The 57,315-nt window shown below is 71.7% G+C and carries 51 protein-coding genes (1 of these 51 only partly in view); 19 read left to right on the forward strand and 32 right to left on the reverse strand.

The genetic code is table 11. The features are described from left to right. Window positions 1-335 precede the first annotated feature (335 nt). The 3 genes from BKD26_RS17480 to BKD26_RS17490 form a co-directional block, all read right to left on the reverse strand. Window positions 336-1,280 (reverse strand): DNA-3-methyladenine glycosylase 2 family protein, encoded by a 945-nt coding sequence (locus BKD26_RS17480; RefSeq protein ID WP_241518723.1) that lies wholly within the window; start codon window positions 1,278-1,280, stop codon window positions 336-338. Window positions 1,281-1,376: 96 nt separating this feature from the next. Next, a complete protein-coding gene (locus BKD26_RS17485; protein WP_084898947.1) occupies window positions 1,377-2,459 on the reverse strand; it encodes an NDP-sugar synthase in 1,083 nt (360 codons plus the stop codon). Between the two features lie 109 nt (window positions 2,460-2,568). Then, window positions 2,569-4,032 carry an N-acetylmuramoyl-L-alanine amidase gene (locus tag BKD26_RS17490; RefSeq protein ID WP_084898949.1) on the reverse strand — a complete coding sequence of 488 codons (1,464 nt, stop codon included), beginning with the start codon at window positions 4,030-4,032 and terminating at the stop codon, window positions 2,569-2,571. A 138-nt stretch (window positions 4,033-4,170) separates the two neighbouring features. Between BKD26_RS17490 and BKD26_RS17495 the strand changes: the two genes are divergently transcribed. The 4 genes from BKD26_RS17495 to BKD26_RS17510 all read left to right on the forward strand — a co-directional run bounded on the left by BKD26_RS17495 (window position 4,171) and on the right by BKD26_RS17510 (window position 10,179). Beyond that, window positions 4,171-4,923, forward strand: coding sequence for a TIGR03089 family protein (locus BKD26_RS17495; protein ID WP_084898950.1), 753 nt, complete (start codon window positions 4,171-4,173; stop codon window positions 4,921-4,923). 104 nt (window positions 4,924-5,027) lie between these two features. Continuing rightward, window positions 5,028-6,401, forward strand: coding sequence for an LCP family protein (locus BKD26_RS17500; protein WP_084898952.1), 1,374 nt, complete (start codon window positions 5,028-5,030; stop codon window positions 6,399-6,401). A gap of 236 nt (window positions 6,402-6,637) precedes the next feature. Then, on the forward strand, window positions 6,638-8,386 hold the full coding sequence (locus tag BKD26_RS17505) for an LCP family protein (RefSeq protein WP_084898954.1): 1,749 nt from the start codon (window positions 6,638-6,640) through the stop codon (window positions 8,384-8,386). Between the two features lie 29 nt (window positions 8,387-8,415). Further along, window positions 8,416-10,179, forward strand: a complete 1,764-nt coding sequence (locus BKD26_RS17510; RefSeq protein ID WP_241518705.1) for an LCP family protein — start codon at window positions 8,416-8,418, stop codon at window positions 10,177-10,179. Between the two features lie 9 nt (window positions 10,180-10,188). Here the strand turns inward: BKD26_RS17510 and BKD26_RS17515 are convergent, their stop codons facing one another. Further along, window positions 10,189-11,217, reverse strand: a complete 1,029-nt coding sequence (locus BKD26_RS17515) for a glycosyltransferase family 2 protein (RefSeq protein ID WP_084898957.1) — start codon at window positions 11,215-11,217, stop codon at window positions 10,189-10,191. Between the two features lie 240 nt (window positions 11,218-11,457). On the opposite strand from BKD26_RS17515, the gene BKD26_RS17520 reads away from it, so the two are divergent. Further along, window positions 11,458-12,825 carry an LCP family protein gene (locus BKD26_RS17520; RefSeq protein WP_084898959.1) on the forward strand — a complete coding sequence of 456 codons (1,368 nt, stop codon included), beginning with the start codon at window positions 11,458-11,460 and terminating at the stop codon, window positions 12,823-12,825. Between the two features lie 404 nt (window positions 12,826-13,229). On the opposite strand, the gene BKD26_RS17525 is transcribed toward BKD26_RS17520, so the two are convergent. Beyond that, window positions 13,230-13,766 (reverse strand): acyl-CoA thioesterase, encoded by a 537-nt coding sequence (locus BKD26_RS17525; RefSeq protein WP_084899314.1) that lies wholly within the window; start codon window positions 13,764-13,766, stop codon window positions 13,230-13,232. A gap of 119 nt (window positions 13,767-13,885) precedes the next feature. Between BKD26_RS17525 and BKD26_RS17530 the strand changes: the two genes are divergently transcribed. Next, complete coding sequence (locus BKD26_RS17530) at window positions 13,886-15,097, forward strand: LCP family protein (RefSeq protein WP_179166573.1); 1,212 nt, start codon at window positions 13,886-13,888, stop codon at window positions 15,095-15,097. Here the strand turns inward: BKD26_RS17530 and BKD26_RS17535 are convergent, their stop codons facing one another. Next, window positions 15,098-15,745, reverse strand: coding sequence for a hypothetical protein (locus BKD26_RS17535; RefSeq protein ID WP_084898960.1), 648 nt, complete (start codon window positions 15,743-15,745; stop codon window positions 15,098-15,100). A 102-nt stretch (window positions 15,746-15,847) separates the two neighbouring features. Further along, window positions 15,848-17,005: an acyl-CoA dehydrogenase gene (locus BKD26_RS17540; protein ID WP_084898962.1), complete on the reverse strand. Its 1,158-nt coding sequence runs from the start codon at window positions 17,003-17,005 to the stop codon at window positions 15,848-15,850. A 180-nt stretch (window positions 17,006-17,185) separates the two neighbouring features. On the opposite strand from BKD26_RS17540, the gene BKD26_RS17545 reads away from it, so the two are divergent. Both BKD26_RS17545 and BKD26_RS17550 read left to right on the forward strand, forming a co-directional pair. After that, complete coding sequence (locus BKD26_RS17545) at window positions 17,186-18,529, forward strand: UDP-glucose/GDP-mannose dehydrogenase family protein (RefSeq protein ID WP_084898964.1); 1,344 nt, start codon at window positions 17,186-17,188, stop codon at window positions 18,527-18,529. An 88-nt stretch (window positions 18,530-18,617) separates the two neighbouring features. After that, window positions 18,618-18,995: a VOC family protein gene (locus BKD26_RS17550; RefSeq protein ID WP_084899317.1), complete on the forward strand. Its 378-nt coding sequence runs from the start codon at window positions 18,618-18,620 to the stop codon at window positions 18,993-18,995. Window positions 18,996-18,998: 3 nt separating this feature from the next. Here BKD26_RS17550 and BKD26_RS17555 read toward each other — a convergent pair whose 3' ends face one another. From BKD26_RS17555 to BKD26_RS17570, 4 genes are all read right to left on the reverse strand, one after another. Beyond that, on the reverse strand, window positions 18,999-20,072 hold the full coding sequence (locus BKD26_RS17555) for a dipeptidase (RefSeq protein ID WP_084898965.1): 1,074 nt from the start codon (window positions 20,070-20,072) through the stop codon (window positions 18,999-19,001). Between the two features lie 639 nt (window positions 20,073-20,711). Next, window positions 20,712-21,902: a dipeptidase gene (locus tag BKD26_RS17560; protein WP_084898967.1), complete on the reverse strand. Its 1,191-nt coding sequence runs from the start codon at window positions 21,900-21,902 to the stop codon at window positions 20,712-20,714. Then, complete coding sequence (gene purE / locus BKD26_RS17565; protein WP_084899319.1) at window positions 21,899-22,396, reverse strand: 5-(carboxyamino)imidazole ribonucleotide mutase; 498 nt, start codon at window positions 22,394-22,396, stop codon at window positions 21,899-21,901. The genes BKD26_RS17560 and purE overlap by 4 nt, the downstream gene beginning before the upstream one ends. Before the next feature lie 31 nt (window positions 22,397-22,427). Beyond that, window positions 22,428-23,567: a 5-(carboxyamino)imidazole ribonucleotide synthase gene (locus BKD26_RS17570; protein WP_084898969.1), complete on the reverse strand. Its 1,140-nt coding sequence runs from the start codon at window positions 23,565-23,567 to the stop codon at window positions 22,428-22,430. Window positions 23,568-23,684: 117 nt separating this feature from the next. On the opposite strand from BKD26_RS17570, the gene BKD26_RS17575 reads away from it, so the two are divergent. Then, window positions 23,685-24,209: a GtrA family protein gene (locus BKD26_RS17575; RefSeq protein ID WP_073757693.1), complete on the forward strand. Its 525-nt coding sequence runs from the start codon at window positions 23,685-23,687 to the stop codon at window positions 24,207-24,209. Here BKD26_RS17575 and BKD26_RS17580 read toward each other — a convergent pair. Together BKD26_RS17580 and BKD26_RS17585 are read right to left on the reverse strand one after the other, a co-directional pair. Beyond that, the gene (locus tag BKD26_RS17580) at window positions 24,206-25,486 is read right to left on the reverse strand and encodes an ATP-binding protein (RefSeq protein WP_084898970.1); all 1,281 of its coding nucleotides are present in this window, start codon (window positions 25,484-25,486) and stop codon (window positions 24,206-24,208) included. The genes BKD26_RS17575 and BKD26_RS17580 overlap by 4 nt on opposite strands. Window positions 25,487-25,495: 9 nt before the next feature. After that, window positions 25,496-26,173 (reverse strand): response regulator transcription factor, encoded by a 678-nt coding sequence (locus BKD26_RS17585; protein WP_084898972.1) that lies wholly within the window; start codon window positions 26,171-26,173, stop codon window positions 25,496-25,498. A 488-nt stretch (window positions 26,174-26,661) separates the two neighbouring features. Between BKD26_RS17585 and BKD26_RS17590 the strand changes: the two genes are divergently transcribed. Further along, window positions 26,662-28,182 carry an oligopeptide:H+ symporter gene (locus BKD26_RS17590; protein WP_084898974.1) on the forward strand — a complete coding sequence of 507 codons (1,521 nt, stop codon included), beginning with the start codon at window positions 26,662-26,664 and terminating at the stop codon, window positions 28,180-28,182. A 71-nt stretch (window positions 28,183-28,253) separates the two neighbouring features. Here the strand turns inward: BKD26_RS17590 and BKD26_RS17595 are convergent, their stop codons facing one another. The 6 genes from BKD26_RS17595 to BKD26_RS17620 all read right to left on the reverse strand — a co-directional run bounded on the left by BKD26_RS17595 (window position 28,254) and on the right by BKD26_RS17620 (window position 33,325). Then, complete coding sequence (locus tag BKD26_RS17595) at window positions 28,254-29,651, reverse strand: hypothetical protein (protein WP_084898976.1); 1,398 nt, start codon at window positions 29,649-29,651, stop codon at window positions 28,254-28,256. A 14-nt stretch (window positions 29,652-29,665) separates the two neighbouring features. Then, on the reverse strand, window positions 29,666-30,625 hold the full coding sequence (locus BKD26_RS17600) for a neocarzinostatin apoprotein domain-containing protein (RefSeq protein WP_241518725.1): 960 nt from the start codon (window positions 30,623-30,625) through the stop codon (window positions 29,666-29,668). Between the two features lie 29 nt (window positions 30,626-30,654). Beyond that, window positions 30,655-31,368 carry a hypothetical protein gene (locus tag BKD26_RS17605; RefSeq protein ID WP_084899322.1) on the reverse strand — a complete coding sequence of 238 codons (714 nt, stop codon included), beginning with the start codon at window positions 31,366-31,368 and terminating at the stop codon, window positions 30,655-30,657. A gap of 55 nt (window positions 31,369-31,423) precedes the next feature. Then, window positions 31,424-32,095, reverse strand: coding sequence for a peptidase (locus BKD26_RS17610; protein WP_084898979.1), 672 nt, complete (start codon window positions 32,093-32,095; stop codon window positions 31,424-31,426). 130 nt (window positions 32,096-32,225) lie between these two features. Beyond that, window positions 32,226-32,807: an ATP-binding protein gene (locus tag BKD26_RS17615; protein WP_084898980.1), complete on the reverse strand. Its 582-nt coding sequence runs from the start codon at window positions 32,805-32,807 to the stop codon at window positions 32,226-32,228. Between the two features lie 149 nt (window positions 32,808-32,956). Next, window positions 32,957-33,325, reverse strand: a complete 369-nt coding sequence (locus tag BKD26_RS17620) for an STAS domain-containing protein (protein ID WP_084898982.1) — start codon at window positions 33,323-33,325, stop codon at window positions 32,957-32,959. 249 nt (window positions 33,326-33,574) lie between these two features. Between BKD26_RS17620 and BKD26_RS17625 the strand changes: the two genes are divergently transcribed. From BKD26_RS17625 to BKD26_RS17635, 3 genes are all read left to right on the forward strand, one after another. Beyond that, a complete protein-coding gene (locus BKD26_RS17625; protein ID WP_084898983.1) occupies window positions 33,575-34,480 on the forward strand; it encodes an RNA polymerase sigma factor SigF in 906 nt (301 codons plus the stop codon). Between the two features lie 176 nt (window positions 34,481-34,656). After that, a complete protein-coding gene (locus tag BKD26_RS17630) occupies window positions 34,657-35,793 on the forward strand; it encodes a DegT/DnrJ/EryC1/StrS family aminotransferase (protein ID WP_084899324.1) in 1,137 nt (378 codons plus the stop codon). Between the two features lie 61 nt (window positions 35,794-35,854). Beyond that, window positions 35,855-37,936 (forward strand): hypothetical protein, encoded by a 2,082-nt coding sequence (locus BKD26_RS17635; protein WP_084899329.1) that lies wholly within the window; start codon window positions 35,855-35,857, stop codon window positions 37,934-37,936. Here BKD26_RS17635 and BKD26_RS17640 read toward each other — a convergent pair. The 10 genes from BKD26_RS17640 to BKD26_RS17685 form a co-directional block, all read right to left on the reverse strand. Continuing rightward, entirely contained in the window at window positions 37,906-39,015 is a 1,110-nt protein-coding gene (locus BKD26_RS17640; RefSeq protein ID WP_179166574.1) for a glycosyl hydrolase, read from the reverse strand. The genes BKD26_RS17635 and BKD26_RS17640 overlap by 31 nt on opposite strands. Next, window positions 39,012-39,404, reverse strand: a complete 393-nt coding sequence (locus BKD26_RS17645; protein ID WP_084898984.1) for a hypothetical protein — start codon at window positions 39,402-39,404, stop codon at window positions 39,012-39,014. The genes BKD26_RS17640 and BKD26_RS17645 overlap by 4 nt, the downstream gene beginning before the upstream one ends. 13 nt (window positions 39,405-39,417) lie before the next feature. Further along, window positions 39,418-41,298: a hypothetical protein gene (locus BKD26_RS17650; RefSeq protein ID WP_241518707.1), complete on the reverse strand. Its 1,881-nt coding sequence runs from the start codon at window positions 41,296-41,298 to the stop codon at window positions 39,418-39,420. A gap of 119 nt (window positions 41,299-41,417) precedes the next feature. Further along, on the reverse strand, window positions 41,418-42,212 hold the full coding sequence (locus BKD26_RS17655) for a polysaccharide deacetylase family protein (protein ID WP_084898986.1): 795 nt from the start codon (window positions 42,210-42,212) through the stop codon (window positions 41,418-41,420). Beyond that, entirely contained in the window at window positions 42,209-43,480 is a 1,272-nt protein-coding gene (locus tag BKD26_RS17660) for a glycosyltransferase (RefSeq protein WP_084898987.1), read from the reverse strand. The genes BKD26_RS17655 and BKD26_RS17660 overlap by 4 nt, the downstream gene beginning before the upstream one ends. Window positions 43,481-43,491: 11 nt before the next feature. Next, on the reverse strand, window positions 43,492-44,580 hold the full coding sequence (locus BKD26_RS17665; RefSeq protein WP_084898989.1) for a GNAT family N-acetyltransferase: 1,089 nt from the start codon (window positions 44,578-44,580) through the stop codon (window positions 43,492-43,494). Window positions 44,581-44,700: 120 nt separating this feature from the next. After that, window positions 44,701-45,393, reverse strand: coding sequence for an aspartate/glutamate racemase family protein (locus BKD26_RS17670; protein WP_084898990.1), 693 nt, complete (start codon window positions 45,391-45,393; stop codon window positions 44,701-44,703). Window positions 45,394-45,416: 23 nt separating this feature from the next. Further along, window positions 45,417-47,030 carry an ABC-F family ATP-binding cassette domain-containing protein gene (locus tag BKD26_RS17675; RefSeq protein ID WP_084898992.1) on the reverse strand — a complete coding sequence of 538 codons (1,614 nt, stop codon included), beginning with the start codon at window positions 47,028-47,030 and terminating at the stop codon, window positions 45,417-45,419. 121 nt (window positions 47,031-47,151) lie between these two features. Continuing rightward, entirely contained in the window at window positions 47,152-48,015 is an 864-nt protein-coding gene (locus BKD26_RS17680; RefSeq protein ID WP_084898993.1) for an LLM class F420-dependent oxidoreductase, read from the reverse strand. A 57-nt stretch (window positions 48,016-48,072) separates the two neighbouring features. Continuing rightward, window positions 48,073-49,194, reverse strand: coding sequence for a CapA family protein (locus BKD26_RS17685; RefSeq protein ID WP_084898994.1), 1,122 nt, complete (start codon window positions 49,192-49,194; stop codon window positions 48,073-48,075). A gap of 134 nt (window positions 49,195-49,328) precedes the next feature. Between BKD26_RS17685 and BKD26_RS17690 the strand changes: the two genes are divergently transcribed. The 4 genes from BKD26_RS17690 to BKD26_RS17705 all read left to right on the forward strand — a co-directional run bounded on the left by BKD26_RS17690 (window position 49,329) and on the right by BKD26_RS17705 (window position 53,229). After that, complete coding sequence (locus BKD26_RS17690; RefSeq protein ID WP_084898996.1) at window positions 49,329-49,691, forward strand: hypothetical protein; 363 nt, start codon at window positions 49,329-49,331, stop codon at window positions 49,689-49,691. Between the two features lie 489 nt (window positions 49,692-50,180). Next, window positions 50,181-51,929: a hypothetical protein gene (locus BKD26_RS17695; protein WP_143662665.1), complete on the forward strand. Its 1,749-nt coding sequence runs from the start codon at window positions 50,181-50,183 to the stop codon at window positions 51,927-51,929. 28 nt (window positions 51,930-51,957) lie between these two features. Further along, entirely contained in the window at window positions 51,958-52,410 is a 453-nt protein-coding gene (locus BKD26_RS17700) for a hypothetical protein (RefSeq protein ID WP_084898999.1), read from the forward strand. 273 nt (window positions 52,411-52,683) lie between these two features. Beyond that, the gene (locus BKD26_RS17705) at window positions 52,684-53,229 is read left to right on the forward strand and encodes a hypothetical protein (protein WP_084899000.1); all 546 of its coding nucleotides are present in this window, start codon (window positions 52,684-52,686) and stop codon (window positions 53,227-53,229) included. A 307-nt stretch (window positions 53,230-53,536) separates the two neighbouring features. Here BKD26_RS17705 and BKD26_RS17710 read toward each other — a convergent pair whose 3' ends face one another. Beyond that, window positions 53,537-53,806, reverse strand: coding sequence for a winged helix-turn-helix domain-containing protein (locus tag BKD26_RS17710; protein WP_241518708.1), 270 nt, complete (start codon window positions 53,804-53,806; stop codon window positions 53,537-53,539). A 317-nt stretch (window positions 53,807-54,123) separates the two neighbouring features. On the opposite strand from BKD26_RS17710, the gene BKD26_RS42270 reads away from it, so the two are divergent. Beyond that, window positions 54,124-54,306, forward strand: a complete 183-nt coding sequence (locus BKD26_RS42270) for a hypothetical protein (protein ID WP_347104964.1) — start codon at window positions 54,124-54,126, stop codon at window positions 54,304-54,306. A gap of 208 nt (window positions 54,307-54,514) precedes the next feature. Further along, a complete protein-coding gene (locus BKD26_RS17720) occupies window positions 54,515-54,697 on the forward strand; it encodes a hypothetical protein (protein ID WP_084899003.1) in 183 nt (60 codons plus the stop codon). Between the two features lie 73 nt (window positions 54,698-54,770). On the opposite strand, the gene hutI is transcribed toward BKD26_RS17720, so the two are convergent. Together hutI and BKD26_RS17730 are read right to left on the reverse strand one after the other, a co-directional pair. After that, on the reverse strand, window positions 54,771-56,018 hold the full coding sequence (hutI, locus tag BKD26_RS17725) for an imidazolonepropionase (protein WP_084899337.1): 1,248 nt from the start codon (window positions 56,016-56,018) through the stop codon (window positions 54,771-54,773). Window positions 56,019-56,062: 44 nt separating this feature from the next. Beyond that, window positions 56,063-57,315, reverse strand: partial view of a formimidoylglutamate deiminase gene (locus BKD26_RS17730; RefSeq protein ID WP_084899005.1) — the 3' portion only. The gene runs 82 nt beyond the window's last position; the window shows 1,253 of its 1,335 coding nt (coding positions 83-1,335); the start codon falls outside the window, past its right edge; it ends in the stop codon at window positions 56,063-56,065.

A 57,315-nucleotide genomic window follows, 5' to 3' on the forward strand; every position in this document is an offset into this window, starting at 1 on the left:
CAGGACACGATCCCCGGAGCGGCCCCAAAGGCACGCTCCCGCGCGCGGGCGACCCGGAGAGCCCACACCCGGACGGGCGCCTCCAAGCCGGCACCCGAGCGCGGACGCCACGCCGGGGCGGGCGGGTCCGACAGGCACGCCTCGGCGGCGACTCGACCGCCGGGGCGACTCCGGGCTTTGCGGCACGCCCCCGCGCACGGGCCGACCACGGGGCCCACCCGCCGGGACGGCGACTCAACCGTGCGGGCGACCCGCCCCGAGTGCCCCAACCGCGGGGCGGCGCCCAGGCGGAGAGCCCCGCCGGACGGCACCGCGTGACCGGGCGGCTCCGGGGGTCAGAGCGTGGCGATGTTGCCGGGGGTGAAGCGGGGCCCGTGGCGGGGTGGGATGTGGCCGCTGAGGAGGATGAGGCGGGCGGCGCGGTGGCGTTGGCCCGCGTAGGGGGCCAGCAGCTCCAGCATCTCCTCGTCGTCGGCGTCCCGGCGGCCTGCCAGGGCGTAGCCGACGATGCTCGGCAGGTGGTAGTCGCCGGTGGTGACCGCGTCGGGGGCGCCGTTGCTGCGCTGGACCGTTTCGGCGGACGTCCAGGGGCCGATGCCCGGGATGAGCTCCAGCCGACGCCGGGCGTCCACCGGGTCCATCGCGGCGGCCTCCTCCAGGCGGCGGGCCACCCGGACCGCGCGGAGGATCGTGGTGGAGCGCTTGGCGTCGACGCCCGCGCGGTGCCATTCCCAGGACGGGATCAGCGCCCACGTACGCGGCTCGGGCATGACGTACAGCCGGTCGTTCGGGCCCGGCGCGGGCTCGCCGTACCTGCGTACGAGCAGACGCCACGCCCGGTACGCCTCGTCCGTCGTGACCTTCTGCTCCAGGATCGAGGGGATCAGCGACTCCATCACCAGCCCGGTACGGGTCAGCCGCAGCCCCGGGCGGCGCCGCTCGGTCACGGCCAGCAGCCGGTGGCGAGGGGTGAACGCGGACGGGTCGTCCTCCGCCCCGAGGAGCGCCGGGAGGCGGTCCAGCAGCCACTGCGCGCCCGCGCCCCACGCCTCCGCCTCGACGGTCCCGCCCCGCGCCGCGACCCGCAGCGTGCCGGGGCCCTCCGGGGTGCGGGTGGCCCGCCACACCGACCCGTCGGGCGCCGTCCGGAACGTCGGGTCGCCCGGGCCGCGCCGCAGCGGCCCCAGGGCGAGCCCCAGGTCCAGCGGCCACGGCGGCGTCCAGCTTCTCGTCCGGGGAGGTGAGGCCTGCGCGGGTATGACGACATGGCCGCCGCGCACGGTCGTGCCGGTCGTGCGGGTCGTGCGGGGGGCGTAGCGGCCTGCCACGGGTACGGTCCGTCCTCGGAGGTCTGGTGCCTACGACCCTACTGGCCCCTACTGGTCCGAGGAGAACCGCACCGCCCCGTCCGGCAGCCGCGCCCCGCACCACACCCGCACCCCGTCGCGCAGTTCGTTGTCCGCGCCCACATGGGCGCCGTCGCCGATGACCGCCCCGTAAAGGACCGTCCGCGCGCCCACCCGGGCCCCCTCGCCGATCAGCGAGTCGCTGATCACCGCGCCGGCCTCGACGACCGCGCCGGCCAGGACCGTGCTGCCGTCGACGCGGGCGCCCTCGCCGACCGTCGCGCCGGCGCCGATGACCGTACCGCCCGTGAGCTTGGCGTCCGTGGCGACGAAGGCGCCGTCGAGGACGAGCCGGTCACCGCGGCGGCCCGGGACGGCCGGCGAGGGGGCGCGGCCCAGCACGAGGTCGGCGGAGCCGCGCACGAACGCCTGCGGGGTGCCGAGGTCCAGCCAGTACGTGGAGTCGACCATGCCCTGGAGGTGGGCGCCGGTCGCCAGCAGGTCGGGGAACGTCTCGCGTTCGACCGAGACCGGCCGCCCCGCCGGGATGGTGTCGATGACGGAGCGGCGGAAGACGTACGCGCCCGCGTTGATCTGGTCGGTGACGATCTCCTCGGGCGTCTGCGGCTTCTCCAGGAACGCCGTGACCCGCCCGGTGGCGTCCGTCGGGACGAGCCCGAACGCCCGCGGGTCCTCGACGCGGGTGAGGTGGAGCGAGACGTCCGCGCCGGACGTCTCGTGGGTGTCCACCAGGGCCCGGATGTCCAGGCCGGTCAGGATGTCCCCGTTGAAGATCAGGACGGGTTCCTCCGGGCCGGAGCGGAGGCGGGAGGCGACGTTGCGGATGGCCCCACCCGTGCCCAGGGGCTCCTTCTCGGTGACGTACTCGATGTGCAGGCCGAGCGACGACCCGTCGCCGAAGTACGGCTCGAACACCTCGGCGAGGTACGAGGTCGCCAGCACGATGTGCTCGACGCCCGCCGCCCGCGCGCGGGCCAGCTGGTGCGTGAGGAACGGGACGCCCGCCGCCGGGACCATCGGCTTGGGCGTGTTCACCGTCATCGGACGCAGCCGGGTGCCCTTGCCACCGACCAGGAGGATCGCTTCTGTCACCTGTCGTCTCTGCTTCCTGCTGGGTCCGGTCGATGGGCCACATCGGTCATATGACCGATACGACCGGACAGTGTATGCAGACCGTTCGGTACAGCCGTCCCGGTCGTCGTCACCGGCCCTGGTACTTGGCCGACGCTTTCCGGGCCGTGCCGAGCTTGCCGTAGAGCCGTGTGCCGGGGCAGTCGGTCAAGAAGCCGTCCCGGTGCCCGGAGATGACGTTGAGTTTGACCTTCGTGCCCTTCTTGTACAGGTTTCCGCCACCCGACGTCAGCGTGGCCTTCCCCCGCGGATCCTTTCCGTACAGCCCGAGCTTCCATGCCGTCAGCCGCGCGACGGCGGTCACCGCCGCCGAGGGCGGGGTGGACTGACTGTACGTGCCCAGGACCGCGATGCCCATGCTGTTGGTGTTGAAGCCGCGGGTGTGCGCGCCCAGCACCGCCTTGGCCACGCCTCCTGCCCGGCCTTCGTAGATGTTTCCGCACTTGTCGACGGCGAAGTTGTAGCCGAAGTCACGCCAGCCGCTGCTCTTGACGTGGTAGCGGTAGATACTGCGCAGAACGGAGGGGGCCTGCTTGCAGGTGTAGTTGTTGCCGGTGGCGCTGTGGTGGACGAAGGCCGCCTGGACGGACTTGGTGTAGACGAAGTTGCGTTCGCGCAGCTTCTCGTCCGCGCCCCAGCCCTTGCGGGTGATGATGCGCGGGCGGGGACCGATGTACGGCTTGGAGGCCATGGCCTCGTCGCCGAACTGGTCGGCGAACGCCGCCTCCGTCTCGGCCTTGGACAGTTCGGGGATCTCGGTCGCGCCGAGCGGGACGAGTTCGGCGTTGACGGCGGAGGCGGCCGACTCCTCGGGCGTCAGCGCCGGGGCCGGCGCCTGGCCGCTGGTGGTGCCGGTGTCGGTGCCCTCGGGGACCTCGGGGCCCTGGGCGGTGTCCTCGCTGGCGGGTTCGGTGCTGGGCTCGTCGCCGGGGTCGACGAGCTCGATGCGCATACCGCGCGGCAGGGACGCGGGCGCGGCGCCGGAGCGGGGGGCCTCGGCCCGTACGCGTACCTCGACGCCGTCCGAGGCGCCGACCCACAGCGGGGCGGTGGAGCCGCGTACCGTGCCGGAGTCGCGTTCGGGTGTGCCGGGGTCGGCGGCGTGGGCCTGGTTGTGGGTCTCGACGGACTGCCAGCCGGACCAGGTGCGGGAGCCGGTGGCGCGGGTACGGACCTGGACCGAGCCGTGGAGCTCGGCGTCCGGGTCGTCCCAGACGACGCCGACCAGCGAGAACGGGCGGACGTCCCGTCGGGCCAGCCCCTTCAGCGCGGCGCCGCCCGCCCGCTCGGAGCGGAGGGTCACGAGCGGCAGTGACTGGGTGGAACCGGGGACGGACACGTCTCCGGCAGGGGCGGCGGAGGTACGGGACGAGGCGGCGACGGCACCGGACGGGCCGTACGCGCCGGGCGTGGTCGTGGACGCGCCGGGCGACGACGCCGTCGGCGGGGTCGACGCGCTCGCGGGGAGCGACAGCGGAAGGACGAGGGCCGCGGCGCACGCGACGCCGATCGAGGATGCAAGGTAGGCACGCATGAAGCCGATCCTGTGCAGGCCGGGCGCGGTTCGCCCGCCGGGGAACCACCCGGAAACTGACGGTCCATCGGTCCGACCGGTGGACGCCGTCACCGGTACGGCCGACCCCGCCCGCCCCGCGCGCGTACCCTGGCGCGCGTGAATGCCAGCGACCGTACCCCCGCCGACCTGCTGCGATCCGCGCTCGCCGCGGACCCGGCCCGCCCCTTGGTCACCTACTACGACGACGCCACCGGTGAACGTGTCGAATTGTCGGTGGCCACCTTCTCCAATTGGGTGGCCAAGACGGCCAACCTCCTCCAGGACGGCCTGTCCGCCGAGCCCGGCGAGCGGGTCGCGCTGCTGCTGCCGGCGCACTGGCAGACCGCCGTCTGGCTGGTCGCCTGCTCCTCGGTGGGCGTCGTCGCCGACGTCGGCGGGGACCCCGCCGCCGCGGACCACGTGGTCGCCGGGCCGGACCGGCTCGACGAGGGCCTCGCCTGCCGGGGCGAGCGCCTGGCGCTGTCCCTGGCGCCGCTGGGGCGCCGCTTCCCGACCCCGCCGGCCGGGTACGACGACTACGCGGTGGAGGTCCCGACGCAGGGCGACGTGTTCGCCGCGTACGCCCCGGTGGACCCGGACGCCCCGGCGCTCTCCGTGGGCGGTACGGAGCTGACCGGCGCGGAACTCGCGGACCGGGCACGCGCGGACGCGCGGCGGCTGGACCTGGCGAGCGGGGCGCGGCTGCTGTCGGCGCTGCCGTACGACACGTGGGAGGGGCTGTCGGCGGGGCTGTACGCGCCGCTGGCGGCCGGCGCGTCGGTCGTGCTGTGCCGGAACCTGGACCAGCTGTCGCCGGAGGACCTCCAGAAGCGGGTCGAGAGCGAGCGCGTCACCAGCACTCTGGTGTGAAGTGCACCCGTCCGGCGCACGGCGGGCCGAGTCCCCCGGGTTCCGGCGCCGTCCGCGATGGATGATCGGACTCACACCCCTCGTGTGAAGGACGGACGGACGACGTGACGGACAGCGCTGGTACGCCCCCGGAGCCGGACCCCCCGACAGGGGCGTCCGGTCCGGGCACCCCAGCCGGTTCCGGCAAGGGCCGCTCGCCCAGGAGCGGCAAGGGCGGCAAGGGCGCCAAGAGCGGCAGGAAGCGCGGGCAGCGTACGGCGCCGCCCTCCGGCGGCAGGGCGAAGAACGGGACGCGCCCGGCGAAGCAGCCCCCCACCGCCGAGCCGGCCGAGCCGCCCACCACCCTCCACCGCACCGGCTTCCGGCCGCGCGGGCTGCGTGTCGTCGCCTTCGTGGGCGCCGTCGCCGTGCTCGTGGCGGCCGGCGCCGGATGGTGGCTGTACAAGAAGCTCGACGCCAACATCACCACCGACAGCTCCGCCGCCACCGAGCTGGAGCGGTACGAGAGGGAGCGCCCGAGCGCGCTCGTGCGCGGGGCGCGCAACATCCTGCTGATCGGCTCGGACACCCGCGCCGGGAGCGGCAACGCCCGGTACGGCCGCGACAAGGGCACCCAGCGCTCCGACACGACCATCCTGCTGCACCTGGCCGCCCACGGGCGCGGCGCGACGGCTGTGTCCGTACCGCGCGACCTGATGGTGCACATCCCGAGCTGCCGCAAGCGGGACGGCAGCCGCACCACTGCGCAGTTCGCCCAGTTCAACTGGGCGTTCGAGCGCGGCGGTACGGCGTGCACGGTCCGTACGCTGGAGAAGCTGACGGGCATCCGCATCGACCACCACGTGGTGATCGACTTCCGGGGCTTCAAGGACATGGTGGACGCGGTGGGCGGCGTACGGGTCTGTGTGACCGAGCCCATCAACGACCCCGACGCGCGGGTGAACCTGAAGGCCGGCGCCCGGACCCTCAACGGGGAGCAGGCCCTCGGTTACGTACGGGCCCGCAAGTCGCTCGGCGACGGCAGTGACACCGAACGCATGGACCGCCAGCAGCGGTTCCTCGGCGCGCTCGTCAACAAGGTGCAGAGCAATGGGGTGCTGCTCAATCCGACGCGCCTCTACCCGGTGCTCGACGCGGCCACCAAGTCCGTCACGACCGACCCGGGTCTGGACTCGTTGAAGGACCTGTACGACTTGTCGCGCGCCATGCGCAGCGTACCTACCGAAAAGGTGCAGTTCCTGACCGTTCCGCGCCACCCTTACCGTAACAACCCCAACCGGGACGAACTCGTACAGCCTCGTGCGAACAGCCTTTTCAAGCGGCTGCGTGACGACGAGCCGGTCGCGGTCGTGCCCGGCGACGGGCAGAACGAGTCCGGCAGCGAGGAGCCCGGGGAATCGAACAGGCGCAAGAGGGAGCAGCCCTCGGCGACGCCGACTTTCGCGGGCACGAATGCCGCTGTCGGTACCTGCAGATAAATCGCCGCGAGTAAAGCGATACCCAAAGAGGGCGCCACACTGCAGGCGTATTGGGCGGATTGCCCCCTTGTAAGGGGCGTGGAATTTGTCACGGGCGTCGCCCCACGCTGAACTGGGCGGATAGTGTGACGCGATCCGGTGCTCCCGGCCGTGAGGTCGCAGCACTCGAGATCGTGGAACCGAGCGCCTGACGGGGGAGGCGCCTCGCGTGGCACCGACGGAGGACTCAAGCAACCGTGGACGCGCACAGCCGTGGACGGGCGGACGACATCGACCCCGCCGACCAGTGGGTACTCAACCCGCAGACCGGCAACTACGAACTGCGACTGGATCATTCCGCTGGGCAGTCGGCCCCGTCGGCGCAGTCCTCCCGCACCACCCGCCGCCGCGGCTCCACCGCTTCCAGAACCGCCTCCCCGGCGGGCTCGTCCGGCCGCAGAACCGCCGGCGTCCCCGGCCAGCGCAGGCGCCGCGCCCCCGGCGCCCCGGACGCACCGGGCGGCGGCGGTACGCCCCCGGCGGCCGGCCGCCGCAAGCGCAAGCCGCAGAAGTCCCGTAAGAAGAAGGCCCTGATGTGGACGAGCGGTGTGACGGCCGGCATGGTCGTCGCCCTCGCCATCACGGCGTTCGCCTATTACGAGCACCTCAACTCCAACATCAGCACGGTCGACATCGCGGGCGCCGGCAGCGGCGGCTTCAAGAAGGACCAGGCCATCAACATCCTGGTCATCGGTACGGACAAGCGGACCGGCGACGGCAACGAGGGCTACGGCGACAAGAACAGCGCGGGCCACGCCGACACGACGATCCTCTTCCACGTCTCCAAGGACCGGACGAACGCCACCGCGATGTCCATCCCGCGGGACCTGATGACCGACATCCCGGACTGCGAGACGAAGACGACCGAGGGTACGAAGGTGATCCCGGGCGAGCAGGGAGTCCGGTTCAACACCAGCCTCGGTCAGGCCGGCCGCGACCCCGGCTGCACCATGCGTACGGTCAAGGAGATCACCGGGCTGACCGTCGACCACTTCATGATGGCCGACTTCAACGCGGTGAAGACGCTGACGACGGCCATCGGCGGCGTCGAGGTGTGCGTGGCCAAGGACGTCAACGACAAGCAGTCGAAGCTGAAGCTCACCAAGGGCAAGCACATCATCATGGGCGAGGACGCCCTCGCGTTCGTCCGCACGCGGCACGCGTTCGGCAACGAGAGCGACCTGGACCGGATCAAGACGCAGCAGCAGTTCCTCAGCTCGATGATCCGCAAGATGAAGTCGAGCGAGACGCTCACCAGTCCGTCCAAGATGGTCGACCTCGCGGAGGCGGCCACCGAGGCGCTGACCGTCGACACGGGGATAGGAAGCATCAACAAGCTCCAGGACCTCGGCACGGAGCTGGCCAAGGTGAACCCCAAGAACATCACCTTCACCACCCTTCCCGTCATCGACAACCCCGCCGAGACCGTCAAGGCAACGGTGGTCGTCGACGAGGCGAAGGCGCAGCCGCTGTTCTCGATGATGCAGAACGACGTCTCGCTCACCGAGGTGAAGAAGAAGGAGAAGGACGCCAAGAACGCCCAGGCCGCGCTGCTCAAGGGCGCGCGGGCGGAGGCCTCCGAGGTACGCGTGGACGTGTACAACGGCAGCGGCAAGACGGGCGCGGCGCAGAAGACCCTCGACTGGTTGCAGAACGACGAGGGCGTCTTCAGGTCCACGAACCAGAGCAACGCCCCGCAGGAGATCGCCAGGACGACACTGGAGTTCGCGCCGAACCAGGCCGACCAGGCCCGCACACTCGCGGACCTGATGGGCCTGCCCGCCACGGCGCTGAAGCAGGGGACGCAGGACGCCGGGGAGATGGAGCCGATGAAGCTCACCCTCGGCGGGGACTTCAAGGGCGCGGGGGTGCCCATCACCGGTCCGGCGAAGGCGCCGGAGGGTGTGCAGAAAGTAGTGGCAGACAAGCAGGTATGCGCGGAATAACGCGTTCCTGAACGACAGGGGGACCTGGGGTGGGACACAGCAGCGTGCGCGGGGAGGGGACGCGGGAAAGCGTTCCGCACGCCCGTGAAATGGGCTGGGACGACGGTCTGTACGAGGACGCGTCGTCCGGCGACACGGAGGACCCCGCGAAACCGGCGAAACCCGCGAAACCGGCGGAAGCGGCGGAAGCGGCGGAAGCGGTGGGAGGTTCCGACGGTGGCGGAAGCCACCGTCGCGGTGGTGGCGGCGGTGGCGGTGGCCGTCGCCGCGCCGGAAAGGGCGCCGGGAAGGGTTCCGGCAAGGGCTCCCGGAACGGCAAGAAGGGCAAGCGGCGGGTGCTCCGGTGGAGCGCCTCCGTGCTGTCGCTGCTGATACTGGGGACGGCCGGCGCCGGTTACCTCTACTACGAGTACCTCAACGACAAGATAAAGAAGGACGACCTCACGCTCGGCAAGAACAAGATGCCCGAGCACAGGGCCAACGCCGCGGGCCAGACACCGCTGAACATCCTCCTGATCGGCTCGGACGCCCGGAACTCCCAGGCCAACCAGGACCTGGGCGGCGCCAAGGAGACCTTCGACGGTCCGCCGCTCGCCGACGTACAGATGCTGGTGCACCTGTCCGCCGACCGCAGCAACATCTCCGTGGTCAGCATGCCGCGCGACACCATGCTGAAGATCCCGGAGTGCAGGGACCCGGACACCGGGAAGATCTATCAGGAGAGTCTGTTCGCCTCGACCAACGAGTCGCTGAACCGCGGCGGTCCGGGCTGCACCGTGGCCACCTGGGCAGAGCTCACCGGCATCCCCATCGACCACTTCATGATGATCGACTTCGCGGGTGTGGTCTCGATGGCCGACGCCATCGGCGGCGTACCCGTCTGCGTCAACAACAACATCGAGTCCCGCACCAGCGACGGCAAGGGCTCCGGCCTGAAGCTGGCCAAGGGCACGCACCCCATCAAGGGCGAGCAGGCGCTCCAGTGGCTGCGGACGCGTTACGGCTGGGTCGGCGGCACCGACCTGGAGCGGGCCAAGGCGCAGCACATGTACATGAACTCGATGGTGCGCGAGCTGCGCAAGAACGCGAAGCTCACCGACCCCAACAAGCTGCGCAAGCTGGCCGAGGCGGCCACCGATGCGCTCACCGTGGACAAGGGTCTGGACACCATCGGCAAGCTGTACGACCTGGCCGAGCAGCTCAAGAGCGTCCCGACCGGGCGCATCACGATGACGACGATGCCGAACTTCTACTCGACCAGGAAGCCCGGCAAGGTCGAGCCCACGCCCGGTGAGGCCGAGGAACTCTTCCGGATGATCCGCGAGGACATCCCGCTCGACGGCAAGGCGTCCAAGCGTGCGACCCCCACCGCGACCAAGGACAAGGCGGCCCTGCCCGCCGAGACCAAGGTGACCGTGCAGAACGGCACCTACACCGACCAGTTGGGCTCCGCCCAGGGGCGGGCGACCACGGTCGCCGGGTTGCTGGCCCAGAAGGGCTACACCCAGGCCGAGGCCGGCACGCTCACCCCGCGTCAGGCCAAGACGGTCGTCCAGTTCCCGAGCGCGGACCTGGAGGGCGACGCCCAGGCGGTCGCCAAGGCCCTGGGGATCCCGGTCGGTTCGGTGAAGAAGTCGGACCAGGTCCAGGGCATCACGCTCGTCGTGGGCGCCGACTGGCGCGAGGGCGACACCTACCCGAAGCCCAAGGCCACCGGCAAGGCGCCCGGGTCCAACACGAGCAGGGCCGACCAGTCCGGCTGCATGGAAGTGGACCCGAACTTCACCTGGTGAGCGCTGCGGCTACGCCGCCGTCCGGACGACCGCCGGGCGGCGGCTGGCGATGACCTTGCGGGCCAGCGAGCGGGGGCTCGTGAGGAACCCGTACCCCCACGACATGTGCATCGTCGCCAGCGCCACCGGGATCCGGAGGCGCGCCTTCAGGGACAGGCCCTTGCCGGCCGGGACGGAGCCGGCGGTGATCGCCGCCAGGTAGCCGGCCGGGACCACGAAGCCGAGCGGGGTGAGCGTCGCGCCCACCACGATGCCCGCCGCGATGGCGCAGACGGCGGTCGGCGGGGCGAGGTAGCGGAGGTTGATGGAACCCTGGTGGTAGCGGGCGACGACGTGGCGCCAGCGGCCGTAGTCCTTGTACTGCTTCGCCAGCGCGCGGACGCTGGGCCGGGGGCGGTACTGGACCCTCAGCTCCGGCGAGAACCAGATCAGGCCGCCCGCCTCACGGATGCGGAAGTTCAGCTCCCAGTCCTGGGCACGGATGAACTCCTCGTTGTAACCGCCCTGCTGCTCCAGCGCCTCGCGCCGGAACACGCCCAGGTAGACGGTCTCGGCAGGGCCCGCCTCGCCGCCGGTGTGGAACGCCGCGTTGCCGACACCGATCTTCGAGGTCATCGCGGCGGCGACCGCGTGCTCCCAGTCGTTCTCGCCCTCGGCGTGCATGATGCCGCCGACGTTCTGCGCGCCCGTCTCCTCCAGGAGGCGGACGGCGGTCGCGATGTAGTTCGGCGACAGCATGCCGTGCCCGTCGACCCGTACCACGATCGGGTGACGCGACGCCTTGATCGCGGCGTTCAGGGCCGCGGGCGTACGCCCGGTGGGGTTGGGCACCGTGTGGACGCGGGAGTCCTCTCGTACGAGCTCGGCGGCGATCTCGTCCGTACGGTCCGTTGACGGGCCGAGCGCGATCACCACCTCCATCTCACCGTCGTACTCCTGCTCGAGGATGTGACGGACCGAGGCGCGCAGATGCCGCTCCTCATTGAGGACCGGCATGATCACGGAGACGGGCGGCAGGGGCGTGGGCGTGGCGTTCATCGTCTGTCACGTTACCGCGAACGGGGGACAGCGGTGCGCGCCGCCCGGGTGGCGCGGGCAGTCGCTGATCGTATGGGCCTACTGTGCCGACTATTCCCCCAACCGCCCGCGGAGGTGTCCTTCGTGCCCACGCCGCCCCGCCGCCCCGTCCCTCCCCGGCCGCCTGCCCCCGGCCGGCCGAGACGGGCCCCGGCACCGGCGCCGGCACCGGCCGTGCGGCGAGCGAAACCGCGGTGGGGCATGCGGATGGCGACCACCCTGTCCGTGCTGGTGCTGGCGGCGGGCGGGATCGGGCACGCGGTCGTGACCAGCCTGGACACGGAGATCGGCCGGGTCGACCCCTTCAAGGACATGAAGAACCGCCCCGCGCCCGGTCACGGCACGAACATCCTGGTCGTCGGCACCGACGGCCGCGACAAGATCACGCCACGGGAGAAGGAGAAGTACCGGCTCGGCGGCGCGCCCTGCCGCTGCACGGACACGATCATGCTCGTGCACATCTCCGCCGACCGTAAGCGGGCCAGCATGGTGTCGCTGCCGCGCGACTCGTACGCCGAGATCCCGCCCCACACCGACGCCACCACCGGCAAGTACCACCACAAGCACCCGGTGAAGCTGAACGCCGCGTACGCGGAGGGCGGGCCGAACCTCACCGTACGGACCGTCGAGCACATGACGGGGGTCAAGATCGACCACTACCTGGAGCTGGACTTCACCAGCTTCATGCGGACCGTCGACGCCATCGGCGGCGTGGAGATCTGCACCGCCAAGCCGATGAAGGACGCGTACACCGGGCTCGACCTGCCGGCCGGAACGCACAAGCTGGACGGCGGGGGCGCCCTCCAGTACGTGCGCTCCCGCCATGTCGACGGGGCGTCCGACCTGGGCCGCATGCAGCGGCAGCAACGGTTCATGGCAGCGCTGATCGACCAGGCGACCAGCAACGGCACCATGCTGAACCCGGTGAAGTTCCAGCAGGTCATCACCTCGATGCTGAGTTCCGTACGGGCCGACCAGGGCTTCGGAGCGGAGCAGATGCTGGCCCTCTCGAAGGCGATGCGCGGCTTCACAGCCGCGTCGTCGGAGTTCACCTCCGTACCGGTCAGCGACACCAGCTTCCCCGTCAAGGGCATCGGCTCGACGGTGAAGTGGGACCCGGTGAAGGCGAAGAAGCTGTTCGCGGCGGTACGGGACGACAAACCGCTCGCCCCGTACGCCCCGCGCAGCTCGGTCCGCAAAAAGCTTGTGGAGGTCTCGCCGCAGCAGATCCGGGTGCAGGTCTACAACGGCACGCGGGTGCACGGCCTGGGCGCCCGGATCGACGCGGCGCTGCGGGCGACCGGCTTCCGGACGAGCGCGACGGCCCTGAACTGGGCGCGGCGTGACGTGGCCCGCACCATCGTGTGGTTCGACCCCCGCTGGGACCGCTCGGCCCGCTCCCTGGCCACGGCGCTCCCCGGCTGCGAGCTGCGGCCGGTGGAGGGCCAGGGCGCGACGTTCAAGGTCACGGCCGGGGCGAATTTCGCGGGGGTCCTGCCGGTGCGGGCGGAGGACGCGTTCCAGGGCGAATTCGGCGTGGTCACGGGCGACCAGGTGGTGTGCGCGTGACACCTGCCGGCGAGTGGGCGGTTTCGGCGTGCGCGGGCGGGCGGTTTCGGCGGGCGGGGCGCGAGTGGCGGCCCGGGCGCGGGTGGGCGGCCCGGGCGCGGGTGGGCGGCCCGGGCGCGGGTGGGCGCCCCGGCGGGGTCGGGCGGTGGGTGGGGGCGTGGCCCCTCCGGGCTCGTCTCTCCCCCAGAGGGGGCACCCCCACGAGGCCGGCGGCCTTGGGTACGTGAGGTGCGAGCCCTTCCGTCGCCGCCAACCTCTGCGGGGACGACCCTGCACGGCCCCACCCCGGCCGGACTCCGGCTGCGGGCCGGTTCCGGATGTTTGTGGGCATTCGTTCCGCGGGGCGGAACGGGTGGGCACAAACGGCCCGCAGACGAAACCGGGTTCGGGGCGGAGCCCCGGCGTCAGTCCTGCATGCCCTCCGCGGCGCGCCTCTCACGGAGCTCCTTGATCGCGCGGCGGCGGGCCAGGCGGTGGGTGCGGCGGATCTGCGCCTCCTGGTAGCGGCGCTTGTCGCGTTCGGTTTCCGGGATCACCGGCGGGACGGCACGGGGCTTGCCGTCCGCGTCGACGGCGGCGAAGACCAGGTAGGCAGAGCCGACCTGGGTCGCGGGCGTGGACTCGTTCCAGCGTTCGGCCAGGACGCGGACGCCGACCTCCATGGAGGACCGGCCGGTCCAGTTGACCTGTGCCTTGACATGGACCAGGTCGCCGACGCGGACGGGCTCCAGGAACACCATCTCGTCCATGGACGCCGTCACGGCGGGCCCACCGGAGTGACGGCCGGCGACGGCACCCGCCGCGTCGTCCACCAACTTCATGATCACGCCGCCGTGCACCGTACCGAGGAGGTTGGTGTCACTGCCGGTCATGATGTGGCTGAGGGTGGTGCGGGACGCTGAGGTCGGCTTTCCCCGCAGCTCGGAGGCCTGATCTGTCATGCCCTCCACCCTATGCCCGAGTCCGTCCCGCCCCTCATTGCATCAGGTTCGCTACAGCCCCGGCCCGATTTCCCACCCGCCCTGTCGGGCTCCCGGGAGCGGCCTGCACACTGGTCCGCATGAACGACTGGCCCGATGGATGGACCGACGACCGCAACGCGCGATACGGCCGCGGCAGCGCCGACGCCCAGCCCGAGGGCGCCCGGGTGATGCGCCATGTGCAGCGCCCCGCCGCGCCGCCGCTCCCGCAGCAGCAGTCGCGCGGGTACGACAGCGGCTACAACACCGGCCAGGTCTACGGCACCCCGCCGGGCGGCGGCGGACGCGGCGGCGGGAACCCGCACGCGCCCGCGCCGGACTGGCGCCGCCGCATCAAGATCGGGTCGATCGTGGTCCTGGTGGCCGTGCTCGGCACGACGATAGGTACGTACTTCTGGGCCGACGGCAAGATGCGCCGCGAGGTGGACCTCGCCAAGGTCATCGACCGCCCCAAGGAGGGCGACTGCACGACGTACCTGATCGTCGGCTCCGACAGCCGTGAGGGCATGACGGCCGAGGAGAAGAGGAAGCTGCACACCGGCTCCGCCGAGGGCAAGCGCACCGACTCGATGATGATCCTGGCGGCCTGCGGCAGCGGGAACACCATGGTCTCGCTGCCCCGCGACTCGGACGTGGAGATTCCGAAGTTCGTGGGCTCGGAGTCCGGCAAGACCTTCCCGGCCCAGGGCCGCCGTGTGAAGCTGAACGCCGCGTACGCGGAGGACGGGCCCGAGCTGCTGGTGCGGACCGTGGAGCACAACACCGGGCTGCGCATCGACCACTACGCCGAGATCGGCTTCGCCGGCTTCGCGAACATCGTCGACGCCCTCGGCGGTGTCGAGATGAACATCGAGAAGGGCTTCAAGGACAAGAAGTCGGGCGCCGACTTCCAGGCCGGCAAGCAGACCCTCAACGGCGAGCAGGCCCTGGCGTTCGTACGGACCCGGTACGCCTTCGCCGAGTCGGACCTGGCCCGTACGAAGAACCAGCAGAAGTTCCTGTCCGCGCTGGCGAGCCAGGCGGCGACGCCCGGCACGATCCTCAACCCGTTCAAGCTCTACCCGACGATGGGCGCGGGCCTGGACACGCTGATCGTCGACAAGGACATGTCGCTGTTCGACCTGGGCGAGATGTTCTTCGCGATGAAGGGCATCAGCGGCGGCGACGGTACGTCGATGAACATGCCGGTCAACGGCACCCGCGGCGGCAACCTCGTCTGGGACAAGGCCAAGGTGCAGCAGCTGGTGCAGCAGATCCAGAACGACGAGAAGGTCACCGTCACGGAGAAGTGATCAGGTCGCGAAGGGGTTCGCGTGGCCCGGTAGCCGCTGGCCGGGGCGGAGGAAACGCTGCCGCCCCGTCTCGTCCTGTACGGGGGTGAATCCGGCCGCCTGGAGGCGCTCGGCGATGCGCTGCCGGCGAAGCCCGCCGATCTTGACGCCACCGACGAGGAACGCGGCGAGCGCGGCCCCGCCCGCGAGGGCGCCGACGTACATCTCGCAGATGAGCAGCGTCACCACCAGGGCCGCCACGCAGAACCAGGCGAAGCCCATCTGCCGCGCCGCCGCCATCTGCGTCATGACGTCGAACCCGATCCGGTCCCTCAGCCGGGCGACCGCCTCCGCCGCCTCGGGGGTCGGCTTGAGGGTGCCGGGCTGGAGGCCGGGCACGGTGCCGCCCATGCCGGCCTGCGGGTGCGCGGCGATGGTCGCCGCCTCGCGGGCGCGGGCCTCGGGCGCGGGGTCGCGGTAGAGGTAGACGGCGAGGGTCTGCTTGTTGCGGCCCTCGCGCCGCGCCTCGGCGTACTCGAAGCCGTAGTGCTCGACGACGTGCGCGAGCGTCGCGGTTCTTCCGGCGTGGGAGAACTCGTTGGTGACGACCACGACGTCCTGGGTCGCTATCTGCTTGAGCAGTGCGGAGACCTGGCGATCCGCGCTCATGGGGTCCCCCACCTGGTGCTGTGCTGATTGTGCGGCAGCGCAGCCTAACCGCCACGGCCCCCGGCGGAATGCCGGGGGCCGTGCTGTGCGGTGTGGGGGGTGTTACGGCAGGTTGCGGGCCATGACGATCCGCTGCACCTGGTTCGTGCCTTCATAAATCTGGGTGATCTTGGCGTCGCGCATCATGCGCTCGACCGGGTAGTCGCGGGTGTAGCCGTAGCCGCCGAGGAGCTGGACGGCGTCGGTGGTGGCCTCCATGGCGATGTCGGAGGCGAAGCACTTGGCGGCGGCGCCGAGGTAGGTGAGGTCGGCGTCGCCGCGCTCCGAGGCCGCGGCGGCCTGGTAGGTGAGGGCGCGGGCGGCGGAGATCTTCATGGCCATGTCGGCGAGCATGAACTGCACGCCCTGGAAGTCGGCGATCGGCTTGCCGAACTGCTTGCGCTCCTGGACGTACCCCTTGGCGTAGTCCAGGGCGCCCTGGGCGATACCGAGGGCCTGGGCCGCGATGGTGATGCGGGTGTGGTCCAGGGTCTTCATCGCGGTGGCGAAGCCGGTGCCCTCCTCGCCGATCATGCGGTCGGCGGGGATGCGTACGTTGTCGAGGTAGACCTCGCGGGTCGGGGAGCCCTTGATGCCGAGCTTCTTCTCCGGGGCGCCGAAGGAGACACCGGGGTCGCCCTTCTCGACGACGAAGGCGCTGATGCCCTTGGAGCGCTTGGCCGGGTCGGTGACGGCCATGACCGTGTAGAACTCGGAGACGCCCGCGTTGGTGATCCAGCGCTTCACGCCGTTGAGGACCCAGAAGTCGCCGTCGCGGACCGCCTTGGTCTTCATGCCGGCGGCGTCGGAGCCGGCGTCGGGCTCGGAGAGGCAGTACGAGAACATCGCGTCGCCCTTGGCGAGCGGGGTCATGTACTTCTTCTTGAGGTCCTCCGAGCCGGAGAGGATCACCGGGAGCGAGCCCAGCTTGTTGACCGCCGGGATCAGGGAGGAGCTGGCGCAGACGCGGGCGACCTCCTCGATGACGATCACGGTCGCGAGGGCGTCGGCGCCCGCGCCGCCGTACGTCTCGGGGACGTGCACGGCGTGCAGGTCGGAGGAGACGAGGGCGTCCAGCGCCTCCTGCGGGAAGCGGGCCTCCTCGTCCACCGCGGCGGCGAACGGGAGGATCTTGGCCTCGGCGAGCGAGCGGACGGTGTCCCGGAGCATGTCGTGCTCTTCGGACGGGCGGTACAGATCGAAGTCAGGCGTTCCCGCCACTTTCTCTCACTCCCCTGAGCTGCTGCTAACTACCGTTAAGTAACACGAATTTTAGTGGGCCGGGGCGAGCCAGGCATACGTGAGCTTGACGACAGCGCCGGTCCCGGGAGAACGGTGCCCTCGCCGGGGCACGACTATGCTCGGGGCCGCACTCCCTCCCGTACGTCAATGGAGCACCGTATGGCCCTCAAGATCACCGTGATCGGCACCGGATACCTGGGCGCCACCCATGCGGCGGCCATGGCGGAGCTGGGGTTCGAGGTGCTCGGGCTCGACGTCGTCCCCGAGAAGATCGAGATGCTGTCGGCGGGGCGCGTCCCGATGTACGAGCCGGGTCTCGAGGAGCTGCTGCACCGGCACGTCGCCGGGATCGAGGGCTCCACCGGGCGGCTGCGCTTCACGACGTCGTGGGAGGAGGTCGGCGAGTTCGGCGACATCCACTTCGTCTGTGTGAACACGCCACAGAAGCACGGTGACTACGCCTGCGACATGAGTTACGTCGACGCCGCCTTCGGCTCCCTCGCCCCGCACCTGAAGCGCCCCGCGCTGGTCGTCGGCAAGTCGACCGTGCCGGTCGGCAGCGCGGAGCGGCTCGCGCGGCTGCTCGCCGACCGGGCGCCGGTGGGCGCGGACGCGGAGCTGGCGTGGAACCCCGAGTTCCTGCGCGAGGGCTTCGCCGTGCAGGACACGCTGCACCCGGACCGGATCGTGGTGGGCGTGGAGAGCGCGGCGGCGGAGAAGCTGCTGCGTGAGGTGTACGCCACACCGATGGGGGAAGGGTCGCCGTTCGTGGTGACCGACTTCCCCACGGCGGAGCTGGTGAAGACCGCCGCGAATTCCTTCCTCGCGACGAAGATCTCCTTCATCAACGCGATGGCGGAGGTGTGCGAGGCCGCCGGGGGCGATGTGGTGAAGCTCGCCGAGGCCATCGGCTACGACGAGCGGATCGGCGCGAAGTTCCTCCGGGCCGGGATCGGCTTCGGCGGTGGGTGCCTCCCCAAGGACATCCGGGCCTTCATGGCGCGGGCCGGTGAACTGGGCGCCGACCAGGCGCTGACGTTCCTGCGCGAGATCGACTCCATCAACATGCGGCGCCGCGGCCAGATGGTCGGCATGGCGCGCGAGGCCCTGGGCGACGGCACGTTCCTCGGCAAGCGGGTGGCGGTGCTGGGCGCGGCGTTCAAGCCGGACTCGGACGACGTACGGGACTCCCCCGCGCTGAACGTCGCCGGTCAGATCCACCTCCAGGGCGGCCAGGTCACCGTGTACGACCCGAAGGGCATGGACAACGCCCGGCGGCTGTTCCCGACGCTGGCGTACGCCGACAGCGCCCTGGACGCGGTGCGGGGCGCGGACGTGGTGCTGCACCTGACGGAGTGGCGCGAGTTCCGCGAGCTGGACCCGGCGGAGCTGGGCGAGGTCGCGGCGAACCGGCTCATCCTGGACGGCCGCAACGCGCTCGACGCGGAGCGCTGGCGCGAGGCGGGCTGGACGTTCCGCGCGATGGGGCGGCCGCGGGCCTGAGGACGGGCCGCGGGTTTACGGGGTGACGGCCGCGGGCCTGAGGGCGGCCCGCGGGTTTACGGGGCGGCTGCGGCGGCACTCGGGCGCCATGGGCTTTGCGACACTCACTCTGACCGCGATCGACTGTCCCGAACCGCGTCGCCTCGCCGAGTTCTACGCCGCGATGCTCGGTGGTGACGTGAAGGGCGATCCCGGCGACGAGGACTGGATCGACCTGTACCTCCCCGACGGGCAGCGGCTCGCCTTCCAGCGTGCGCCGGGCCTTCGCCCGCCCGAATGGCCGCGGGCCGACCGGAACTCCCAGCAGCTCCACCTGGACTTCGACGTCGAGGACATCGACGCCGCGCACGAGCAGGTCCTCGCGCTCGGCGCCCGTCCGCTGGACGCCGACGACCGCGGGGGCGAACGGGGCTTCCGGGTGTACGCGGATCCGGCGGGGCACCCGTTCTGCCTGTGCCGCGCGTAGGCCCTACGCCGGTTGCGCGGCGTCCGCCGCCTCGCGTACGACACGGGCCGCGTTGCCCCACGTCAGGGCGGCGATGTCGGCCTCGGACCAGTCGCGGTGCAGCAGCTCGGCGATGAGGTTCGGGTAGCAGGACGCGTCCTCCAGGCCGATGGTGTGCGGGGCGTCGGTCGCCATGCCGTACGAACCCGACAGCCCGACGCACTCCGGCCCGGCGACCTCGCGGACGTGCTCCACATGGTCGGCCACGTCCCACAGGGTGGCCGGCCGGCCGGTGTGGCGGGCGACCTGGTCGGGCGCGAAGCTCACCATGCAGACGCCGGCGTTGGCGTGCAGGCGGCGCAGTACGTCGTCGGGGACGTTGGCGGAGTGCCGGGTGAGGGCGTGGGCCGCCGAGTGGGAGAGGATGACCGGCGCCTTCGAGACGTCGAGGGCCCGGTCCATGGTGGGCTCGGAGGCCCCCGAGAGGTCGACGAGGACCCCGAGGCGGTTCATCTCGCGGACCGCCTCCTCCCCGAACGGCGTCAGGCCGGCGGGGTCGGCCGTCCAGTGCGTACCGGCGATGCTCACACTGCGGACGCCGAGCGCGTGGTAGGCGCGGAGGGTGCCCAGCGAGTCGCCGAGCGCGGCGCCGGAGACGGGCCCGAGGAGGGACGCGATCCGGCCGCAGTCGCGGGCCTGGACCATGTCGGCGGCGGTGAGCGCGAGCCGCAGGGCCTCCGGGCAGGACGCGATGAGTGTCCGTACGGCGTCTATTCGATCCAGCGTGTCCTGCACGGCGGCGGGGCCGGGCGGTACGTGCAGCGACCAGAACTGCGCGCCGACGCCGCCGGCGCGGATGCGCGGGATGTCGGTGTCGAGCAGGGCCGAGCCGTGCTGGAGGTCGTGCCAGTGCGTGCGGTCCAGCTCCTGGGCGAGGGTGTTGTGACCGTCGACCACGAGCTGCGCGGCGAGCAGCACGCGGGCCCGCTCGATGTCGACCTCGGCGGGCGTGGGCGCCTCGGCGGCGCCGTCGGGCGTGTCGTCGAGTTCACCGATCGCGGAGGGTGCGGCGTACGGGTGGTCCTGCAGGTCTGCCATGGGGGAGCTCCGCTCCGGGGACGGACGACGAGCCGATACGGCCACGGTGGCATGGGGGCGGGCGGGGGTCGCGGCGACGTACTGCGTCCGGGTGACCGCGGAGCGCCGCGGGCGTGGCGTTGCCGGGGCGCCGCCCCGGACCCCGGGCCTGGCGGGGCGGTGCCGCGCCGCGATGGGCGGGGTGGCTTGCGCCGGTGGGCGCGGTCGGGCCCCGGGCCCTGGCGGGGCGGGCGTTGTCGTCCGGGCTGCGGCCCGGACCCCTGGCGGGGTGGCTTGCGCCGGTGGGCACCGTCGGGGCCCCTCCGGGCTCGCCTCCTCGCGGTCGGCGGGGTGCCCACCCGGTCTCGTGACCGTTACTCGCCGCCGATCCGCTGCGGGGGCGACCCTGCACGGCCCCTCCTCGCCGTAGTCGAAACAGCCGCCCGCACCCGGCGCACCACGGGCATCTCCACCCGCCTTCCCCCAGACCCACCGGGCCGCAGTCGGCGTACGACCGGGGCGGGGCCGTGCAGGGTCGCCCCCGCAGAGGTTGGCGGCGTCGGAAGGGCTCCCCTTCCGGCGTACCCAAGGCCGCCGGCCTCGAGGAGGTGAGCCCGGAGGGGCCACGCCCCACACCCACCGGGCGGGCCCGCCGGGTGGTCAGGCGTCCAGGGACGCGAGCGTGGCCGTGGAGGCGGGGCGGGCCGACAGGGAGCGGGAGACGGATTCCGCGTCGCGGAGGGCGCGGAGCGGGTTGTGCCAGGTGAGCTTCGCCAGGTCCGTACGGGACCAGCCGCGGCGCAGGAGCTCCGCGATCAGGTTCGGGTACGCCGAGACGTCCGGCAGGTCCGACGGGGTGAACGCCGTGCCGTCGAAGTCGCCGCCGATGCCGATGTGGTCGATGCCCGCGACCTCCCGCATGTGGTCGAGGTGGTCCGCGACCGTGGCGACGGTGGCGACCGGGCGCGGGTGGGCCTCCTCGAAGGCCGCGTGGACGCGCATCGCCTCGGGGGTGGTGTCCAGGTGGTGGAAGCCGTGCGCCCGCATGTTCTCGTCGGCCCGCCGGGTCCAGTCGACGGCGGCGGGGAGGACGAACTTGGGGACGAACGTGGCCATGGCGACGCCCCCGTTGGCGGGCAACAGGGCCAGCACGTCGTCGGGGATGTTGCGGGGGTGGTCGCACACCGCCCGGGAGGAGGAGTGCGAGAAGATCACCGGGGCCTCGGACACCGCCAGCGCGTCACGCATCGTCGTGTCGGCCACGTGCGAGAGGTCCACCAGCATGCCGAGGCGGTTCATCTCACGGACGACCTCCCGGCCGAACGCGGAGAGGCCCCCGACACCCGGGGCGTCCGTCGCCGAGTCGGCCCAGGGGACGTTGTCGTTGTGGGTCAGGGTCATGTAGCGGACGCCGAGGGCGTACAGCGCCCGCAGGGTGGCCATCGAGTTGTTGATGGAGTGGCCGCCCTCGGCGCCCTTGAGCGACGCGATACGCCCGGAGGCCCGCGCCGCCTCCATGTCGTCGGCCGTCAGCGCGGGCGCCAGGTCGGCCGGGTGGCGGGCGAGCAGCCGGTCGACGCAGTCGATCTGCTCCAGCGTCGCGCTGACCGCGTCGTCGCCCGCCATGCCGGCGCGTACGTACACCGACCAGAACTGGGCGCCGACCCCGCCCGCCCGCAGCCGCGGGATGTCGGTGTGGAGCCGGCCCGTCTGGTCCGCCCCGATGTCGAGGCGGTCCAGGTCGTAGCCGGCGTGCTCGCGCAGCGCCCACGGCAGGTCGTTGTGGCCGTCGACCACGGGGTACGAGGCGAGCAGCTCGCGCGCCTCGTCCCGGAAACGGCCGGCCGTCACTTGGCGAAACCGAATGACGCCGAGCCCTCGACCTTCGCCCGCAGCCGCTTGCCCTTCTCCGTCGCCTGGTCGTTCAGCTCCTGCTGGAAGTCGGCCATGCGGGAGAGGAGGTCGGGGTCGGAGGTCGCCAGGATGCGCGCCGCCAGCAGGCCCGCGTTGCGCGCCCCGCCCACCGAGACGGTGGCCACGGGGACGCCCGCCGGCATCTGGACGATCGACAGGAGGGAGTCCATGCCGTCCAGGTACTTCAGCGGCACGGGGACCCCGATGACGGGGAGCGGCGTGACCGAGGCGAGCATGCCGGGCAGGTGCGCGGCGCCGCCGGCGCCCGCGATGACCGCCTTCAGGCCCCGGTCGGCGGCGCGCTCCCCGTACGCGATCATTTCGCGCGGCATCCGGTGCGCGGAGACGACGTCGACCTCGTACGGGATCTCGAACTCGTCGAGGGCCGCGGCCGCGGCCTCCATGACGGGCCAGTCGGAGTCGGAGCCCATGACGATGCCCACGAGCGGAGTGTCCAGGGGGTTACTCAACGATCGTTCCTCGCAGGTAGCCGGCGGCGTGACGCGCGCGGTCCAGCACGTCGTCGAGGTCGTCGCCGTAGGTGTTGACGTGCCCCACCTTGCGGCCGGGCTTCACGTCCTTGCCGTACATATGGATCTTCAGCTGGGGGTCACGGGCCATGCAGTGCAGGTAGGCCTGGTACATGTCGGGGTAGTCACCGCCCAGGACGTTGCACATGACGGTCCACGTCGCGCGCGGGCGCGGGTCGCCGAGCGGCAGGTCGAGCACGGCCCGTACATGGTTGGCGAACTGCGAGGTGACCGCGCCGTCCTGGGTCCAGTGGCCCGAGTTGTGGGGGCGCATCGCCAGCTCGTTGACGAGGATGCGGCCGTCGCGGGTCTCGAACAGTTCGACGGCGAGGTGGCCGACGACGTCCAGTTCCTTGGCGATGCGCAGCGCGAGCTCCTGGGCCTGGCCGGCCAGCTCGGCCGACAGGCCGGGCGCGGGGGCGATCACGGTGTCGCAGACGCCGTCGACCTGCCGTGATTCGACGACGGGGTACGCCACGGCCTGGCCGTGCGGGGAGCGGACGATGTTGGCCGCCAGCTCGCGTACGAAGTCGACCTTCTCCTCCGCGAGGACCGGCACGCCCGCCCGGAACGGGTCGCGGGCGTCGTCCTCGGAGCGGACGAACCACACGCCCTTGCCGTCGTACCCGCCGCGCACCGTCTTGAGGATGATCGGGAAACCGCCGGTCTCGGCGGCGAAGGCCGCCGCGTCCGCCGGGTCCTTCACGATGCGGTGGCGCGGGCACGGTGCGCCGATCTCGTCGAGCCTGGCCCGCATCACGCCCTTGTCCTGGGCGTGCACCAATGCGCCGGGCCCCGGCCGGACGGGAATGCCGTCCGCCTCCAGGGCCCGCAGGTGCTCGGTCGGTACGTGCTCGTGATCGAACGTGATCACATCGCAGCCGCGCGCGAACTCACGCAGGGTGTCCAGGTCGCGATAGTCGCCGATGACGACCTCGCTCACCACCTGGGCCGCGGAGTCCTGGGGGGAGTCACTGAGGAGCTTGAACTTGATGCCGAGGGGGATACCCGCCTCGTGGGTCATCCGGGCGAGCTGTCCGCCGCCCACCATGCCTACTACCGGGAACGTCACCCTCATAGGGTATCCGGCCCCCGCGGGGGGCCTTTATCCGTCCCCGCGCGTGGTCACGGGCGGGTGGTTAGCATGGCTTGGTTGACCCACTCGACCGGACGGGGCTGAAAGATCACCATGAGTGAACGGGGCGCACTGCGGGTGCGGCTGGACCAGCTCGTCCGCGAGATCGCCAAATTCGGTCTCGTCGGCGGCCTCGGCCTGCTGGTGAACATGGCGGTCTTCAACCTGCTGCGTCACACCACGGAGCTCCCGGTCGTCCGTGCCAGCCTGCTGGCCACGGTCGTCGCCATCGCGTTCAACTACGTGGGTTTCCGTTACTTCACGTACCGGGACCGTGACAAGAGCCGCCGTACGAAGGAGCTGACGCTCTTCCTGCTGTTCAGCCTGGCGGGGCTGGTCATCGAGAACGGTGTGCTGTACGCCGCGACGTACGGCTTCGGCTGGGACAGCCCGCTGCAGAACAACTTCTTCAAGTTCTTCGGGATCGGTGTGGCGACCCTGTTCCGCTTCTGGTCGTACCGGACGTGGGTCTTCCGTACGCTGCCGGGGCACGAGCCCGTACCGGCTGCGGAATCGTTCCTGGAGCAGCGCCGGGCCGAGCCCGAGCGCACCGGCGAGCCGGTCGCCCCGCGCCGCTAGCGGACCGTACGGGGCTCTTCCTCGCCCGCCCTGTCCTTGCGGCTGGGCACCTCGCGGCTGAGGAACAGCGCGAAGACCGGCGGCTGCTGCTGGAGCAGCTCCAGCCGGCCGCCGTCCGCCTCCGCGAGGTCGCGGGCGACGGCGAGGCCGATGCCGGTGGAGTTGCGGCCGCTGATGGTCCGCTCGAAGATCCGCGCCCCCAGGTCCGGCGGTACGCCCGGCCCCTCGTCGGTGACCTCGACGACGGCCTGGTTCCCGGTGACCCGGGTGCGCAGTGCGACCGTGCCGCCACCGTGCATCAGCGAGTTCTCGATCAGCGCGGCCAGTACCTGGGCGACCGCGCCCGGGGTGCCGACGGCCCGCATGCCGACCTTCCCGGACCGTACGATCGCCCGCCCCGCGCTGCGGTAGGCCGGCCGCCATTCCTCGATCTGCTGCTTGACGACCTCGTCGAGGTCGAAGGCGATCGCCGAGCCGGTGCGCGGGTCGCGCGAGTTGGTCAGCAGCCGCTGGACGACGTCGGTGAGCCGCTCGACCTGGGTGAGGGCGATGTGCGCCTCCTCCTTGACCGTGGCCGGGTCGTCGGTCTCGGCGATCTCCTCCAGCCGCATGGACAGCGCGGTCAGCGGCGTACGCAGCTGGTGGGAGGCGTCGGCGGCCAGCCGCCGCTCGGCGGTGAGCATCCGGGCGATCCGCTCGGCGGAGGCGTCGAGGACGTCGGCGACCCGGTCGAGCTCCGGCACGCCGTACCGCCTGTGGCGGGGCCGGGGGTCGCCGGAGCCGAGCCGTTCGGCGGTCTCGGCGAGGTCGGTGAGCGGCGAGGCGAGGCGGTTGGCCTGGCGTACGGCGAGGAGGACGGCGGCGATCACGGCGAGCAGCGCCACGGCGCCGATGATCAGCAGGGTGCGGCCGACCTCGGCGGTGACGGTGGAGCGGGACTCCTCGACGGTCACCTTCTCGCCGCGCTTGCCGTCGGCGGTGCCGCGGATGACGCTGCCCTCGGGCCGGTCGCCGATCTCGATGGGGGGACGGCCGGGGATCTCGATCAGGGCGTACCGCTTGGCGCCGCTCTGCTGGGCGAGGATGTCCGGGTTGACGGGCTCGCCGCCGACGAGCCGGGACTCGACGATGCTGACGAGCCGGACGGCCTCGGAGTCGACGCTCTCCTGGGCGCTGCTGCTGATGGTGCGCGTCTCGACGATGACGAGGGAGACCCCGAAGACGGCGATGACGACGAGGACCACGGCGAGCGTGGAGTTGATCAGTCGGCGGCGCACGGTGCGTACCTAGCTCTTTTCGAAGCGGAAGCCCACGCCCCGGACCGTGGCGATGTAGCGGGGGTTGGCGGCGTCGTCGCCGAGCTTCTTGCGGAGCCAGGAGATGTGCATGTCGAGGGTCTTGGTGGAGGACCACCAGGTGGTGTCCCACACCTCGCGCATCAGCTGGTCGCGGGTGACGACGCGGCCGGCGTCACGGACGAGGACGCGCAGCAGGTCGAATTCCTTGGCGGTGAGCTGGAGCTCCTCGTCGCCCATCCACGCCCGGTGCGACTCGACGTCGATGCGTACGCCGTGGGTCGCGGGGGCCGGGGCGGGCTCGCTGGCGCCGCGCCGCAGCAGGGCCCGGACGCGGGCGAGCAGCTCGGCGAGGCGGAACGGCTTGGTGACGTAGTCGTCGGCGCCCGCGTCGAGCCCGACAACGGTGTCGACCTCGTCGGCGCGGGCCGTCAGGACCAGGATGGGCACCGTGAGGCCCTCGGAACGCAGCCGCCGGGCCACTTCGAGCCCGTCCATCCCGGGCAGTCCGAGGTCCAGTACGACCAGGTCGACGTGGCCCTGCAGTCCGGCGTCGAGCGCGCCCGGCCCGTCCTCCCGTACCTCGACCTCGTAACCCTCCCGCCGCAGGGCGCGGGCCAGCGGTTCCGAGATGGATGCGTCGTCCTCGGCGAGCAGTACACGGGTCATGGGGTGATGGTAGTCCGCGCCCGACACGCCCCGCCGGGGGATCGCACGTTGATCAACAGGGCCTGCGAATATGGGGTCCATCCCGGGTAACACCTTCAAAGCAGCTTCACTGGTTCCGCGAACACCTGTGATCCATCTCTCAAGTCCTTCCATATGCCGCACTGTCGTGTCGTATGGTGGCGAGACGCCTGATGCACTATCCGGGACCTTTGGACCGTCAACAGCGCCAAAGTTCCCTTTCTGCGCAAGGCCGGTTCTGCCAGCCTTGAGACAGTGAATGACCTGTGGGCCGGGCCCCGTGCCGTGATGACATGTCCGGGGCGTGGATCCCGGTGCGGTCCGATCCCTCGCCCCCGTGCACGACACGGGGGCGAACCCCTGTTCGGGCGTGGGGTGCGATCGGAATCCGTGCCGGTGCCGGCCGCCCCCCACCGGGCGCGTGACCGCTCACGAAGCGCAGCGCGTCCCGAGCAAGCAAGGATCGACCCATGGCGTCCAGCCTGACGAAGGACTCGCCCCACATCACCGGCGGCGACACAGCCTTCTTCGGCCACCCCCGCGGCCTGGCCACTCTCTTCCTGACGGAGATGTGGGAGCGCTTCAGCTACTACGGCATGCGCGCCCTCCTCGTGTACTACCTGGTCTCGGGCGGCGCCGACGCCGCGACCGGCAGCCAGGGCGGCGGCCTCGCGATGACCGCGGCCACGGCCACGGCCATCTACTCCGTCTACGTGTCGATGGTCTACCTGATGGCCATGCCGGGCGGCTGGTTCGGTGACCGCGTCTGGGGCGCCCGCAAGACGGTCGCCGTCGCCGGCGCCGTGATCATGCTCGGCCACCTGTGCCTGGCGCTGCCCGGCCAGGCGGTCTTCTTCCTCGGCCTGATCCTGGTCGCGGCCGGTTCCGGTCTGCTGAAGGCCAACATCTCCACGATGGTCGGCCACCTCTACGACGGGCCCGAGGACCCGCGCCGTGACGGTGGCTTCACGATCTTCTACATCGGCATCAACCTCGGCGCCTTCGTCGCCCCGCTCGTCATCGGCACGGTGGGCAAGGAGATCAACTGGCACATCGGCTTCGCGCTCGCCGCGGTCGGCATGGGCCTGGGCCTGCTCCAGTTCCTGCTCGGTACGCGCCACCTGAGCCCGAAGAGCAGCCTCGTCCCGAACCCGCTGAGCCCCGAGGAGCGCCGCGCGGTCCTGCTCAAGGTCACGGGCGCGGTGGTGGCCGTCGCCGTGTTCTACGGTGCCGTCGTCGCCCTGGGCGCGTACACGCTGAACTGGGCGCTGGTGCCGCTGACCCTCGCCGGTCTGGTCATCCCGGTCGCGGTCCTGGTGCGCATCAAGCGCGACAAGGAGCTGTCGGCGGGCGAGCAGTCGAAGATGAACGGCTACATCTGGTTCTTCGTGGCCGCCGCCGTCTTCTGGATGATCTACGACCAGGGCGGCTCGACGCTGTCCCTGTTCGCCGACGACAAGACCGCCGGCAGCGTCTTCGGGTTCGACTTCTCGGCCACCTGGTACCAGTCCCTGAACCCGCTGTTCGTCATGGCGCTGGCCCCGGTCTTCGCCTGGCTGTGGCTGTGGCTGGCGCGCAAGAACCAGGAGCCCAACACCATCGTGAAGTTCGCGATGGGCCTGGTCCTCGTCGGCGCGTCGTTCTTCGTCTTCATCGTTCCGATGGGGATGGCGGGTGACGGCACCAAGGTGTCGCCGATGTGGCTGGTCTCGATCTACATGATCCAGACCATCGGTGAGCTGTGCCTCTCCCCGGTCGGCCTGTCGGTGACCACCAAGATGGCGCCGCAGAAGTACGCCTCGCAGATGATGGGCGTCTGGTTCCTCGCGGTCACCGCGGGCGACTGCACCACGGGTCTGCTGTCCCTGGCGGGTGTCGACCTCAACGGGACCGGGATCATCGCCATGGAGGCCTCGCTGGCGGCCGTGGCCGGTCTGGCGGTGTACATGTACCGCAAGAAGGTCCAGACGATGATGGGCAACGTGCACTGACGCGTACGCGCGTGGGAAGGGCCGCCGCACCGGGTTCGGTGCGGCGGCCCTTCGCCGTTTCGCGGGACGTGTCAGCGCTTGAGCAGCCGCCAGGGCGTGAACGTGAACACCGCGCCGCCCAGCAGGATCACCGTGCCGGCGACCAGGGCCAGGGCGCGCAGGGCGCCCGCGTCCTCGGCGCCCGTGTCGGCGAGGCCGCCACCGGAGGCGGACCCGCCGGTGGTGGACCCGCCGGTGGTTCCGGAGGTGCCGCCGCCTCCGGTGGAGCCACCCGAGCCTGCCGTACCGCCCGAGGCGCCGCCCGGCTGGGCGGAGGTGTCCAGCTCCAGGGAGACCGGCACGTTCGCGGGCGGGGTGCAGGTCGTCGTCGTACCGAGCGCCTTGACCGTGAGGACGCCGGGGCTGAGCGTCGCCTTGCCGGTGGCGCCGGGCTTGTACGTGCCGGTGAGGTCGGGGATCTCGATCGGCTGGCCCGCCTTGATCGGCTCCTTGTTGGTGGGGCCCTCGACATGGACGAAGCCCTTGTCCGCGCCGCCGAGCTTGACCTCCATGGACGGCTTGACCGAGTCCTTCGGGATGTCTGCGGGGCTGTCCATCACGGACTTGGAGAACTTCACGGTGAGGTCGAAGTTCCCGGCGTTCCGCTTGGCGTTGATCTTCACCGGGGAGGTCGCGTTCTTGTCGCCGATGGGGGTCTTGCAGGCGTACGCGACGGAGACCTCCTTGCCCTCGAAGTCGGTCTGCCCGCCACCGCCACCGCTCGTTCCGCCGGAACTGCTCGTACCGCCTGAGCCGCTCGTGCCGCCCGTGGTGGACCCGCCACTGCTCGTCGTCCCGCCCGAGCCGGTCGTGCCGCCCGAGTCCGTGCCGCCGGATCCGGAGGTACCGCCAGAGGTCGTCGTACCGCCGGACGTCGTCGTGCCGCCCGTCGTACCCCCGCCGCCCTCCGTGACCTTGATCGTCGCGGCCGGCTGGACCGTCTCCTTCGGCGTGCACTTGGTGTCCGTGGACAGCGGCTTGGAGACGTTGATGGTGTACGCGCCCGGCGTCAGTGTGATCTCACCCGCCGCCGTGAGCTTCAGCTTGCCCTTCATGTCGGGCAGCACCATCGGGCTGTTCTTGGGGATCGGCGGGTTCTGCCGCGGGCCCTCCATCGCCAGGTCGGCGGTCTGCGCGCCCGTGACCTTGAGCGTGCCGGTCGGCTTGACGGTGTCCTTCTCCAGGTCCAGGACGTCCGGGTTCTTGGACGCGGCCTCGACCGTCTTCCACACCACCTCCACCTCGTCGCCGACCTTCGCCTCCGCCGGCGCGGTGATCTGCACCTTGGTGGTGCCCTGCACCGGTGGCAGGCCCGAGATGGGCGGCGGGATGCACTCGGTCGCGTACGACACCTCGGCCGCCTGGGCGGGTCCCGCGGCCAGCAGGATCCCCGCGCCGCCGAGCATCAGCGCGACTCCGGCCGCGCTCATCCTCCGTTGCGTGCTCACGAATGTCCCTTCGTCGTGGGTCGGTTCTCTGACGGTGCGGAGTCCGGGGCGAACCAGGGCAGGCTCACCGTGCGGGTGGGGTGGGGACGACTCGGACGGCTCGGACGGCTCGGACGGCTCGGACGGCTCGGACGGCTTTTCGGGCGTACGCGGTCCACGACCGCCATGCCGGTGCGGAACAGCGCGGCCGGTACGACCACGGCCAGCAGCACCCAGAAGAGCGTCACGCCCCACGGCCGCCCCACCCGCCACGGCTGCTCGGCCAGGACCTTGCCGCCGTACTTGACCGAGACCTGGTAGTCGCCGTGCGCGCCCGCCGCCAGCTGGACCGGCAGTTCCACCAGCGCCTTACGGCCCGGCTGGACGGTGCCGCGCCACTGCCGCTCCTCCCACTGCGGGGCGTACACGCCGTGCGCGGTGCCGACCTGGAAGACGGGGTCCTTGACCGGTGCCGTACCCAGGTTGCCGACGGTGAGGACGAGCCGGCGCCGGGCCGGGGCGCCGAACCAGACGAGGACGCCGCTCGACCCTTCGAGGCGGGTGGACGCCAGCACGGCGAGCCGCCCGTCGCCGGACGGTTCCGGCAGGGGGGCGACCGGGTGGCCGGTGATCGTCAGCGGGGCGTCGACGGCCGCCCGGTCACCGGTGACGGTCGCCACATGGACCACGCACGGGCAGGGCCTCGGCGGCGCGGCGACCGGGAGCCTCTTCGTGAACGCGCCGCTCGCGTCGGTGGTGACGGCGCGCCCGGCGGCGTTGGCGCACGAGTTCGTACCCCTGGCCATCTTCTCGCCGCACACCAGGAGCATCAGCAGCGCCTTGGGGCGCCAGCCGGTCCCCTCCACCGTGATCTCGGCGCCCTTGGCCGCCTCCGTGCGGGAGAGCGTGACCTCGGGGCGGTTCTCCGCGGCGGCGCCGCCCGGCGCGGGGAGCCCGACGAGCACGCACGCCACCAGCACGGCCCCCGCCACCCACCGGTACGCCCTCACGCTTCCGCTCCCCTCGCCCCGCGCCGTCGGCGCCGTACCCACCACGTCCCCGCGCCCGCCGCCACCGCCGCCGCCAGGCCCACAGCGCCCGCCCACCCCGTGCCGAACGTCCTCGTCGCCTCCGCCCCCGCCCGCGCGCCGTCCCCGGCGGTGGCGTCCAGCCGGACGGTGACGCGGTCCACGGCGGGGCGGTCCCGGTCGGGCCACGGTTCGGTGAGCTCCACCCGCCGGCCCGGTCCCAGCTCCAGCCGCAGCGGGCGCTCCGGACGGCGCAGCACCTCGCCGAACAGGCCCTCCGCCCGCACCGCGAGTCGCGGCGCCAGCACGGTGTTGCCCCGGTTGACCAGCGCGTAGTGGATGGCGCCGCCCCTGATCCGGACGGACTCGACGGTGAGCGCCGCCAGTCGCGGGCCGCCCACCCGCAGCCGTACCGGCACGGTCACGTCGTCCCCCGCGAGCAGGGCGCCCGCGTGGTCGCCGGGCGGGGCGTCCGGTGGGACGGTGACGGAGAAGGGCACGTCGGCCCGGGTGCGGGGCGGCACGGTGACCGGGTTCGCGGCGAAGGTGACCCAGGGGGCGGTGGCGCGCAGCCGCAGCGTGAGCGGTCGCGTACCCGGGTTGGTCAACGACAGCATGTCTTCGAGCACGGTGCCGGGCGGCCCCTCCAGGTAGATGTACGGCCGGCCCTCCCCCACCGCCGGCGCCGGCATCAGGGCGCACACGAGGGCGGTGAGTACGGCTGCCGCGGCACGGGCGCGCACGGCATCACACCCGGCGGGTCCGGCGGGTCAGCCACAGCACCCCGGCCGCGCCCGTGAGCAGGACCGTGCCGCCGAGGGTGCCGAGCGCGACCGCCGAGTCGAGCGGTCCGGTCCTGGGCAGTTCGCCGTCGGTCGAGGGCGCCGTTCCGGACCCGGACGCCGTGACGTCCAGTTCCAGTGACGGCTTCGGGTTGTTCTTGGGCGTGCACGTCGTCGTCGTACCGAGGGCCTTGATGGTCAGTACGCCGGCGGTGAAGGTGACCTTGCCGCTCTTGCCCGGGGTGTACGTCCCCGTCAAGTCGCTGATCTTGATGGGGGTGTTGGCGGGGATCGCGGTCGCGTTCGCCGGTCCCGAGACCTTGACCGTCCCCTTGTCGGCGCCGCCCACCTCGATGACCGCGCTCGGGTTCATGGCGCCCTTGCCGAGCTCCACGGGGCTGGAGGAGACGCCCTTGCGGAACGACATGGTGAGCCGGTAGCCGCTGCCGCTCTTCACGCTCGTGATGTCGATCGGCGACACGGCGCCCTTGGGCCCGATCGGCGTCTGGCACGCGTAGTCGACGTCCACGACGGTGGCGTGGGCGGCGGGTGCGGCCGTCAGCACCATCGCGCCCGCGACCGCCACGCCCGTGACCGCCACCGCCAGCGCCGGAGTTGTCCGCTTCTGGTACGACACCTCGAGATCACCCCAATGTCTGACGGCTCATCAGATTGGCGCTCAAGGTACGCCCGTGGCCTCGGGGAGGGAAGACAAAGAGCACGGCGTATCGCCGTGCTCCACAACTGCCGCGAAAAACGCGCGGGCGCTAAGCGGGTGCCGCGAGTTCCGCCCAGACCGTCTTGCCGGGCATGCCCGTGGACCGGACGACCCCCCAGTCCAGGCAGAGGCGCTGGACGATGAACATGCCGTGCCCGCCCGGCCGCCCGGCCCGGTGCGGGGTGCGCGGCGTGGGCTGGCCGGCACCCCGGTCCTCGACCTCCAGCCGCAGCACCTTCGCGTCGAGCGAGACGCGCAGCTCCTCGGGGCCCTCGGCGTGCAGGCACGCGTTGGTGACGAGCTCGGAGACCACCAGCAGGACGTCCTCGGCGGCGGCCCGCCGGTCGGCGGTGGCCGCCGGGAGCCAGCCCCAGTCGTAGAGCGCCTGCCGGGTGAAGTCCCGGGCGAGCGGAACGATCCCGCTGGCACTGCCCAGCGACAGCCGCCGCGTCCGGCGCCCAGCGGGCGTCGCCCCGGGACTCGCCCCGGACGCCGCACCTGACATGTCGGACCTCATCTCCGGCGTGGTGAACACGGCGGAGGCAGCCGGGACCGAGGCACCGGCACCGAGGCATGAGCCGTCGGGCTGGGGGCCGAGATCGCTCGGCGGATGCTGCTGGGTGGTACCCATCAGCGCTTCACCTCACCGAATTCACCAAGTCGCCATTACGTCGTCACAGAGCAGCCACTGTGCTGTCACGGAGCGTGTGGAGCATCCCCGTACAGCTGCCGCGGGGTTCTTCTGCCCGGCCGATCCGGGACAACACCCGCTTTGTCGGTTCAGTCGGCGAGCGCCGCTTCCAGCGAGGCATGGACGGTGAAAACCGCCTCCGCGCCAGTGATCTCGAACACCCTGGCCACCACGGGCTGCATCCCGGCGAGGTGCACCCCTCCGCCCGCGGCCTCCGCCTTCAGGCGGGCCCCGAGCAGCACGTTGAGCCCGGTGGAGTCGCAGAACGCAAGCTGCGAGCAGTCGATCACCAGGCGTGTGCGGCCCTGTTCCAGCGCGGCGTCCAGCGGCTCGCGCAGCAGCTCGGCGGTGTGGTGATCGAGCTCACCCGCCGGCGTGACAACCTCGCTGCGGCCTTCCGTCCGGACCCCGACCTTGAGTCGGCCCTGATTCGCGCTGCCGACCGTCCCGCGGTCCATGCCGTCCCTCTTCGCCGATGCCGTTGAGTCGGGTAGAACCCTACGCCCTCTGCCCGGCGGTCGGTAGTCGGTCGTCGATTACTTACCCACAAGACGGGCATATGGGACAATTGACACTTGCAACGATCCGTGCGAAGCGGGTAGGGCTAGTAGGGACACAACCAACACGGCCGGCTTTGGAGGCGCCGCACACCGCAGCCACACTCTTTGGGCATCGGCGGCCATATGCCGAGAACGATGGAGGAGACCATGTCACCCCGGCTCGACGAAACGCGTACCCCCCACGCGGCGTCGGCAACTCCGCCCCAGCAGATCGACACCCTCGAGCAGCCCGAGCGGCTCGTCACCGAAGAGCTCGGTCTGCCCGACATCCCCCCGTACGACGAAGTCGAACCGCTCGACGCGAGGGCCCTGTCCAAGACGCTTTTCGCGCGCCTCGAAAGCCTTGAGGAAGGGACGCACGAGTACGCGTACGTCCGCAACACGCTGGTCGAACTCAACCTCGCTCTGGTCAAGTTCGCCGCCTCCCGGTTCCGCTCCCGCAGCGAGCCGATGGAGGACATCATCCAGGTCGGCACCATCGGTCTCATCAAGGCCATCGACCGCTTCGAACTCAGCCGAGGGGTCGAGTTCCCCACCTTCGCGATGCCAACCATCGTCGGAGAGATCAAGCGGTTCTTCCGCGACACCTCCTGGTCCGTGCGCGTCCCGCGCCGGCTCCAGGAACTCCGCCTCGACCTGGCCAAGGCCGGGGACGAGCTGGCCCAGCAGCTCGACCGCTCGCCCACCGTGGCCGAGCTCGCCGAGAAGCTCGGGATCACCAAGGAGGAAGTCGTCGAGGGCATGGCGGCGAGCAACGCGTACACCGCCAGCTCGCTCGACGCCCAGCCCGAGGAGGACGACACCGAGGGCGCGCTGGCGGACCGTATCGGCTACGAGGACCACGGGCTCGAAGGCATCGAGTACATCGAGTCCCTCAAGCCGCTGATCGCCTCCCTCCCGGCGCGCGACCGGAAGATCCTCTCCCTGCGCTTCGTCGCCGGGCTCACGCAGTCGGAGATCGGCGAGGAGCTCAACATCTCGCAGATGCATGTCTCACGTCTGCTCTCCCGCACGCTGGGCAAACTTCGCAAGGGTCTCACCCTCGACGAATGACCGGCCGTGCGGCCGCCTCCCGCAGGCTCCCGAAGGGCCCGTTCCGTCCAGGGACGGGCCCTTCGCCCGTCCCTGCGCCTTCTTGACGGGGTCGTCCCGATGGGGCGACATTGGCCCGGGGCTCAGGGGGGAGTCACATGGTCCACACGGCTGTGGAAGAGGCTCTGGAAGGGCTGATGCGCGGGCGCCTCGGCAGGGAGTGCCTGTACGTGCCGTCCTGCCGGCTCGGGCTGTACGTGGCACTGCGCCACTTCTGCCCGCCCGGCGGCCGGGTGCTCATGTCGCCCGTCAACGACGACGTCATCTTCTTCGTCGTCCTCGCCGCCGGTTTACGCCCCGTACAGGCGCCGCTCAAGCCCGGGGACGCGTCGATCGACGTCGACGCCGTCCCCGACGGCGTCTGGCGCGGCCTGTCGGCGGTCCTGACCACCAACCTGTACGGAAACCCCGACCCGGCCCCCGAACTGGCGGCCCGATGCGGCCGGCTGGGCATCCCGCTGCTGGAGGACGCGGCGCACGCGATCGGCAGCGAGGTCGGCGGCCGGCCCGTCGGCACGTACGGCGACGCGTCCGTCTTCAGCCTCTCCAAGCACACGGGCGCCAAGACCGGCGGCTTCCTCGCGGTACGGGACCCGGCACTGCGTACGGAACTCCTCCGCGCCCGCGACGAGTTGCTGCACCCGCCCCGGCTCGCCGCCGAACTCGCCTACGCCGCACGGCCGTACGCCGAGGCCGCCGTGCGAGGCCTGCGCCTGGTGAAGGCCGCACGGGCCGGGATGCGGCTGCTCGGCATGGCGGAGCGCGAGGAGATCCGGATGCCGCTGCGCCCCGGCGAGCTGAAGGCGGCGATGGGCGACGCCCCCGGCCTCGTACCCTTCCACCCCTGGGTGCGGGTCGACATGCACGACTACCGGCTCACGCCCGGGCGGGCCCGGCTGCGGCGTACGCAGCGGCTCCTCGGACGCCTGGACGCGACGCTGGCGGCCCACCGCGCCGGTACGGAGAGGCTGCTCGCCTCGCCCTGGGCGCCGCACCAGGGCCCCGTCCAGCCGCTGTTCCGCGTCCCGCTGCTGGTCGCCGACCGGGACGCGGCCATCGCCGCCCTCGCCCGGGCCCGCGTGACCACCGGGTACCTGTACGACCCGCCGCTGGACGACTACGCGGGCGCCCCCTTCACCGACCCCTCGCCCGCGCCGGAGGCCGCCCGCTGGTTCGCCCGGCACGCGCTGCCCGCGAACCCGCTGCGGGCGGACACGATCCTCGACGTCCTGCGCGCCTCGGGCGCCCGGCCCGCGCCCGCTCACGGTGACTGACACGGCGGTCCGGCACAGCACCGCCGCACGGCCGGGCGGCGAACGGCCCAGCGGCGACTCGATGTTCCGCAACGCCTACGCCCTGATGCTCTCCACCGGAGTCTCCGCCGCGCTCGGCCTCGGCTTCTGGCTGGTCGCCGCCCGCTACTACACCGAGGAGGCCGTCGGGCAGGGCTCCGCCGCCATCGCCGCGATGCGGCTGCTCTCCTCGATCACCGCCACGACCATGATCGGCGCGGTGGTCCGGTACGTGCCGCGCGCCGGGCGGGCGACGGGGCCGCTGGTGTGGCGCGCGTACGCCATCAGCTCACTGGTGGTGTGCCTGGCCAGTACGGCGTTCCTGCTCACGCTGGACCTGTGGGGGCCCTCGTACGCGCCGCTGCGCGGCCTGGGCGCCGGTGTGTTCTTCACGGTCGCGTGCGTGGCGTGGGCGCTGCTCACCCTCCAGGACGGGGTGCTGACGGGCCTGCGCAAGGCGGTGTGGGTGCCGGTGGGCAACGCCGTCTTCTCCGCGGCCAAGCTGTTGCTGCTGGTCGCCTTCGCGACCGCGCTGCCCGTGCTGGGGATCTTCGTCTCGTGGGCCGTCGCCATCGCCCTGTCCGTCGTGCCGCTGGGCTGGCTGGTCTTCCGCCGGCTCATCCCGCGCCAGGCCGCCGCCGACCGGCACCGTGAGCCGCCGACGCCACGGGAGATGGGACGGTTCCTCGCCGGGGATTCGGTGGGCGCGCTGTTCAGCCTGGCGATGATCAACCTGCTGCCGGTGATGGTCGCGGTCCGCTTCGACGCCGCACACAACGGCTGGTTCTACACCGCGTACACGGTCGGCGGCACCATGGAGTTCATGGCCATCAACATGGCCTCCTCCCTGACCGCGCACGCCTCGCACAGCCCCGATTCGCTCGCCGAGGGCGTGCGCGGCGCGCTGCGCCGGATGGCGCTGCTGCTGGTGCCGGTGGTGCTGGTGCTGGTGGTGTTCGCCCCGCAGATCCTCGCGCCGTTCGGGCCCGCGTACGCCGAGCACGGCACGCTCGTGCTGCGGCTGCTGGCGGCGGCGGCCCTGCCGCGCGTCGCGGTGGAGCTGTACATCGGGGTGCTCAGGGTCCAGGGCCGCACGGGCGTGCTGGCCGCCGTCCAGGGCGCGATGTGCGTGCTGGTGCTGGGCAGCGCGGCCGTGCTGATGAGCCCGGCCGGGATCGCGGGCGCGGGGCTGGCGATGCTGCTGTCCATGGTGGTGATGGCCCTGGTGTCGGCGCCCGGGCTGCGCGGGGCGCTGCTGGGGCGGGGGCCCCGTCCGGTGGGGTGGCGCAGGCGGGCGCGTGGGCGGGCGCGTGCGCCGGAGTACGGCACGCGCTGGGCGCGCGAGGCGGCGGAGCGGGCGCATTCGCGGGACGGGTATGCGGGCGGGTACGTGCGGGGCGGGCATCTGGGGAGCGGGCACGATACGGCGACGCCCGCGTTCGGGCTGCCGGTGTACGTACGGGAGGCGGAGCCCGCCGGGGGCGGCGGTGGTGAGCGGTGGCTCGCCCGGTGGCTGTGGCTGCTGCTGGGGCTGGCGGCCGGGCTCTTCTGGGTGCCGTTCGCGGGGGCGCGTCAGGCCGGCCGGGACCACCTGTCGGGCGCCGAGCTGCTGGAGGTGCTGCCGCCGGTCACGGTCACGGCGGGGATCCTGCTGGTCGTCGTGTACTGCGCGGCCGTCTCGCTGGAACGGCTGCGTCCCGCCCTGATCGGCGCGGCCCTGCTGGTGACGGTCGCCGCCCTGCACTCGGCCCCGCCACTGGTGGGCGTCCGGCCGGAGGCGGTGGGCGGGCCGGGCGCTGCGGCGGTGGCGCGGCTCGCCACCGAGGTGGCGGGGTGGGCGGGGCTGCCGGCGCCGGGCGGTCCGGACGGGGCGGACGGGGTGCTGGGCGCGCTGCCGCCGGTGCTCCAGGTGCTGTGCCTGGGCCTGGCGGCGGTGGCACTGCGGGCGGGCGGGGTGGACGGGCGGGTGGTGGCGGGCGTCGTGTGGGTGCTGGCGGTGGCGGGGTGGACGGCGCAGGACGCCTTCGCGGCGGCCGCGCTGCCCGTGTCGGCGGGGTTCGGCGCGGCGGCCGTGTCGGCGCTCGTCGTCCGGCGCTACCGGGGCGGGACCGGCTGCTTGAAGTAGTCGGCCTGCCCGGCCAGGCGGTAACCCTCCAGTCCGGGACCGTCGTTGACGGTCAGGTCGCACCCCTCGCCCGGCACCGGACGGTTCCAGTGGACCATCGCCTTCACCCTGGGCAGGGTCGGCGCGACCTCGGGGATCTTCGCGTACCAGTCGCGCTGGCGCTGCGGCTGCCGGGGGTCGGGGGCGGTGGCGAACTCGGCCAGCATGAGGGGCTTGTCGTCGGAGACGTTCGCGCGCAGCCAGTCGTAGGAGGGGCGCTGACTGCGGTCGAAGTCCAGCCAGTTCGGTGACTTGTGGCAGAGGTAGTAGTTGTACTGGTCCATGCCGATCCAGTCGACGTAACGGTCGCCCGGGTACAGCCGCTTCATCTGCTCGGCGTGGCCCAGATACCCGGATACCGTCCACACCCACACCACGTTGTCCACGCCCAGCTCCTCGAACCGGTCGTGGATGTGGCGCCAGGCGGCGACGAACTCGGCCGGGGTGCCCGCGCCTTCCTTGATGCGGAAGTCGGTCTCCTGGTCGAAGGAGAAGAAGACGCGTTTGCCGTACGCCTTGATGCGGCGGGCCTGCGGGTCGATGATCTCCTCGTCGTAGGCGCCGGAGGCGATGTTCTTCCAGCCGAGCTGCCGTTCGGTCCAGTTGGCGTGATGGGGCTCGGTCCAGACGGTGGACTCCCAGGCCAGCATCAGCAGCCGGTCGCGGCCGAGTTCCTGTTCGTCGGGGGTGAGGAGCCGGCCGTCGAGCTCGGTGCCCGACATGTCGTGGTAGTTGTAGACGAGGTCGAGCTTGCGGCCGATCTTCCGCTCGAACGTCAGGACCGCGTCCTTGAGGGAGCCGTTGGCCGCGTACGGCACATAGGCTCCCCACCAGGCCCCGCACGGGGGCTCCAGTAACGCGGTCGGCGCGCACGGGCCTTCCGGTACGTCGCCGGAGGCGGCGTTGCGCGGAAGCCCCTTGGTGTCGTCGGGTTCGGCGGCCGCCCATATCCCGATCCCGATGAGCAGCGCCCCGACGACGGCCAGCACCAGCGCCGTGTACGTGCCCCTGCGCGAACCACTGGAGTGCCGCCCGGTCATCCGTCTCCCCTGGGTTGAGCACGTCCGGCGGCGCCGCGCGTGGCCGCCGGGAGCGGGACGCCCGGGAGGGCGGCGGCCACCGTGACGAAGGCCGCCAGCGACACCAGGAACGCGGTCGTGGAGAACCCCTCCACCAGGAACAGCGAGGTCGCGGTGAGTGTGGCCAGCGACAGGCTGACCGGCGCGGCCAGCGCCAGGGCCTCCAGCCGGGCCCCCGGCCTGAGCCCCGCCGGCTGCGGGTGGAGCAGCGCGAGCCCGGGCCCGAGGGTCACGAACACGAGGACGGGGATCCAGCGCAGTGGTGAGCCACCGGGCAGGACGGTGGCGCCGAGGGCGAGCCATCCGGAGAGCGCCAGTCCGATTCTGAGCTGCGTGCGGTTGAACTGCATGGCGACCTCCCTGTCACCGCTGCCGGTGTTCGAGGACGAGCCCGTGCTCGCTCTCCTCCACCACGCGGAAGAGCGGCGAGCGCCTGAGGTCGGCCGTGAGGGTGGCGAAGCCGCCGGGCGGCAGGTAGCCCTCCCCGATGACGGCCTCCTCCTGTGTCGGGGTGAGGATCACGTACGCCCGCCGCCCCTCTGGTATGCCACGCGCCAGGTAGCCCGCCGGGTCGCGGAGCATCTTCAGGTTCTCGGGCACTTCCTGTTCGGTGAAGAACCACCGCTCGTACTGGTCGTAGCGCGTGTACGCGCCCGGGAACGACCCCGTCGTCGCCAGGATCAGCGAGCCCGCCGGAGCCCGGTCGTACGCCCGCTTCACCAGCGCCACCTCGGCGGGCGGCGCGTAGTGCATGCCCTCCTTGCCGTAGTACGAGGGCAGGAACCCGGCCAGCAGGGCGGTCAGCGCGACGGGCAGTGCCACCGCCGTCACGCGCCGGGCGGCACGGGAGGCCCGCCCGGTCGCGCCGACCGCCGGGACCAGCGCGGCGGCCGCGAAGAACGCCGTACCTGGCAGCCCGAACAAGTAGACGCGGAAGAGCATTTCGCCGCCATAGTCGTTGACGGCGAACATCGGTACGGGCGCGGCGGCCGCCAGCAGCAGCGGCAGGGCGCTGCGGACCAGCCTGCGGCGCAGCACCACCGCCGTGCCGGCGAGGGCGGCGAGGGCCAGCACCATGAGGATGTTGGCGGTGCCGACCAGCTCGGGCCCGGGTCCGGTGGGCTCACCGGCGTATCCCGCGCGGGAGTTGCTCAGCAGGTCCCCGGCCGACTCGCGCAGCGTACTCAGCGTCTCCAGGAACAGAACCCGGCCCATCGTCAGGTCCCAAACGATCATGATGACGCCGGTGACGACGAGCAGACCGATGTTGCGGTAGCGGCGCGTGAGGCAGAGCGCGAACAGTGTGGCGCACAGCATCACGGGGGTCAGCTGGTGGGAGGCGTTGATGGTCGCGATCAGCGGGGCGATGATCAGCACGCACACCGCGCGCTGCCGGGTCCCGGTCGGCGGCGGGACGGTGGCCGCCGCCGGGTCGAGCCGCGCACGGTCGCGCAGCGGCCCGGCCGACCCCGGCCGCACGAAGTGCCGTACGACGACGGCGAAGACGGTCAGGTACAGCAGGTAGGAGAAGCCCTGCGGGGAGAGGTAGTCCTGGCCCACCCAGTTGGCGAGCTGGAAGATCCACACCCCGGTCCACACCAGGCGCCAGTCGTCGCTGAAGGTCCGGTAGATCAGCATCAGGACGGGCAGCGTCAGGACGCCGAGGGCGACGGGCGCCCAGTTGATGTACGAGGCGGCCGCGTCCACGCCGAAGACCCGTACCAGCGCGGCGTTGAGCGAGAAGAACCCCGGCCACTGGTCGTACGCCGACATCCCGCCCGACAGCTCGGTGTACGGGTGGACCGTGCCCTCCGCCAGCAGCCGGGTGATCACCTCGTCGTGCTTGGCCGCCCACGCGTACCGGACGCTGTCGTACAGCACGGCGGGCGGCGCCTTGAGCGCCACCAGCATCGCCACGCAGTACGTCGCCGGCCACCAGGGCGCCGTCCCGGCGCGCCGCAGCGTGACCAGGAAGCCGGCCGTAAGCACGGCGAGCGCCGCGTAGTACGCGGCCGGGAACCGGTCCAGCAGCCCGTAGTCCCCGATGTCGCGGAAGCCGATGCGCGGCAGCGCGTACAGCCACAGGGCGGCGGCGAGCAGCAGCGGCAGCCAGGTGAGAACCGCCTGCCAGGGCCAGGAGCGGGGCCGTCCGGTGGGCGGTGGCGCGCCGGAGCGGACGTCCGTCGCCTCGTCACCGCCCGCCCCGTCCGCGACCGGCGCGGGCACGCGTTGCTGCTGCTGCACTGTGCCACTCCCCCCACGAATGTGGCCGCTTCAGCGAAGTATAGGAATGTCCTTCGGATTTGGGCGGCTCTTGGTGATTCCTGTGGACAACCGCTCTGGACAACCGCGTGCGGTGACCCTCAGCCCGCGAACTCCGGCCCCCGCAGCCTCGCCCTCGCCCGCCGGTACAGCCGCCAGGCGACCGTCGCCGGTGAGTCCGGGTACGGCGCGGTCCTCGCGCCCCGCCCCGCCATCCAGGCCTCGATGTCGGCGACGGTGTGCGTACGGCGCACGATGAGCCGGGCGATGCGGTACGCCTCGTCCGCCTCCGAGCTGAGCGCGTGCCGTACGGCGACGGCGGACGCGTACCCGGCGTCGAGCGCGGCCCGGCGCACGGCGCGGTTGTTGTAGCCGTGCGGGTAGGCCAGGTGCGCCACCTCGTGGCCCAGGACGTCCTCCAGGACCGCCTTGGCGTCGCGCAGTTCGCGCCGGACCTCGCGGGGCGCCAGCGTGTCGAGCTGGGGGTGGGTGACCGTGTGGGCGCCGACCTCCATGCCGTACTGCTCCAGCAGCGGCGCCTCAGCGAGCGCCATCATCGGCGCGGGCGGCAGCAGGCAGGCCCGGCCGGGGGTGATCGCCCCGGTGGTCAGGTACGCGGTGGCGGGCAGGTCGCGGGAGGCGAGCGCCTCGGCGGTGGGGCCCGGCAGGTCGGCGAAGCCGTCGTCGAAGGTGAGGACGACGGGGCGGGGCGGGAGGGTGTCGCGTCCGGTCAGGTGGGCGGCGAGCGCGGAGAGGTGGACGGGCGTGCGGCCGCTCGCCACGATGGCGTCGAGCTGGGCCTCCAAGTCGCGGGGCGTGACGGTGAATTCGGCGATCCAGCCGGGCGGGTCGTCCATCACGGCGTGGTAGAGCAGGACGGGTACGTGGGCTCTCATCTCGCCTCGCTTCTGCTGTGGCGCAGGCGGGCCCGCGCGTAGCCGACCGGCCCGTACAGCATTCCGCGCCGCTCCAGCCGCGAGAGGCTGCGCGGCCAGGGGTGGCTGTGCGCGCCGTGTTCGCCCGGTACGCCGGTGGGCTGGGTTTCGCGTGCTTCCCGTGCGGCGGTCATCACGCGCGCGTGGGCCAGGCCGCGCGGGAGGCGGGCGAGGAGCGCGGGCAGCAGGGCGGGGTGGCGGACGGCGAGGGCGGTGAGGTACGCGGTGAGGCCGGCGCCGTAGCCGTACGCCTGGTCGCGCAGGTCCTGCCAGGTTTCGCGGTGGTGGTGGCGGACGAGGGCGTCGGGCGTGTAGTGCAGTCGGTGCCCGGCGGCGAGGACGCGCACGAAGGCGTACAGGTCGTCGCCGCCCCTGGCGGGCGTTCCGGTGCCGGTGGCCGGGTCGAAGCCGCCCACGCCCTTGAGGGCGGTGGCGCGGAACGCCATGTTGGCGCCGGAGCCGAAGCTGCCGGCGGTGAAGGGGAAGAGCGGCTGGTCGGCGGGCGGGCGGGCCGGGTCCCAGGTGCGGGGCGTGAAGCCCTTGGCGAAGCCGCCGTGGCTTTCGAGGAGGATCTGGGCGGGCGTGCGGAGCCGGGCGGGCAGGATCAGCCCGGTGACGCAGCCGATGCGCGGGTCGTCGGCGAACGGCGCGGTGAGGGCGGTGAGCCAGTGCGGGTCGGCGACCACGTCGTCGTCGGTGAAGGCGAGGACGGCGCCGTCTGCGGCGGCGATGCCCCGGTTGTGGGCGGTGGCGAGGCCGGGCACGTCCTCGCGTACGTACCGGATCCCGGGGTATTTCCGCTCGACGAGTGCTCGGGTGGCGTCCGTGCGGGGGGCGTTGTCGACGACGACGATCTCGTAGTCGGGATGGTCCTGGTCGAGCAGCGAGCCCAGGGCGCGGGCGAGCTGTCCGGCACGGTCTCGGGTGGCGACGACGACGGACGTACGGGGCAGGTCCCGGTACGTCTCGGGCGGCGGCTTCCGGTGGCCGGCCAGCCGCTCCCGGGCGAGCGCGGCGAGGGTGGCGGCCGGGTCGGCGCCGGGTGGGACGCGGCCGAGGACGGTGCCTATGGGGCGGCCCCGGAGCCGTACCAGGGCGTGGACCTCGCCGGTCATGTCGTCGTCGACGCACCGGAAGGACAGGACCTTCCCGTCGAGCCCGTCCAGATCCAGATCGGCGACGGCGATAGGCATGGGGACGGTGGGGGTCACGGGGACCATGGGGACCATGAGGGACTCCTTCAGCGGCCGTGGCGCAGTCGGCCGACCCGGTTGAGCGTCTGCTGGGCGTATCCGGCGAGCCGGGGCCGGTTGCGTACGTACCGGTGGGCGCGGCGGCCGGGCTCGCGGCTCAGCCAGTACAGGGCCGCCCGCAGCCCGGGGCGTATGGAGGAGCCTTCGTACACGCGCAGTTCGCCGGTCTTCAGGGCGTCCTTGTACTCGGCGGCACCCCGCCCCAGGTCGAGCATCCCGATGCCCGCCGCCGCGGCCGCCTCGGCCATGCGGAGGTGGAGGATCAGGCCCGGCGAGAACGTGGCGTAGGCGGGGTCGTACGCCGGGAACCAGCACGACAGGACGGTGCGGGAGCGGAGCCCGAAGTGCGCGGCGACGGGCCGGCCGGCGACGTACAGGACGGACAGGACGCCGGAGCAGCCGGGTGCGCGGGTGGTGTGCAGGCCGTGCACCAGCGTGCTGATCCACTCCCGCGCGAACCGGTCGCGGCGGCCGGTGCGGCGGTACTGGGCGGACTTCCACGCCATGAGCGTGCGCAGCGCGGCGGGGTCGCGCTCGTCGAACACGAAGCGGGTGCCGCCGGCCTGCCGGGCGAGGCGGCGCTCCTTGGCGAGGGTGGTCTTGAGGAACTTGGGCGACTGGGCGCGCAGGACGGCTTCGTACGCCGCGTACCCCTCCCCCACGTCGATGACGGGCGAGGCGGACTCCTCGGCGGCGTCGGGCAGGAACGTGCTCTGCCCGCCCTCCAGGTTGTCGAACTCCCAGGCGGCGAGCCCGCAGCCGCGCAGCAACTCGCGGGCGCTGACGTCCAGTCCGGCCCTCAGCACCGCCCCCTGGCAGTCGGACACCCCGAGCCCGATGGCCCGGCCGTGTCCAAGGCGGGTGGTTTCGTACGGGAAGAAGCCGACCGGCTCGCCGGCCTCCCGGAGGACGGCGACCCGGGCCGCCGGCCGTACCCGGGCGACGGCGAGGGTGAACTCGGGCTCCATGAACGGGTTGGCGGGCGCGCCGGACGTGGCGCGCAGTTCGCGCCAGGCCTCCGTCTCCCGCTGGTTGAGCTCCCCCGGCCTGACGACATGCGTGCGTACAGCGCTCAACTCCGACCCCCCGGTCTCCCCCTGAGTCTTGCCGGTACAGGACGTTACCGGTCGAAATCACTCCGGGACAGGGTCAGTCGCCCATGTAGTGGCGGGAGGGGACCATGTGATCACACGTGATCAAAGGGACAGAGCGGCGGTGACGGCGGCCTCGGCGTGCAGCCGGGTGGTGGGGAAGACCGGCACCGGGCTGTGCTCCTGCCGGATCAGCAGCTCGATCTCGGTGCACCCGAGGACGACCCCCTCCGCCCCGTCGGCCACGAGCTGGTCGATGACCCGCTGGTAGGCGGCGCGGGAGTCGTCCTCGACGATGCCGAGGCACAGCTCCTCGTAGATGATCCGGTGCACCTCCGCCCGCCCCTCGGCCTCGGGAACGAGGACGGTGAGCCCGTGCCCGGCGAGCCGGTCGCGGTAGAAGTCCTGCTCCATGGTGAACGCGGTCCCCAGCAGCCCCACCGTCTTCAGGCCCGCCGCGCGTACGGCGTCGGCGGTCGCGTCCCCCAGGTGCAGCAACGGCACGGGCACGGCGTCCTGAACCTGGCCGGCCACCTTGTGCATGGTGTTCGTACAGATCAGCAGCAGGTCCGCCCCGGCGGCCGCCAGCCCCCGCCCGGCCTCGGCGAGGACCTCCCCGGCCTGCTCCCACTCGCCGGAGACCTGGAGCCGCTCGATGTCGGCGAAGTCGACGGAGTGCAGGATGCACCGGGCGGAGTGCAGCCCGCCGAGGCGCTCACGTACCAGCTCGTTGAGAAGCCGGTAGTACTCCGCGCTGGATTCCCAGCTCATGCCGCCGATCAGTCCGATGGTCTTCATCCGGCCAGGTTGCCATGATCGTCTCACTCGAGGGCGATCAGATCGCCGTAGTCGGCGCTCCACAGGTCCTCGTCGCCGTCCGGGAGGAGCAGGACCCGCTCGGGGCGGAGCGCCTCGACGGCGCCGGTGTCGTGGGTGACCATCACGATGGCGCCCGGGTAGGCGGAGACGGCCGCGAGGACCTCGTCGCGGGAGGCCGGGTCCAGGTTGTTCGTCGGCTCGTCCAGGAGAAGGACGTTGGCGCCCGAGTGGACCAGGCGGGCGAGGGCGAGCCGGGTCTTCTCGCCGCCGGACAGCACGCCGGCCGGCTTGTCGGCGTCGTCGCCGCCGAACAGGAACGCGCCGAGGACCTGGCGTACCTCCCCGTCCGTCAGGTGCGGGGCGGCGGCCGCGAGGTTGTCGCGGACCGTACGGGCGGGGTCCAGGGTGTCGTGCTCCTGGTCGAAGTAGCCCAGGCGCAGCCCGTGTCCGTGCACGACCCGCCCGCCGTCGGGTTCCTCCCGGCCGGCGAGGATCTTCATGAGCGTGGACTTGCCCGCGCCGTTGTGGCCGAGGATCACCAGGCGGCTGCCCCGGTCGACGGCCAGGTCCACACCGGTGAGGACCTGATGGGTGCCGTACGCCTTGGTCAGGGACACCGCGCCGAGCGGCATCCGGCCGCAGGGCGCCGGCTCGGGCAGCCGGATACGGGCCACCTTGTCGGTGCGGCGGGCCGGCTCCAGGTCGGCCAGCATCCGGTCGGCGCGGCGCGCCATGTTCTTGGCGGCGGTGGCGGTGGCGACGTGCGCGCGCATCCGGTCGGCCTGGGTGCGCAGCGCGGCCGCCTTGCGCTCGGCGTTGGCCCGCTCGCGGGCCCGGCGGCGTTCGTCGGCGGTGCGCTGGGCGAGGTAGGCCCGCCAGCCGGTGTTGTGCACGTCGAGGGCGGGGCGGTGCGGGTCGAGGTGGAAGACCCGGTTCACGGTGGCGGCGAGCAGGTCGGTGTCGTGGCTGATCAGGACGAGCCCGCCCGGGTAGCCGGCCAGGAAGCCGCGCAGCCAGCCGACGGAGTCGGCGTCGAGGTGGTTGGTCGGCTCGTCGAGCAGCAGCGTGTCGTGGCGGGAGAACAGGATCCGGGCCAGCTCCACCCGGCGCCGCTGCCCGCCGGACAGTTCACCGACCGGCTGGTCCAGGACCCGGCCGGGCAGCCCGAGCCCGGCGGCGACCTGGGCGGCCTCGGCCTGGGCGGCGTACCCGCCACGCGCCTGGAACTCGGCCTCGGCGCGGGCGTAGGCGGCCATGGCCCGCTCCAGGCGCGGCGTTGCAGCCTCCGCCATGGCGGCCTCGGACACCGCGACCTCCGCCGCACGCAGGTCGTGCACCGCTCGGTCCAGCCCGCGCGCGGACAGGATCCGGTCGGTGACGGCGGTGGCGGGATCGGCGGCGCGCGGGTCCTGCGCGAGGTGGCCGACCGACCCGGTACGGATGACGTCCCCGGCGGCGGGGCGCGTCTGGCCCGCCAGGATCTTCATCAGGGTGGACTTGCCCGCGCCGTTGCGGCCGACCAGGCCGATACGGTCGCCGGGCGCGATGTGGAAGGAGATGCCGGCCAGCAGCAGCCGGGCCCCGACGCGCACGTCGGCACCACGAACGGTGATCATGGGTTAACGCTCCGGATAAGCAGAAGGACACACGGGTGGCGTGGGGCGTGTGTCCTGAGCTAGGAGATCCGGGGCGTAGACATGCCGACCAGCATAGAAACGGCCGCTACCTGTCCGCACCTCATTTCGTGTCGTGCACCTGCCGCGCAAGCTCGCCCAAGTGATGGAGGGAGACGTCGGTCGAGGGATCCGGCATGGCGATGATGACGTGCTCGATGCCCTGCTCCGCGAGCTCCCCGCACCGCTCGACGCTCTCCCCTAGGGACTGCCCCTCGGGCACCCGCATATGGAGCGTCTTCTCGATCGCCTCATAGGGCCGCCCTTCCGCCTCGCAGTGCGCGCGCAGCACTCCGAGCTTGTGGGGGATGTCGGCACCGTGGAAGAGGTTGCACGCGTCGCCGTACCGGGCGACCAGCCGCAGCGTCTTCTGCTCGCCGCTGCCGCCGATGAGGATGGGTGGGTGGGGCCGGGAGAGGGCCTGCGGGGAGTTGAGGGTGCGTTGCAGGCGGTAGTGCTTTCCTTCGTACGGGGCGTCCCCGTCGCCCCACATCCGTTTGGCGATCCGCAGCGTCTCCTCCAGCCGCTCGAACCGCTCGGCGACCGGCGGCAGCCGGAATCCGAGCCCCCGGTGCTCCTCCTCGTGGAACCCGGCCCCGATCCCGAGCACGGCCCGCCCGCCGGAGAGGACGTCCAAAGTGGTCACCTGCTTCAGCAGCAGGCTGGGCTGACGGTACGTCACGCCCGTGACGAGCGTCCCGAGGGTGACGCGGTGGGTGAGGGCGGCCGCGTACGACAGGGCGCTGTAGGCCTCCAGCATGGGGTCCTCGGCGGCGCCGAAGTTCGGTATCTGGAAGAAGTGGTCCATCACCCAGAAGCTGTCGAGTCCGGCCTCCTCTACGCCGCGCGCGACGTCGGCGAAACGTGCCGCGATGGCGGCGTCGCCACCGGGCCAGACGAACCGGGGGCAGGTCAGACCGAGCTTCACAGGAGCCTCCAGGGCAAACAAAAACAGCCTGCCGGGTCGGCAGGCTGCTGGCGGAATTCAGCGGGAGCGTACGACGAGCGCACCATCCGCGTCCAGGCCCACGCGTACGCCGAAGCCACGGCTGACGCGGTCCAGCGTGCCCCGCAGCCACTCGCGGTCCTCGCGCGAGGCGTGGTGCAGGCGCATGCGGCGGGCCTGCATCGGCACGATCCGTACGGCGGGCGGTGCGACGGATCCAGGCTCCACGGAAACCAGGTACAGCGGCCGGAGGTCGTCCCGGTAGTGCTCGTAGCCGGTGATGCCCTCGTAGTCGTCGATGAAGTCGCCGCAGCCGTAGAGGACGAGCCCGTTCCGGTACAGCTCCAGGGGGCGGGGGTGGTGCGAGGAGTGCCCGTGTACGACGTCGACGCCGCCGTCGATCAGCGCGTGCGCGAACCGGACCTGGTCACGCCCGACGGCGTACCCCCAGTTGGAGCCCCAGTGGACGCTGACGACCACCACGTCACCGGGCCGCTTGACCGTCCGTACGCGGTGGATGACGTCGGCCGCGGCCTCGTATGTGACCTCCGGCACGAAGGCGACACCGGGCCGGTCCTCGGTGGCGGCCCAGCCGGGCGGGATGCCGCTGGACTCCGTCCCGAAGGCGACGACGAGAACTCTCCCGCCACCGGACCGCTCGACGACCGCGGGTCGCCGGGCCTCCTCCGCGTTCCGCCCCGCACCAGCGGCCCGCAGGCCCGCCCCGGCCAGGGCGTCGAGGGTCTCCTCCAGCCCCCGGCGGCCGAAGTCCAGCACGTGGTTGTTGGCCAGCACGCACACATCGGGCCGTGCGGCGGCCAGGCACGGCAGGTTCTGCGGGTGCATCCGGTAGTGCACCTCCTTCCCGCCCGCGAACACCCCGTCTCCCGTGACGCTCGTCTCCAGGTTCACCACCCGCACGTCCACCCCGGCGCCGCCCGCCTCGTCGAGCACCCGCAGGGCGTCCCCCCACGGCCACGCGAACCCGACGGGCCGCGGAATCGGCCCGTTCGCCACCTCGGCCAACTCCACGTAGGCCCGGGCGTCCCTGATGTACGCCTCCCGCAGGGCCGGGTCCCCGGGGTACGGCAGCACCTGATCAACCCCACGGCCGAGCATCACGTCGCCGCAGAGGAACAGCGTCACCGCGCGGGCGGTCATGATTCCAGGTTAGGTCGAGACTGGCGTGATTGCTGATTGCACCCGTGACGACCAAGTTGATAGTCATGTCGTACACATGATCCATTCGACAGGTGCGTCATCAGCCTGTCTTAAGGACCGCGGGGGAACGAGAGTTGAGCAACGACGCACCGGTCGACCCGGCCGAGGTCCCGGAGTTCACCGGCGACCCAGTGGTACTCGACGCGAAGGTGAAGGCGCTGTCCGGCGCGGGGGTGAAGATATCCACCGCCGCCGGTGACGTCCACACCTCCTTCGGCGGCCTCCGCTCCTTCTACAAGGCGCCGGAGGCGGAGCAGCTGTTCGCCACTACGCGGCCGGTCCAGGACAAGGCACTTGAGATCGCATCGGACCTGTCCGTCATCGCGGGCGCACTGGGTACGTACGCGAACGACATCCGCCCGCTGGTGGCAAGGCTGGAGCAACTGCGCAACGATGCCCAGAACTTCCGCGCCGAGATCGCCGACGACGACAAGTAGCGCGAGGACGGCGACCTGACGGACGAGAACCTCGACCGCCGTAACGAGATCGCCGAGGTCTGGACCGAGTTCCAGGAAGCGGAACGAGCCTGCTACGACAAGATTGTCGCCCTGGTCGGCGGCACACCGCTCAGGGTCGACGACGGATCCCACCAGCCGGGCATGTACGGCTACGACGCCGAGACCCTCAAGCAGGTCAAGAGCCTGCCGTGGGGCGACGCGGTCACGGAGTCGACCCCGGGGTGGCAGGTGTGGGAGCACGCCGGTGACTTCTTGGAGGGGTTCTTTGTCGACGGTGTGTGGGGGACCATCACGAGCCTGGGCACCCTGGTGGGCGTCCACGGCTGGGACGAGGCCGGGCAGGCGTGGAAGGGCCTGGGGATGGTCGTCACGGGAGTGGCGATCAGCTCGGTCCCGGTGGTGGGTTCCTGGTACGCCTCGGCGCGGGACGACCAACTCCCCTCTTGGCTACGGGAATCCCGTACGGCGATGAAGGAGACCGGCAAGGCGTTCCTCGCCTGGGACCAGTGGGAGGAGAACCCGGCCCGGGCCGGCGGCACGGTCACCTGGAACGTGTTCAGCACCGTCTTCACGGCCGGTGCGGGGGGTGCGGTGTCGGGCGCGGGAAAGGCCGGAATGGCCGCCAAGGCGATCTCCTTCGCGGGCAAGGCGGGCAGGGCCCTCGACCCGACGACGTACCTCCTCAAAGGCGCCACCGCGAGCATGTCCAAGATCGGCGACGTCCTGGCCGGCCTGCGCGGCATGAGCAACGTCGACATCAGCCTCCCGCCCGGCGCGGTCAAACTCCCCGCCGGCGCCACCGTCCTCCCCGACGGAACGTTGCGCCTCCCCGATGGGGCGGACGTCCCCCCGGGCGTCATCGAGGTCCCCCGGGGCACGGTCCGCCTCCCGGACGGCACCCCGGTCCCCCCGGGCGCGATCGACTTCGGCGACGGCATGGTCCGCCTCTCGGAGGGCACCCCGCCACCGGCCGGCGCCGTGCCCGTCCCCGAGGGCACCCTCAAGGTCACCGACGGCACCATCGCCCTCCCCGAAGGCACCGCCAAACTCACCGACCCCAACGGCAACACCGTCTACCTCGACCCCAAGGGCAACTTGTACGACGCGGACGGCACCCTCCTCCAACGCGCCGCCGACGCCAAAAAGGAGCAGCCTCCCGCCTCCGCCGTAGGCGCGGACACGTCCCGCGTGGACCCCCCTGCCCGCCAACCGGCCCTGGTCGGCGCAGGCGCCGTGTCCTCAGGCGGCGTCCTGCGCCTCGGCGACAGCCTGAGCGACGCGGGCCGCACACCGGAGGCCTCGTCCGGCCCCACGGCCCAGGCGGGCGACAACCGCCCTGACGGCGGCGTGGCAGGCAACATCCCGTCGAACACGCTGAATCACACCCCGCCAGCGGGAAGCCGCCCCGGTGAAGGCACCAACCAATCCGATGGCAACCTGGGCGGGGACACCTTGGGCCCCCGCGGTAACACGCCGGAACTTGGCGGTCCTGACCGCCCTGGGAGTGCCGCATCCAGCGGTACGGGCCGCAACGGCGATGACGTGGTCCGACAGCGCATGCCGGACGATGAGGCCGGGGAAGGCATCGAGACGGAGGCTGTCAATAATGCTGCGGGCGACCGGCCAGACACCGGTGAAGGTGGCGTCACTGACAAGCCAGACAGCGACAATCCGTACGATGGGCAGGAACCGGACTACACCAGGCCGAACCTACTGCCTGCCGATGGCCCACTCACACTCAGGGATGTGCGGAACACCCGTCCTCACGAGGAGCGATGGAAGCGCGGTGAGGAATTGCATCGTCAGATGTGGGGTGGCGACCCAGAACGCCCCTACCCGGTCCCCACGAACAATGACCCACGATATCCCGTGACGCGTACCGGCGGGCGCAAGGTGGACGTCCCGGTGGACCTGCCGGACGGACGTACGGTCGCCGTTGAGGTGAAGACGTACGGCCCTTACCGCACCATCACCTTGAACGACGGTTCCCAGAAGACGATCAAGAATGAGGTCCCGCTCAATAAAGCAATCAAGGAACAGATCCATAAGGACATATCCTTGAGGCGAATTGTTCCCGGTTATGACCCGCGCTGGGCCTTCACCCACGCCGGACCGTCAGTCGAGCTCCGCGCCTACTTGAAGAAAGCGAACATAATTTTTCTCGAATACGGACCAGCACCCAAGAAAGACAAATGGGACAAGCCGAGGGTTAAGTAGCACTTCAACCCTCACGAAAGGTGAGCGAATGCAGAACAGGACGCCCGACGAAGCAGCCGCGGAAGTCGCGGAATGGACAGAAGGGGCTCACCGCAACGCCCTAGGGCTCGCAACGATGCTCGGTGTCACGGCCGAGCAGTACACGCGCGATCCATTGGCCTTGCTACCTGGCCTGCAGAACTACGTCGACCGCCTACCACTTGGCGAATTCGAGCAGTCGGACTGGATCACGCTCCACACGGACCTGACGTCCTACCTTGGCGACCTTCTGGTGCATCGCCATGATGCCACGTGGATGAAGATGACCGACGAGAGCTCACCCGCTGGGTATCGCTTCGTCATCGCAGCCGAGGGACACGACGGGGGGATCCATCACGTGGAGCCGTATGACGTAGTAATGGAGGAATTCGAAAACCTTCCAGTCGAGATTGCGCGCATGATCGCGAACGCGGAAGTTTCATTGCATGTCATACAGCTCTGATGAGCTGCACGAGTTAGATGTCCGGCGTTATGAAGGCACCGGGGAAGTGGCCGAATGTCAGGCTGCAACTGATCAGCCTGGATGACTGGATCGCGGCCGCCGAACTGATCGGGACGGCCGTGGGCAACGCCTCCCTGTAGCGGCGCGCGCTGCGGACTGCACCACAGCCTGCGACAGCCTTTCAAGGTTACGTACTCACGCGGCGACCAGTCCGACTTCGCTCGGACTTTCGTCCGCCCGTCCATTCTCCTGTATTCGTCCCGGAGTTCACTCATGAACACCCCCTCCTATCCCGCCCCACCGTCGACCGGTGGCGGCCCCCACGGCATGCCGACGCAGCACCCCACGCCCCAGAGCTACGGGACGCCGCCGGCTCATGGCTGGCCCGCGCAGTCCTCGCTTCCGACGTACACCAATCCCGTCGCCAATCACGCATGTCGGATCTGCGGCGGCTATCCCACCGTCGATACTTCCGTCCGAGCGCACCAGGGCGTGCTCATCGTGATGCGCTTCCAGAAATTCGACGGCCCCTTCTGCCGCCAGTGCGGGATCGCCCTCGTACGACTGACGACGACCCAGACCCTGTGGCAGGGCTGGTGGAGCCCTTTCTCACTCGTACTCTTCACCCCGTTCACGCTGCTCTGGAACCTGATCGCCCACCGCCGTTTCAGCCGACTGGCACCGGCCGCTCCCATGCAGGGGCGCACGAGTCCGGACGAAGGACAGCCGGTGCACCGGCAGCCGTTGGCCTACGTCGCGCTGATTCCGATCATCTGGGCCGTGTGCTTCATAACGGCAATGGTCACGCGCTCTGCGTAATGACCTCTTGGGCGGCGGGCACGCCCGGTTGCCATCGGCTCTTGCGGGCGTGCACCGATAAAAGGCGCGAGGCGCGTTGAGCTCTTCGCGGGCTCCGGCACCGGAGAGCACGGCCGCTTCCCCTGTCATGCCGCAGCTCTCACACCAGTATCGGAGCCGGGAGTTGTGGGCGACTTGGGACACCCCTATGCGACAGCTGGAGGCAGGAAGCGTCCCATGCCGCCCACAACCCGGAGGTCAATAAGCTGGACCGCACCCTCCAGCGGGCGCTGTCATCAGCAGGATGACCACGCGGGTAGCGGTTCCGTCAGTCAGCGGGGGCCGTCCCCTCGGCCTGCTGGGTGACGCCCCGCTCTGCGACGAAGGACCCCATGCCGGGCTCGGTGTAGATCAGCCCTTCAGCCCGAAGGGCGCGGTGCACCTTCTGTCCCGTCGACGTGGCGATTCCGAATTCTGCGAGCATCTCGACCACGGAAGGCACGCGCGTCCGGGGCGGATACGTCCCATCTTCGATGCGCTGCCGAATAATCCGGGCGACCTGGCGCCAGCGTGGTTCGTCGGGGGCAAATTCGATCACATGACCAAGCTAGGCAGGCCACTGCATGGCACGCGAGCGGTAGCAGGCCTGGCACGGTATAGCATGCTGCGATACAGTGACACTCGAGAAGACCCCGGCGAGGTGGCTAGACCTCCCGGGGCTTGGCCAACGCTGCCTGGAGCGTCGACATGACAGACCATATCCGTGCCATTGCCCTGTGGGCCAAGCTGATGTTGAGGGAGCGTGTCGGCGGCCGACACCGGTCCCGTCCGGCTGCCCGCGCGGACGCCCGCGCCGCATCTCGCTCGACCAGCCGCCCTCTCCAGGCTGGTGCGGCTCCCCGGCGTCCTAGCCTCGTGGGACTCCCCCCGGCCCGCTCGCCGTACGGGCTCGACGCGCCGCTGAACGGCGACGAGACCGTCATGGTCCGCCCGTATCTCGTGGCGGACGAGCAGCGTCAGCGGCGGCGGGCCCTGGTGCTCGCGGCGGACTTCGGGGTGGATGTCGATGCGTACCTCGTCGGGGCGGTGGCCTGGTGAGCGCGACCGTACAAGGGCCGGAGCCACAGTTGCCGGGGCAGCCGGACCCGTCAGGCGTACAGGCACCGGTGTGCGAGGCCTGCGGGGCGGCGGCGGGCCCCTTCGCCACGGTCACGACCAGCACCACGGCCGGGGCCCGGCATCAACAGTTTGCCAAGCGTGCGCGAGCGACGCGACGCGGGCGGCGGGCGCCCGGCAGCCCGCGCGGATGTGCGTGCGCTGCCATCGGGTCACCACCACTCCGGTCCTCGTGTCGGAGGTGCACTCCGGCTCGGGTCCCGGCTTCAACGTCTACGGCTGCACGGACTGCGCCCCGTCCTTCCCGAAGCTGCCCACCGCACTCGACCTGCTCGCGACCGGTTGGCACGACTGCGCGGACGACGATCTCTGAGCAGCGGCGGTGAAGGCAGTCGGCCAGGGCGTAGACCCCGGGACGCGGCGCCGGGGGCTACGGGCAGCGGGGGTCAGAGGACGCGGTCGCCGCGCTGCCAGACCGCGGAGGCCAGCGGGACGCCGGGGCGGTAGGCGAGGTGGACGTGGGAGGGGGCGTCGAGGAGGGTGAGGTCGGCGCGGGCGCCGGGGGTGAGGCGGCCGACGTCGGTACGGCGCAGGGCGGCGGCGCCGCCGGCCGTGGCGGACCAGAGCGCCTCGTTGGGGGTCATGCCCATGTCGCGTACGGCGAGGGCGATGCAGAACGGCATGGAGGAGGTGAACGAGGAGCCCGGGTTGCAGTCGGTGGAGAGCGCCACGGTGACGCCCGCGTCGAGGAGGCGGCGGGCGTCCGGCCATTCGGCGCGGGTGGAGAACTCGGCGCCGGGGAGGAGGGTGGCGACGGTACGGCCACTGGCGAGCGCGTCGACGTCCTGCTGCGTGAGGTGCGTGCAGTGGTCGGCACTCGCAGCGTCGAGTTCGACCGCGAGCTGGACGCCGGGGCCGTACGACAGCTGGTTGGCGTGGATGCGCGGGTGCAGGCCGTGCGCCTTGCCGGCGGTGAGGATCGCGCGGGCCTGGTCGCCGTCGAAGGCACCCTTCTCGCAGAACACGTCGATCCAGCGGGCGTACGGGGCGCAGGCCTTCAGCATCGGGCCGGTGACGAGGTCGACGTACCCGGCGGGGTCGTCGGCGTAGTCGGGGGACACGATGTGCGCGCCGAGGTAGGTGACCTCGTCGGTGTGGCGGGAGGCGATGCGCAGCGCGCGGGCCTCGTCCTCGACGGTGAGGCCGTAGCCGGACTTGGTTTCGAAGGTGGTCGTGCCCTGGCGGAGCGCTTCGCGCAGGTAGCGGGTGACGTTGGCCTCGAGTGCCTCGTCGGTGGCGGCGCGGGTGGCGGCGACCGTGGTGCGGATGCCGCCGGCGGCGTACGGCTGCCCGGACATGCGGGCGTTGAACTCGGCGGTGCGGTCGCCCGCGAAGACCAGGTGGGAGTGGGAGTCGACAAACCCGGGGATGACGGCCCGGCCACCGGCGTCGACCCGATTGTCAGTGGCGGGTGCTTTGCTTGTTTCACCGATCCAGGCGACGCGGTCGCCGTCGATGACGACTGCCGCGTCCTGGATCAGACCGAGGGGGGATCCGTCACCGAGGGAGGGGTCGTTGGTGACCAGGCTGGCGATGTTGGTGATGACGGTGGCCGTCGCCGCGACGGTGTTGTTCGCCGTCGCGGGGGCGGCTGTCGCCGGGGGGTTGTTCGTCGTGTCGGGGCCGCTGTTCATGCTGTTCATGGTGAGGGGTGTCTCCTTCAGCGGTTTCAGCCGTTTCAGCGGTGCAGCGCGGCGATCGAGTCCGTCAGGGCTCGGGGTACGTCGGGGATCAGGCAGTGGGCTCCGTCCCGTACGACGTGACGCCCACCCACGACCGTATGGCGCACATCCGCTGCCGACGCGGCGAATACCGCTGTCTCAGCTGCCAGACGCGGCACCGGTCCCGCTGTCCTGACCGTGTCGAGGGCGATCGTCGTGAAGTCGGCGAGCGCCCCGGATTCCAGGCGGCCCGCGTCCGGCCATCCGAGTGCGGCGTGCCCGTCGGCGGTGGCGGCGCGCAGCAGTGCGGTTGCCGTCCAGTGGCCTCGGGTGCGGGAGCGGAGGCGCTCGTCGAGTTCCATCGCCCGCGCTTCCTCCAGCAGGTCGATCACGGCGTGGCTGTCGCTGCCCAGCGACAGGGGCGAGCCGGCCCGCTGGAGGGCGACGGCCGGGCCGATACCGTCCGCGAGGTCCCGTTCGGTGGTCGGGCACATGCACGTGCCGGTGCCGGAGCTGCCGAGCAGGGCGATGTCCTCGTCGGTGAGGTGGGTGTTGTGGACGCCGGTGGTGCGCGGGCCGAGTACGCCGTGGTCGGCGAGCAGCCGGGTCGGGGTGCGGCCGTGGGCGGCCAGGCAGGCGTCGTTCTCGGCCGTCTGCTCGGAGAGGTGGACGTGCAGGGGAGCCTGCCGGTCGGCGGCCCACTGGGCGACCGTGGACAGCTGGTCGGCGGGGACGGCGCGTACGGAGTGGACGGCCGCGCCGATCCGGACCCCGTCCCGCTCCTTCAGCCCGGCGGCCCGCTCGGCCCAGGCCTCGGCCGTGCCGTCGGAGAAGCGGAGCTGGTGCGGGTCGGGGGCGGCGCCGAAGCCGGAGGACAGGTACGCCGTGTCGAGCAGCGTGATGCGGATGCCCGCCTCGCCGGCCGCCGCGATCAGCGCCTCGCCCATGGCGTTGGGGTCGGCGTACGGGGCGCCTCCGGGCGCGTGGTGGAGGTAGTGGAACTCGCCGACCGCCGTGATGCCGGCCAGCGCCATCTCCGCGTACACGGCGCGGGCGAGCGCGAAGTACGTGTCGGGGGTCAGGCGGGAGGCGACCTGGTACATGACCTCGCGCCAGGTCCAGAAGGTGCCGGAGCCGACCTGGACGGTGCCGCGCAGGGCACGGTGGAAGGCGTGGCTGTGGGCGTTGGCCAGGCCGGGGATGGTCAGGCCGCGCAGGGGCACGGTGCCCGGCGGCGGGGTGTCGACGCCGGTGCGTACGGAGGTGATGC

Origin of the sequence: Streptomyces sp. CB03238, from assembly GCF_002099185.1 — a bacterium.
Classification (GTDB): Bacteria; Actinomycetota; Actinomycetes; order Streptomycetales; family Streptomycetaceae; genus Streptomyces.

Bases quoted from the DNA above. Each gene is read 5' to 3' on its own strand.
- BKD26_RS17490 (WP_084898949.1), bottom strand. From the start codon at position 4,032: ATGCGTGCCTACCTTGCATCCTCGATCGGCGTCGCGTGCGCCGCGGCC.
- BKD26_RS17515 (WP_084898957.1), bottom strand. From the start codon at position 11,217: ATGAACGCCACGCCCACGCCCCTGCCGCCCGTCTCCGTGATCATGCCG.
- BKD26_RS17520 (WP_084898959.1), top strand. From the start codon at position 11,458: ATGCGGATGGCGACCACCCTGTCCGTGCTGGTGCTGGCGGCGGGCGGG.
- BKD26_RS17525 (WP_084899314.1), bottom strand. From the start codon at position 13,766: ATGACAGATCAGGCCTCCGAGCTGCGGGGAAAGCCGACCTCAGCGTCC.
- BKD26_RS17530 (WP_179166573.1), top strand. From the start codon at position 13,886: ATGAACGACTGGCCCGATGGATGGACCGACGACCGCAACGCGCGATAC.
- BKD26_RS17535 (WP_084898960.1), bottom strand. From the start codon at position 15,745: ATGAGCGCGGATCGCCAGGTCTCCGCACTGCTCAAGCAGATAGCGACC.
- BKD26_RS17545 (WP_084898964.1), top strand. From the start codon at position 17,186: ATGGCCCTCAAGATCACCGTGATCGGCACCGGATACCTGGGCGCCACC.
- BKD26_RS17550 (WP_084899317.1), top strand. From the start codon at position 18,618: ATGGGCTTTGCGACACTCACTCTGACCGCGATCGACTGTCCCGAACCG.
- BKD26_RS17555 (WP_084898965.1), bottom strand. From the start codon at position 20,072: ATGGCAGACCTGCAGGACCACCCGTACGCCGCACCCTCCGCGATCGGT.
- purE (WP_084899319.1), bottom strand. From the start codon at position 22,396: ATGGGCTCCGACTCCGACTGGCCCGTCATGGAGGCCGCGGCCGCGGCC.
- BKD26_RS17575 (WP_073757693.1), top strand. From the start codon at position 23,685: ATGAGTGAACGGGGCGCACTGCGGGTGCGGCTGGACCAGCTCGTCCGC.
- BKD26_RS17585 (WP_084898972.1), bottom strand. From the start codon at position 26,173: ATGACCCGTGTACTGCTCGCCGAGGACGACGCATCCATCTCGGAACCG.
- BKD26_RS17590 (WP_084898974.1), top strand. From the start codon at position 26,662: ATGGCGTCCAGCCTGACGAAGGACTCGCCCCACATCACCGGCGGCGAC.
- BKD26_RS17595 (WP_084898976.1), bottom strand. From the start codon at position 29,651: ATGAGCGCGGCCGGAGTCGCGCTGATGCTCGGCGGCGCGGGGATCCTG.
- BKD26_RS17605 (WP_084899322.1), bottom strand. From the start codon at position 31,368: ATGCCGGCGCCGGCGGTGGGGGAGGGCCGGCCGTACATCTACCTGGAG.
- BKD26_RS17615 (WP_084898980.1), bottom strand. From the start codon at position 32,807: ATGGGTACCACCCAGCAGCATCCGCCGAGCGATCTCGGCCCCCAGCCC.
- BKD26_RS17620 (WP_084898982.1), bottom strand. From the start codon at position 33,325: ATGGACCGCGGGACGGTCGGCAGCGCGAATCAGGGCCGACTCAAGGTC.
- BKD26_RS17625 (WP_084898983.1), top strand. From the start codon at position 33,575: ATGTCACCCCGGCTCGACGAAACGCGTACCCCCCACGCGGCGTCGGCA.
- BKD26_RS17630 (WP_084899324.1), top strand. From the start codon at position 34,657: ATGCGCGGGCGCCTCGGCAGGGAGTGCCTGTACGTGCCGTCCTGCCGG.
- BKD26_RS17635 (WP_084899329.1), top strand. From the start codon at position 35,855: ATGTTCCGCAACGCCTACGCCCTGATGCTCTCCACCGGAGTCTCCGCC.
- BKD26_RS17640 (WP_179166574.1), bottom strand. From the start codon at position 39,015: ATGACCGGGCGGCACTCCAGTGGTTCGCGCAGGGGCACGTACACGGCG.
- BKD26_RS17645 (WP_084898984.1), bottom strand. From the start codon at position 39,404: ATGCAGTTCAACCGCACGCAGCTCAGAATCGGACTGGCGCTCTCCGGA.
- BKD26_RS17655 (WP_084898986.1), bottom strand. From the start codon at position 42,212: ATGAGAGCCCACGTACCCGTCCTGCTCTACCACGCCGTGATGGACGAC.
- BKD26_RS17660 (WP_084898987.1), bottom strand. From the start codon at position 43,480: ATGGTCCCCATGGTCCCCGTGACCCCCACCGTCCCCATGCCTATCGCC.
- BKD26_RS17670 (WP_084898990.1), bottom strand. From the start codon at position 45,393: ATGAAGACCATCGGACTGATCGGCGGCATGAGCTGGGAATCCAGCGCG.
- BKD26_RS17675 (WP_084898992.1), bottom strand. From the start codon at position 47,030: ATGATCACCGTTCGTGGTGCCGACGTGCGCGTCGGGGCCCGGCTGCTG.
- BKD26_RS17685 (WP_084898994.1), bottom strand. From the start codon at position 49,194: ATGACCGCCCGCGCGGTGACGCTGTTCCTCTGCGGCGACGTGATGCTC.
- BKD26_RS17695 (WP_143662665.1), top strand. From the start codon at position 50,181: ATGAAGGAGACCGGCAAGGCGTTCCTCGCCTGGGACCAGTGGGAGGAG.
- BKD26_RS17700 (WP_084898999.1), top strand. From the start codon at position 51,958: ATGCAGAACAGGACGCCCGACGAAGCAGCCGCGGAAGTCGCGGAATGG.
- BKD26_RS17705 (WP_084899000.1), top strand. From the start codon at position 52,684: ATGAACACCCCCTCCTATCCCGCCCCACCGTCGACCGGTGGCGGCCCC.
- BKD26_RS17720 (WP_084899003.1), top strand. From the start codon at position 54,515: ATGTGCGTGCGCTGCCATCGGGTCACCACCACTCCGGTCCTCGTGTCG.
- hutI (WP_084899337.1), bottom strand. From the start codon at position 56,018: ATGAACAGCGGCCCCGACACGACGAACAACCCCCCGGCGACAGCCGCC.